General features: G+C 72.8%; 40 protein-coding genes and 2 pseudogenes. 21 read left to right on the top strand and 21 right to left on the bottom strand.

What is annotated here, in order from left to right; translation table 11 throughout:
* Nucleotides 1–760: pseudogene (locus tag ACFWB8_RS23210) on the bottom strand (hypothetical protein); the annotation flags it as partial.
* 290 nt (nucleotides 761–1050) lie between these two features.
* Between ACFWB8_RS23210 and ACFWB8_RS23205 the strand changes: the two are divergent.
* Nucleotides 1051–4038 carry a bifunctional [glutamine synthetase] adenylyltransferase/[glutamine synthetase]-adenylyl-L-tyrosine phosphorylase gene (locus ACFWB8_RS23205; RefSeq protein WP_385230166.1) on the top strand — a complete coding sequence of 996 codons (2988 nt, stop codon included), beginning with the start codon at nucleotides 1051–1053 and terminating at the stop codon, nucleotides 4036–4038.
* A gap of 66 nt (nucleotides 4039–4104) precedes the next feature.
* Here the strand turns inward: ACFWB8_RS23205 and ACFWB8_RS23200 are convergent, their stop codons facing one another.
* On the bottom strand, nucleotides 4105–4872 hold the full coding sequence (locus tag ACFWB8_RS23200; protein WP_385230163.1) for a CAP domain-containing protein: 768 nt from the start codon (nucleotides 4870–4872) through the stop codon (nucleotides 4105–4107).
* A gap of 445 nt (nucleotides 4873–5317) precedes the next feature.
* The gene (locus ACFWB8_RS23195; RefSeq protein ID WP_385230160.1) at nucleotides 5318–6019 is read right to left on the bottom strand and encodes a TetR/AcrR family transcriptional regulator; all 702 of its coding nucleotides are present in this window, start codon (nucleotides 6017–6019) and stop codon (nucleotides 5318–5320) included.
* A gap of 156 nt (nucleotides 6020–6175) precedes the next feature.
* On the opposite strand from ACFWB8_RS23195, the pseudogene ACFWB8_RS23190 reads away from it, so the two are divergent.
* Nucleotides 6176–7132 (top strand): annotated as a pseudogene (locus ACFWB8_RS23190) (amidohydrolase family protein); the annotation flags it as partial.
* A gap of 55 nt (nucleotides 7133–7187) precedes the next feature.
* On the opposite strand, the gene ACFWB8_RS23185 reads toward ACFWB8_RS23190, so the two are convergent.
* The 3 genes from ACFWB8_RS23185 to ACFWB8_RS23175 all read right to left on the bottom strand — a co-directional run bounded on the left by ACFWB8_RS23185 (nucleotide 7188) and on the right by ACFWB8_RS23175 (nucleotide 10967).
* Nucleotides 7188–8087: a phosphatase PAP2 family protein gene (locus tag ACFWB8_RS23185; protein ID WP_385230157.1), complete on the bottom strand. Its 900-nt coding sequence runs from the start codon at nucleotides 8085–8087 to the stop codon at nucleotides 7188–7190.
* A gap of 128 nt (nucleotides 8088–8215) precedes the next feature.
* Nucleotides 8216–9256 (bottom strand): LacI family DNA-binding transcriptional regulator, encoded by a 1041-nt coding sequence (locus ACFWB8_RS23180; RefSeq protein WP_385230154.1) that lies wholly within the window; start codon nucleotides 9254–9256, stop codon nucleotides 8216–8218.
* A 25-nt stretch (nucleotides 9257–9281) separates the two neighbouring features.
* On the bottom strand, nucleotides 9282–10967 hold the full coding sequence (locus ACFWB8_RS23175; protein ID WP_385230151.1) for a glycoside hydrolase family 13 protein: 1686 nt from the start codon (nucleotides 10965–10967) through the stop codon (nucleotides 9282–9284).
* A gap of 222 nt (nucleotides 10968–11189) precedes the next feature.
* On the opposite strand from ACFWB8_RS23175, the gene ACFWB8_RS23170 reads away from it, so the two are divergent.
* The 7 genes from ACFWB8_RS23170 (at nucleotide 11190) to pulA (ending at nucleotide 24659) form a co-directional block, all read left to right on the top strand.
* Nucleotides 11190–12464, top strand: a complete 1275-nt coding sequence (locus tag ACFWB8_RS23170) for an extracellular solute-binding protein (protein WP_385230148.1) — start codon at nucleotides 11190–11192, stop codon at nucleotides 12462–12464.
* A 7-nt stretch (nucleotides 12465–12471) separates the two neighbouring features.
* On the top strand, nucleotides 12472–13485 hold the full coding sequence (locus ACFWB8_RS23165) for a carbohydrate ABC transporter permease (RefSeq protein WP_385230145.1): 1014 nt from the start codon (nucleotides 12472–12474) through the stop codon (nucleotides 13483–13485).
* The gene (locus ACFWB8_RS23160) at nucleotides 13482–14339 is read left to right on the top strand and encodes a sugar ABC transporter permease (RefSeq protein WP_385230142.1); all 858 of its coding nucleotides are present in this window, start codon (nucleotides 13482–13484) and stop codon (nucleotides 14337–14339) included. The genes ACFWB8_RS23165 and ACFWB8_RS23160 overlap by 4 nt, the downstream gene beginning before the upstream one ends.
* A 51-nt stretch (nucleotides 14340–14390) precedes the next feature.
* On the top strand, nucleotides 14391–15992 hold the full coding sequence (locus ACFWB8_RS23155) for a glycoside hydrolase family 13 protein (RefSeq protein WP_385230139.1): 1602 nt from the start codon (nucleotides 14391–14393) through the stop codon (nucleotides 15990–15992).
* Complete coding sequence (locus tag ACFWB8_RS23150; RefSeq protein WP_385230136.1) at nucleotides 15977–17002, top strand: LacI family DNA-binding transcriptional regulator; 1026 nt, start codon at nucleotides 15977–15979, stop codon at nucleotides 17000–17002. Before ACFWB8_RS23155 ends, ACFWB8_RS23150 begins: the two co-directional genes overlap by 16 nt.
* Before the next feature lie 515 nt (nucleotides 17003–17517).
* The gene (locus tag ACFWB8_RS23145) at nucleotides 17518–19257 is read left to right on the top strand and encodes a carbohydrate-binding module family 20 domain-containing protein (RefSeq protein ID WP_385230133.1); all 1740 of its coding nucleotides are present in this window, start codon (nucleotides 17518–17520) and stop codon (nucleotides 19255–19257) included.
* Nucleotides 19258–19292: 35 nt separating this feature from the next.
* Nucleotides 19293–24659 (top strand): pullulanase-type alpha-1,6-glucosidase, encoded by a 5367-nt coding sequence (gene pulA, locus ACFWB8_RS23140; RefSeq protein WP_385230130.1) that lies wholly within the window; start codon nucleotides 19293–19295, stop codon nucleotides 24657–24659.
* Nucleotides 24660–24740: 81 nt separating this feature from the next.
* Here pulA and ACFWB8_RS23135 read toward each other — a convergent pair whose 3' ends face one another.
* The 7 genes from ACFWB8_RS23135 to ACFWB8_RS23105 all read right to left on the bottom strand — a co-directional run bounded on the left by ACFWB8_RS23135 (nucleotide 24741) and on the right by ACFWB8_RS23105 (nucleotide 31556).
* The gene (locus tag ACFWB8_RS23135; protein ID WP_385230127.1) at nucleotides 24741–25265 is read right to left on the bottom strand and encodes a GNAT family N-acetyltransferase; all 525 of its coding nucleotides are present in this window, start codon (nucleotides 25263–25265) and stop codon (nucleotides 24741–24743) included.
* Nucleotides 25266–25290: 25 nt separating this feature from the next.
* Nucleotides 25291–26046, bottom strand: a complete 756-nt coding sequence (locus ACFWB8_RS23130) for a TetR/AcrR family transcriptional regulator (protein WP_385230124.1) — start codon at nucleotides 26044–26046, stop codon at nucleotides 25291–25293.
* A 37-nt stretch (nucleotides 26047–26083) separates the two neighbouring features.
* Nucleotides 26084–27130, bottom strand: a complete 1047-nt coding sequence (locus tag ACFWB8_RS23125; protein WP_385230121.1) for a PDR/VanB family oxidoreductase — start codon at nucleotides 27128–27130, stop codon at nucleotides 26084–26086.
* The gene (locus ACFWB8_RS23120) at nucleotides 27127–28023 is read right to left on the bottom strand and encodes a metal-dependent hydrolase (RefSeq protein WP_385230118.1); all 897 of its coding nucleotides are present in this window, start codon (nucleotides 28021–28023) and stop codon (nucleotides 27127–27129) included. The genes ACFWB8_RS23125 and ACFWB8_RS23120 overlap by 4 nt, the downstream gene beginning before the upstream one ends.
* Nucleotides 28024–28086: 63 nt before the next feature.
* Nucleotides 28087–30036 carry a hypothetical protein gene (locus ACFWB8_RS23115; RefSeq protein ID WP_385230115.1) on the bottom strand — a complete coding sequence of 650 codons (1950 nt, stop codon included), beginning with the start codon at nucleotides 30034–30036 and terminating at the stop codon, nucleotides 28087–28089.
* An 85-nt stretch (nucleotides 30037–30121) separates the two neighbouring features.
* Nucleotides 30122–30925, bottom strand: a complete 804-nt coding sequence (locus ACFWB8_RS23110; protein WP_385230112.1) for a tyrosine-protein phosphatase — start codon at nucleotides 30923–30925, stop codon at nucleotides 30122–30124.
* A 52-nt stretch (nucleotides 30926–30977) separates the two neighbouring features.
* Nucleotides 30978–31556 (bottom strand): rhomboid-like protein, encoded by a 579-nt coding sequence (locus ACFWB8_RS23105; RefSeq protein ID WP_385230109.1) that lies wholly within the window; start codon nucleotides 31554–31556, stop codon nucleotides 30978–30980.
* Between the two features lie 86 nt (nucleotides 31557–31642).
* Here ACFWB8_RS23105 and ACFWB8_RS23100 point away from each other — a divergent pair, with 86 nt between their 5' ends.
* Both ACFWB8_RS23100 and ACFWB8_RS23095 read left to right on the top strand, forming a co-directional pair.
* The gene (locus ACFWB8_RS23100) at nucleotides 31643–32386 is read left to right on the top strand and encodes a hypothetical protein (protein WP_385230106.1); all 744 of its coding nucleotides are present in this window, start codon (nucleotides 31643–31645) and stop codon (nucleotides 32384–32386) included.
* Nucleotides 32387–32460: 74 nt separating this feature from the next.
* Complete coding sequence (locus tag ACFWB8_RS23095) at nucleotides 32461–33912, top strand: PepSY-associated TM helix domain-containing protein (protein WP_385230103.1); 1452 nt, start codon at nucleotides 32461–32463, stop codon at nucleotides 33910–33912.
* A gap of 68 nt (nucleotides 33913–33980) precedes the next feature.
* On the opposite strand, the gene ACFWB8_RS23090 is transcribed toward ACFWB8_RS23095, so the two are convergent.
* Together ACFWB8_RS23090 and glnII are read right to left on the bottom strand one after the other, a co-directional pair.
* Complete coding sequence (locus ACFWB8_RS23090; RefSeq protein ID WP_385230100.1) at nucleotides 33981–34544, bottom strand: winged helix-turn-helix domain-containing protein; 564 nt, start codon at nucleotides 34542–34544, stop codon at nucleotides 33981–33983.
* Between the two features lie 474 nt (nucleotides 34545–35018).
* Nucleotides 35019–36038, bottom strand: a complete 1020-nt coding sequence (gene glnII / locus ACFWB8_RS23085) for a glutamine synthetase (RefSeq protein WP_385230097.1) — start codon at nucleotides 36036–36038, stop codon at nucleotides 35019–35021.
* Nucleotides 36039–36259: 221 nt separating this feature from the next.
* Here glnII and ACFWB8_RS23080 point away from each other — a divergent pair, with 221 nt between their 5' ends.
* On the top strand, nucleotides 36260–37189 hold the full coding sequence (locus tag ACFWB8_RS23080; RefSeq protein ID WP_385230169.1) for a Gfo/Idh/MocA family protein: 930 nt from the start codon (nucleotides 36260–36262) through the stop codon (nucleotides 37187–37189).
* 93 nt (nucleotides 37190–37282) lie between these two features.
* On the opposite strand, the gene ACFWB8_RS23075 is transcribed toward ACFWB8_RS23080, so the two are convergent.
* Together ACFWB8_RS23075 and ACFWB8_RS23070 are read right to left on the bottom strand one after the other, a co-directional pair.
* Entirely contained in the window at nucleotides 37283–37807 is a 525-nt protein-coding gene (locus ACFWB8_RS23075; RefSeq protein WP_385230094.1) for a hypothetical protein, read from the bottom strand.
* A 112-nt stretch (nucleotides 37808–37919) separates the two neighbouring features.
* Nucleotides 37920–38291, bottom strand: coding sequence for an ArsC/Spx/MgsR family protein (locus ACFWB8_RS23070; protein ID WP_385230091.1), 372 nt, complete (start codon nucleotides 38289–38291; stop codon nucleotides 37920–37922).
* A 106-nt stretch (nucleotides 38292–38397) separates the two neighbouring features.
* Between ACFWB8_RS23070 and ACFWB8_RS23065 the strand changes: the two genes are divergently transcribed.
* Nucleotides 38398–38661, top strand: coding sequence for a hypothetical protein (locus tag ACFWB8_RS23065; RefSeq protein WP_385230088.1), 264 nt, complete (start codon nucleotides 38398–38400; stop codon nucleotides 38659–38661).
* On the opposite strand, the gene ACFWB8_RS23060 is transcribed toward ACFWB8_RS23065, so the two are convergent.
* Together ACFWB8_RS23060 and ACFWB8_RS23055 are read right to left on the bottom strand one after the other, a co-directional pair.
* A complete protein-coding gene (locus tag ACFWB8_RS23060; RefSeq protein WP_385230085.1) occupies nucleotides 38642–38944 on the bottom strand; it encodes a hypothetical protein in 303 nt (100 codons plus the stop codon). The two genes, ACFWB8_RS23065 and ACFWB8_RS23060, sit on opposite strands and share 20 nt — an antisense overlap.
* A 112-nt stretch (nucleotides 38945–39056) precedes the next feature.
* Nucleotides 39057–40202, bottom strand: a complete 1146-nt coding sequence (locus tag ACFWB8_RS23055; RefSeq protein WP_385230082.1) for a PP2C family protein-serine/threonine phosphatase — start codon at nucleotides 40200–40202, stop codon at nucleotides 39057–39059.
* 76 nt (nucleotides 40203–40278) lie between these two features.
* On the opposite strand from ACFWB8_RS23055, the gene ACFWB8_RS23050 reads away from it, so the two are divergent.
* From ACFWB8_RS23050 to ACFWB8_RS23040, 3 genes are all read left to right on the top strand, one after another.
* Entirely contained in the window at nucleotides 40279–40965 is a 687-nt protein-coding gene (locus tag ACFWB8_RS23050; RefSeq protein ID WP_385230079.1) for a VIT family protein, read from the top strand.
* Between the two features lie 169 nt (nucleotides 40966–41134).
* The gene (locus ACFWB8_RS23045) at nucleotides 41135–42037 is read left to right on the top strand and encodes a TIGR01777 family oxidoreductase (protein ID WP_385230076.1); all 903 of its coding nucleotides are present in this window, start codon (nucleotides 41135–41137) and stop codon (nucleotides 42035–42037) included.
* Between the two features lie 195 nt (nucleotides 42038–42232).
* Entirely contained in the window at nucleotides 42233–43513 is a 1281-nt protein-coding gene (locus ACFWB8_RS23040; RefSeq protein WP_385230073.1) for an FAD-dependent oxidoreductase, read from the top strand.
* A 77-nt stretch (nucleotides 43514–43590) separates the two neighbouring features.
* On the opposite strand, the gene ACFWB8_RS23035 is transcribed toward ACFWB8_RS23040, so the two are convergent.
* On the bottom strand, nucleotides 43591–45030 hold the full coding sequence (locus tag ACFWB8_RS23035) for a regulator (protein WP_385230070.1): 1440 nt from the start codon (nucleotides 45028–45030) through the stop codon (nucleotides 43591–43593).
* A gap of 173 nt (nucleotides 45031–45203) precedes the next feature.
* Here ACFWB8_RS23035 and ACFWB8_RS23030 point away from each other — a divergent pair, with 173 nt between their 5' ends.
* The 5 genes from ACFWB8_RS23030 (at nucleotide 45204) to ACFWB8_RS23010 (ending at nucleotide 48602) form a co-directional block, all read left to right on the top strand.
* Nucleotides 45204–45560, top strand: coding sequence for a hypothetical protein (locus tag ACFWB8_RS23030; protein WP_385230067.1), 357 nt, complete (start codon nucleotides 45204–45206; stop codon nucleotides 45558–45560).
* Nucleotides 45561–45636: 76 nt separating this feature from the next.
* Nucleotides 45637–46434 (top strand): lipoyl(octanoyl) transferase LipB, encoded by a 798-nt coding sequence (gene lipB / locus ACFWB8_RS23025; RefSeq protein WP_385230064.1) that lies wholly within the window; start codon nucleotides 45637–45639, stop codon nucleotides 46432–46434.
* A 108-nt stretch (nucleotides 46435–46542) separates the two neighbouring features.
* Nucleotides 46543–47490, top strand: a complete 948-nt coding sequence (lipA, locus tag ACFWB8_RS23020; RefSeq protein ID WP_385230061.1) for a lipoyl synthase — start codon at nucleotides 46543–46545, stop codon at nucleotides 47488–47490.
* A 208-nt stretch (nucleotides 47491–47698) separates the two neighbouring features.
* Nucleotides 47699–47896: a hypothetical protein gene (locus ACFWB8_RS23015; RefSeq protein ID WP_266938884.1), complete on the top strand. Its 198-nt coding sequence runs from the start codon at nucleotides 47699–47701 to the stop codon at nucleotides 47894–47896.
* A 10-nt stretch (nucleotides 47897–47906) separates the two neighbouring features.
* Complete coding sequence (locus ACFWB8_RS23010; RefSeq protein ID WP_385230058.1) at nucleotides 47907–48602, top strand: DUF4191 domain-containing protein; 696 nt, start codon at nucleotides 47907–47909, stop codon at nucleotides 48600–48602.
* Here the strand turns inward: ACFWB8_RS23010 and ACFWB8_RS23005 are convergent.
* On the bottom strand, nucleotides 48499–50592 hold the full coding sequence (locus tag ACFWB8_RS23005) for a recombinase family protein (RefSeq protein ID WP_385230055.1): 2094 nt from the start codon (nucleotides 50590–50592) through the stop codon (nucleotides 48499–48501). The genes ACFWB8_RS23010 and ACFWB8_RS23005 overlap by 104 nt on opposite strands.
* Nucleotides 50593–50782: the final 190 nt, after the last annotated feature.

Raw genomic sequence — 50782 nt, 5'->3', positions numbered from 1 at the left:
CGGCGGGGGGCCGGCCGGGCCGTGGGGTGTCCTGCCCGGCCGGGCCGAGGGGGTCGGGGTACGCGGAGCCGTGGCCGGACGGGCCGGGGTGCCGGGGGTCGTGGCCGACCGGGCCGGGGTGTGGGGCGGCCCGGCTGGAGGGGTCCGGGTGCCGGGCGGCCCGGCCGGAGGGATCTGGCTGCCAGGAGCCGTGGCCTGACGGGTCGAGGTGCGGGGCGTCGTGGCCCGACGGGCCGGGGTGGTGTCCGTGGTCGGCCTGGCCGGGCTGTCGGCCGTGGCTCGCTGCGGCGGGCCGCCAGGAGCCGTCGGGCGAGTCCGGCTGCCAGGAGCCCTGGTGGGCCGGGCCGGGGTGCTGGCCGTGGCCCGCCGGGTCGGGGTACCACGCCGGGCCCACGCCGTCGGGGTGCCACGCCTGCTCCGCCGCGCCGGTGTGCTGGCCTTGGCTCGCCGCGCCGGGGTACTGGCCTTGGCCCGCCGGGCCGGGGTGCATGCCGTGGTGCGGCGTCTCGGGGTAGCGTCCGTGGTTCGGGCCGTCGGGGTGCCACGCCTGCTCCGCCGCGCCGGGGTACTGGTCCTGGCCCGCCGGGCCGGGGTGCTGGCCGTGAGCGGACCCGTCGGGGTGCCACGCCGGGCCTGCTCCGCCGGGGTGCCACGTCTGCTCCGCCGGGTCGGGGTACCGGACCTGGCCGGCCGCGTCGGGGTGCCAGTTCGGGTCCGTGGGGCCGGGGCCGTTGGGGCGCGGGGAGTCTGGGGCGGGCATGGGCTCCTCCGTGGCCGTGTGGCGGGCGGGGAGCTGGCCCCATTCCGTTATATGTATCTGGATAATCTGATAATCCGAGAATTCAGCTCATGGTACGGCCCCAAGATCCGAACACCCGCCCCAGGCCCACGTGTCACCCCCGCCCCGCCGACAGCGGCAGCCGTGCCACGCCCCCCGCCCCGGCATGATCCGTACGAAAGGCCTTAGGCTCGCCACAGACACGCGCCAGGACAGCGCCAGCGCCACTGGCAGCGGCAGCAGCGGCAGCGACGTACGCGGGAGGCGGCGGGATGACGGTCCCGGGACGCAGGAGCAGCACCTTCAGCCGGCTGCTGCGCAGCGGCTTCACCGACCCCTCCGGCGCGGCCCGGCTGCTCGACGCCGACGCGCTGTCCGCCGTACGCACCGATCCGGTGCTCCTCGACGCCCTCGGGGCCACCGCCGATCCCGACCTCGCCCTCCTCGGGCTGGTCCGGCTCGCCGAGGCACAGGCCCCCGACGAACTGCCGCTGCTCCTCGACACGCTCGTCAGCGCCAAACCCCTGCGCGACCGGCTGCTCGGCGTACTCGGCGCGTCCGAGGCGCTCGGCGACCACCTCGCCCGCCACCCGCGCGACTGGCAGACCCTGGTGACGTACGAGGCCACCGACCTGCACCCCGGGCTCGCCGAGTTCGAGCGCGGGCTGGCCGGCGCGCACGACCCGGTCCACCTGCGCGTCGCGTACCGGCGCTGCCTGCTCTCCATCGCCGCCCGCGACGTCTGCGGCACCATAGACCTCGCCCAGACCGCCGCCGAGCTCGCCGACCTCGCCACCGCCACCCTCCGCGCGGCCCTGCGCATCGCCTCCGCCGCCGCTCCCGCCGACGCGGCCCAGTGCCGCCTCGCCGTCATCGCGATGGGCAAGTGCGGCGGCAACGAGCTGAACTACGTGTCCGACGTCGACGTCATCTTCGTCGGGGACGCCGCCCCCGGCCACGACGAGGGCAAGGCGATCCAGGCCGCCACCCGCCTCGCCTCCCACCTCATGCGGATCTGCTCCGAGACCACCGTCGAGGGCACCATCTGGCCCGTCGACGCCAACCTCCGTCCCGAGGGCAGAAACGGTCCGCTCGTGCGGACCCTCGCCTCCCACCTCGCCTACTACCAGCGCTGGGCCAAGACCTGGGAGTTCCAGGCCCTCCTCAAGGCCCGCGCCGTCGCCGGCGACGCGGCGCTCGGCGCCGAGTACGTCGCAGCCATAACCCCCCTCGTCTGGCAGGCCGCCGAACGCGAGAACTTCGTCGCCGACGTCCAGAAGATGCGCCGCCGCGTCGTCGACAACATCCCCGCCGCCCAGGTCGACCGCGAACTCAAACTGGGCCCCGGCGGCCTGCGCGACGTCGAGTTCGCCGTCCAGCTGCTCCAGCTCGTGCACGGCCGCAGTGACGCCACCCTGCACTCCGGCACCACCCTCGACGCCCTGCACGCCCTCGCCGCCGGCGGCTACGTCGGGCGCGCCGACGCCGCCCAACTGCACGACGCGTACCGCTTCCTGCGGGCCATGGAGCACCGCATCCAGCTCTACCGGCTGCGCCGCACCCACCTCGTCCCCGAGGACGAGAACGACCTGCGGCGCCTGGGCCGTTCGCTGGGCCTGCGCACCGAACCCGTCAGCGAGCTCAACAAGGCCTGGCGCCGGCACGCCTCCGTCGTCCGCCGCCTGCACGAGAAGCTCTTCTACCGCCCCCTCCTCGACGCCGTCGCCCAGCTCACCCCCGGCGAGACCCGGCTCTCCCCCCGCGCCGCCGGACAGCGCCTCGAAGCCCTCGGGTACGCCGACCCGGCCGCGGCCCTGCGCCACCTCGAGGCCCTCGCCTCCGGCGTCACCCGCAAGGCCGCCATCCAGCGCACCCTGCTGCCCGTCCTGCTCGGCTGGTTCGCCGACTCCGCCGACCCCGACGCCGGCCTGCTCGGCTTCCGCAAGGTCTCCGACGCCCTCGGCAAGACCCCCTGGTACCTGCGGCTGCTGCGCGACGAGGGCGCCGCCGCCGAGAACCTGGCCCGCGTCCTGTCCACCGGACGCCTCGCGCCCGACCTGCTGATGCGCGCCCCCGAGGCCGTCGCCCTGCTCGGCGACCCCGAAGGCCTGGCGCCCCGTACGCACGAGGCCCTGGAGCAGGAGGTGCTCGCCGCCGTCGGCCGCGCCCCCCACTCCGAAGCCGGCGTCGCCGCCGCCCGTGGGGTCCGCCGACGCGAGCTCTTCCGCACCGCCGCGGCCGACATCATCGGCTCCTACGGTACGGAGGACAGCCCGGCCGAGGAGGACCACGGAGCCCTCGTCGACCGGGTCGGCAGCGCCGTCTCCGACCTCACCGCCGCCACCATCGCCGGAGCCCTGCGCGCCGCCGTACAGGGCCACTGGGGCGACACCCTGCCCACCCGCTTCGCCGTCATCGGCGTCGGCCGCTTCGGCGGGCACGAACTGGGCTACGGCTCCGACGCGGACGTGCTGTTCGTCCACGAACCCCGCGAGGGCGTCGACGAACAGGAAGCCGCCAAGGCCGCGCAGGCCGTCATCGCCGAGATGCGCAGGCTGCTCCAAGTGCCCACCGCCGACCCGCCGTTGCTCATCGACGCCGACCTGCGGCCCGAGGGCCGCTCCGGACCGCTGGTGCGCACCCTGGCCTCGTACGCCGCGTACTACCGGCGCTGGTCCATGACCTGGGAGTCCCAGGCCCTGCTGCGCGCCGAACCGGTCGCGGGCGACACCGAGCTCGGCGCCCGCTTCATCGAGCTCATCGACCCGCTGCGCTACCCGGTGGAGGGCCTGGGCGAGGACGCCGTACGGGAGATCCGCCGGCTCAAGGCCCGGATGGAGTCGGAGCGGCTGCCGCGCGGCGCCGACCCGACCCTGCACACCAAACTGGGCCGCGGCGGCCTCAGCGACGTCGAGTGGACCGTCCAGCTGATCCAGATGCGGCACGCCTGGGCCGAACCCGGCCTGCGCACCACCCGCACCCGCCCGGCCCTGGCCGCGGCGCAGGCGGCCGGGCTGATCCCGACCGAGGAGGCGCAGATCCTGGACGAGGCCTGGGTACTCGCGACCCGGGTCCGCAACGCGGTCATGCTGGTCCGGGGCCGCGCCGGGGACACCTTCCCCTCGGAAGCCCGCGAACTGGCGGCGGTGGGCCGCTACCTCGGCTACGCCCCGGGCCGCGTCGGCGAAGTCCTGGACGACTACCGCCGCATCACCCGCCGCGCCCGCGCGGTGGTGGACGAACTGTTCTACGGGGCCTGAGCGGGCCCCGGGCCCCGGCGGCGTCCCCGTCCCCGGTCCCGGTCCCGGCCCGGCCCCGGCGGCGGGTCAGCGCGTCGCGCCGAAGTCCTGCGTCCAGTAGTGGTTCGGCTGCGCCAGGCCGATGCCGATCTCCTTGAAGGAGCAGTTCAGGATGTTCTCGCGGTGGCCGGGGCTGTTCATCCAGCCTTCCATGACCTTCTCGGGAGTGCCGTACCCGTAGGCGACGTTCTCGCCGTACGTGCCCCACGCGTATCCGGCGCGGGTGATGCGCCCGCCCGGGTCGGAGCCGTCGGAGCCCGTGTGGGACATGTTGCCGTGGGCGGCCATGTCCTCGCTGTGGTCCTGCGCGGCCTTCGTGAGCTTCTCGTTGAGGGTCAGGGCCGAGCACCCGGCGGCGGAGCGCTCCTGGTTGACGAGGGAGAGCACCGCGGCGGCGGCGCCGGAGGCGGGCGGGGCCGAGGGCTTCGGGGGCGCGGGCGCCTGCGGCTTCTCGGTGACGACCGGCGGCCTGACCGGCTGCGGGGGCGGCGAGGTCCGTACGACCGGCTGCGCGGACGCCTCGGGGCTGCTGGGGGCGGCGGCCGGGGGACTGCTCGGAGGCTGGACGTCCACCGGCGTCACGGGCGTCACCGGCGTCACGGGTGCCGGGGAGCTCGCGGTGGCCGAGGGCGAGCCCTGCCACGGGCGGTTCTCATGCCGGCTCGCGGTCCGTGTGCTGCCCGTGTCCTGCGTGTCCCAGCAGGCCATGGCGGCGGTGGGAACAGCCGCGATCCCCAGCGCGCCGACGGCGATGGCTATCTTCTTGAAGGGCTTCTTCTTCCGATGCTTCTGCATGCGTGACCTCATTCAGTGATCGCGAAGCTCCCGGTGCCCCGCATCGCAAGGCGCCGGAGGAGCCGCCATTCTTAAAAGCCCGCCGACGGCCTGGCAAGTTTCCGCCGGCCGTCCGTCCGGGGGATTCGAAGCGCGGCTTGAAACGGGCCCGTGATCGTGCATGGTCACGATTCGATCACTCCTGCAACCACCTGATGGGAGTTCAGGAAGGGCCGTGACCAGGCCGATCGGGGGCCACTGCACCGGTACCGCGGATTCCGTTCCCGCTGGAGAGGGGAATGTCGATTCCAAAACAGACAAATGTCGAAATGTCGACGAGGTGACGCCCCGTGAGGGACGTGCCCCACCGACGTGCGTGCCGTGACGCATGTCACGCCCTCGCCGGTGCTTCGGAGCGCGCGCCCGGGGGCATGCTCGGCGCTGCCCCGTCGGGCCCCGCGGTACGTCAGCGGCGCGCGGTACGTGACCGGGCCGGCTCCGGCGGCGTCGGCCCCGGCGGTGTCGGGCCCGGCGGTGTCGGCCCCGGCGCCGGGGGGTTCTGCGGTCCCGCGCCGCCCAGCAGGGCTTGCGCGTGCTTCAGGAACGCCGTCAGGCCCAGGTCGAAGGCGGCCTCCGCGCGGGCCGGGCCGACCGTTGCCAGGGCCGCGGCCAGCAGGGGGGTCTGCGGGGACGGCTCCCACATCGCCTCGGGGGCGGCCAGGTCGAGGGCGGAGCCCAGCACCAGGTTCTCCAGCCCGGTCAGCAGTGGCATCACCTGCTCCGTGCGGAAGCCGGCGCCCAGCAGCAGCGCGACGGCGCGCTCGTACTGCGCGAGCACCGCCGGGGCGCGGACCGGGGTGGTCATCAGGAGCGGGATCGCCCGCGGGTAGGCGGCGAAGGCGGCCCGGTAGGAGCGCGCCCAGGTCTCCAGCGCCCGGTCCCACGGCGCCAGGGCCAGTGTGCCGCCGTCGATCCCGGCGCAGACCCGCTCGCGGATCAACTCCACCACCCCGGCCCGGCCGTCCACGTGGTGATACACCGACCCGGTCTGCACCCCGAGCGCGCGGGCGACCTGCGGGACGCTGAACTCACCCTGCTCCGCGACCAGTCGCAGCGCGGTCGCGGCGATCCGCTCCCGGTCGAGCAAGGGGGTGCGCGGCCGCGCCATCGGTTTCTCCCGCCGTCAGGTCTTCCCGTACGCCAGACCGGAGGCTACATTGCCACGAACCGAAAGCCTTTAGGTTTCTGTCGCGGCAGAAGGGCCCGCCGCCTTGCCCGAAAGCACCCCGCGCCCCCCACGCTGCACAGCGCCGCGCTCGGCACCGCCGAGACCGTTCTCACCGGCGCCCGCGTCATGGACCTCGGCGACGGGGACGTACCGGCCCTGCTCGCCACCGTCGAGTACGAGGGGGACCTGCCGCTGCGACTGCGCCTGGCCCCCTGGTGCATGCCCGGGGCGGGCGCCGAGGAGCTGGCGGAGCTGATCGGGCTCCAGCGCCTGGCCGGCCGCCACTGGCAGGTCCGAGGCGTGAAGTTCTTCATGGACGGCACCGTGGAGGGCGGCACCGCCTGGCTGGAGCACGCCGACTGCCACGGCCAGGGCACGGACGCCTTCTGGCCCGACCCCGCGGCCTACTCCGAGGCCGTACGGCTACTGGACGCGGCCGGGGTGCCCACCGCGACCCACGCCATCGGCGACGCGGCGGTCCGGCACGTCCTCGACACCGTCGCCGCGCTGGGCGGCCGGGCCGGGGCCCGGGCCCGGCACCGCATCGAGCACATCGAGACCGTCCCCGACGACCAGCTGAAGCGGTTCGCCGCGCTCGGGGTGGCCGCGTCGATGCAGCCGCCGCACACCGCCTACACCCGGGCGGACCGCACCGACGAATGGTCGAAGCGGCTGGGGGAGGAGCGGGCGGCCCGCGCCCGGCGCTGCCGGGACCTGCGCGGCGCCGGGGCGGTGCTCGCCCTCGGCTCGGACTGGCCCATCGCCCACCACGACGCCCGCCAGGTGCTGGCCACCGCCCGCAGCCCCCTCGGCGCGGCCGCGGCCGGGCGGTCCCTGACCGGGCTGATGGCCCTGGAGGGCATGACCTCGCACGCCGCGCTCGCGGCCGGTGAGGAAGGGGTGGCGGGCCGGATCGCGCCCGGCTGCCGCGCGGACCTGACGGCCTTCGCCCTCGATCCGGTCATCGCCGCACCGGACGAGCCGGCCGATGCCCCGGTCCGGCTCACCGTGTCGGGCGGCCGCATCACGCACCGCGCGGGGGAGTCGGCGTAACGGAAAGAGCGGCAGGCACGGGAGGAACGGGAGGAACGGGAGGAACGGGAGGAGCTCAGCGCTGGAAGCGGTTGAGCAGCGCCGCGGCCACCGGGTGCCGGCCCGCATGCTCGGGCTCGCGCGGCAGCCGGTGCGGGAGCGATCCGTACCAGGCGCGCGAGACGGCGTAGCCGAAGGCCAGACAGAGCATGCCGCCCACGGCGTCGAGCCAGAAGTGGTTGGCGGTGGACACGATCACGATCAGGGTGGCCACCGGGTAGAGCAGTCCGAGGATCCGTGCCCAGGGAGCGGAGGCGACCGCGAAGATCGTCAGCCCGCACCAGAGCGACCACCCTATGTGCATCGAGGGCATGGCCGCGTACTGGTTCGACATGTGCTTGAGGTTCCCGGAAGCCATCGAGCCCCACGTGTGGTGGACCAGCACCGTGTCGATGAAGTTCTGCCCGTTCATGAGCCGGGGCGGCGCGAGCGGATAGAAGTAGTAACCGAGCAGCGCCACGCCCGTGGTGGCGAAGAGGATCAGCCGCGTCGCCGCGTACCGCCCCGGATGGAAACGGTAGATCCACACCAGTACGCCGATGGTCACGATGAAATGGAGCGTGGCGTAGTAGTAGTTCATGCCCACGATCAGCCACGTCACCGAATTGACGGCGTGGTTGACCTTCTCCTCGACGGCGATGCCGAGGGTGCGCTCGACCTTCCACAGCCAGTCGGCGTTGGCGAGCGCCGGCGCCTTCTGCTCGGGCACGGCATTGCGGATCAGCGAGTACGTCCAGTAGCTGACCGCGATCAGCAGTACCTCGAACCAGATCCGCGGCCGGCGCGGGGAGCGCAACCGGGACAGCAGGGACCCGCCCTGGGCATCGGCTGCCCCCGGGCGGGCCTCACTGTCGGCCACGAGGGGTGACGAGACGTCCGTCCGGGTTTCCAGTGTCTTCACGCTCGCTTCACCCATGGGAAAAGAGTCTGCCAGATGCCTTCTCGCCTCCGATCATCCCTCGGGACGGTCTTCGGCGCAGCCTCTCCACCTCGCGGACTACTGGAGCCCCTACGCCCGTGAGGGCCCGTGGGGCCGAAGGGCATTCAGGGGCGGGAGGGGCCCTGGCGCTGCCGCGGTCCGGAGGCCGTGGAGCCGCGCACCACCAGCTCCGGCAGGAAGACGAACTCGCTGTGCGGGGCCGGCGTGCCGCCGATCTCCTCCAGCAGGGTCCGTACCGCCGCCTGGCCCATGGCCTGCACGGGCTGGCGGATGGTGGTCAGCGGCGGATCCGTGAACGCTATCAGCGGGGAGTCGTCGAAACCGACCACCGAGACGTCCTGCGGAACCCGCAGGCCCTGCTGCCGGGCCGCCCGGATCGCGCCGAGCGCCATCATGTCGCTCGCGCACACCACCGCCGTACAGCCGCGCGAGATCAGCGCGGCCGCGGCGGCCTGGCCGCCCTCCAGGGTGTAGAGGGAGTGCTGGATCAGCTCCTCGATCTCGGCCTCGCCGAGTCCGAGCCGCTCCTTCATGCCGAGCCGGAAGCCCTCGATCTTGCGCACGACGGGCACGAACCGCTTGGGCCCGACCGCGAGACCGATCCGGGTGTGCCCGAGCGCGGTCAGGTGGGTCACCGCGAGCTGCATCGCGGCCCGGTCGTCGGGGGAGACGAAGGGGGCCTGCACCTTGTCCGAGAAGCCGTTGATGAGTACGTACGGGACGCCCTGGCCGCGGAGTTGGTCGTAGCGGCCCATGTCGGCCGTGGTGTCGGCGTGCAGCCCCGAGACGAAGATGATCCCCGAGACCCCGCGGTCGACCAGCATCTCGGTCAGCTCGTCCTCGGTGGACCCGCCCGGGGTCTGCGTGGCCAGCACCGGCGTGTACCCCTGCCGGGTCAGCGCTTGCCCGATGACCTGGGCGAGCGCCGGGAAGATGGGGTTGTCCAGCTCGGGGGTTATCAGGCCGACGAGCCCCGCGCTGCGCTGGCGCAGCCGTACGGGCCGTTCGTAGCCGAGGACGTCGAGCGCGGCCAGCACGGACTCACGGGTGCCCGCGGCCACGCCGGGCTTGCCGTTGAGCACGCGGCTGACTGTGGCTTCGCTGACCCCCGCCTGGGCTGCGATGTCGGCAAGCCGTGCGGTCACGGGATTGGACTGTACCGGTCGCACGCTACAAAGCCCACCAGGTGCACGAATCGGGGGGAATCAGGACCGTGCGGCCGTCCGTCTCCACCGGCGCGCTGGAGAGCACGGGGCGTCCCGGCGCGGGCAGTTCGAGGGCGGTGCGGCGGGTGTTGAGGGTGCAGGCGAAGCCGGGCCGGGTGAAGAGGAGCACGCCCGGCGGCGCGGGCAGCCAGCGCATCCCCCAGGGGTGCGGCGGTTCGCCGGTGCCGTCGCCCCCGTCGTCGGCGGCCCGGACCGCCTCCGCACCCGCCTCCGGAGCACCCAGGCCCGGCAGCGCCCGCCGCAGCTCCAGCGCGGCGCGGTACAGCTCCAGGGTGGAGTGCGGGTCGCCGGTCTGGGCGGCCACGCTGAGGGCGCCCCAGCCGGCGGGCTGCGGCAGCCAGCTCCCGGCCGGCCCGAAGCCGTACGGGGGCTCCGCGCCGGACCAGGGCAGCGGCACCCGGCACCCGTCGCGCAGCCCGTCCTGGCCCGCGGTGCGGCGGAAGGCCGGGTCCCGGCGCACCCGGTCGGGGAGGTCCAGCACCTCCGGGAGGCCGAGTTCCTCGCCCTGGTAGACGTACGCCGATCCGGGCAGGGCCAGCATCAGCAGCGCGGCCGCCCGCGCCCGGGCCAGGCCCTGCGCACCGCCCCCGTAGCGCGTGACATGGCGTACGACGTCGTGATTGGACAGCACCCAGGTGGTCGGGGCGCCGACGGAGGCGGTGGCGGCCAGGGACTCGTCGATGACGGTCCGCATCGCGGCCGGGTCCCACGGGCAGTTCAGGAACCGGAAGTTGAAGGCCTGGTGCATCTCGTCGGGCCGTACGTACAGGGCGAGCCGCTCCGAGGTCGGGGCCCAGGCCTCGGCGACCCCGATGCGGGCGCCCGCGTAGGAGTCCAGCAGCCGGCGCCAGGAGCGGTGGATCTCGTGGACCCCGTCCTGGTCGAAGAAGGGGAGCGGCTCGGTGCCGATCAGGGTGGCCTGCGCGCCGCGGCCGATGTCCGGCAGCCCGGGGGCCTTGACCATGCCGTGGGCCACGTCGACGCGGAAGCCGTCGATGCCGAGGTCGAGCCAGAAGCGCAGGACGGAGGCGAACTCGGCGGCGACCTCGGGATGGTCCCAGTTCAGGTCGGGCTGCTGGGGCGCGAAGAGGTGCAGGTACCAGTCGCCGCCGGGGGTCCGGGTCCAGGCGGGCCCGCCGAAGACGGACTCCCAGTCGTTCGGCGGCGCCGCCCCGTCCGCGCCCCGGCCCGGGCGGAAGAGGTAGCGCTCCCGGGCCCCCGGCTCCCCGGCGAGGGCGGCGCGGAACCACGCGTGCCGCTCGGAGGTGTGGTTCGGCACCACGTCCACGATGACCCGCAGGCCCAGCGCGTGGGCGGCCCGGACGAGCTCGTCGGCGTCGGAGAGGTCCCCGAAGAGGGGGTCCACGGCCCGGTAGTCCTCGACGTCGTAGCCGCCGTCCGCCTGCGGGGACACGTAGAAGGGGGTCAGCCACACCGCGTCGACCCCGAGCCGGGCCAGGTGCGGGAGGCGTTCGCGCACCCCGCGCAGGTCCCCGACCCCGTCACCGTCGCTGTCCGCGAAGGACCGCACGTAGACCTGATAGATGACGGCATCGCGCCACCAGCGGCTGCTTGCGGTGCCGTTGCTGGAAGCGCTTGCAAGCCGGGACGCCGTCAGCTCGTGGGTCATATCGGGGTCAACGCGAGCACACCCCCCCTGGTTGCGGGCCCGGACAGTCGAAGACTCTTCGAACTAACAGCAAGCTGCGGCAACCGTCCGGACACACGGATGTAACGATCAGCGTCTCTTGCAGAAAATTGCCGCAAGCTCTTTCGGACGGCTTTCAGGCTTGTTACGTTCCTGGCAACTCGGGACCGCGAGGGCGCGTCCGGGATCATCGAAGGAGTTCATATGCGGCGTGGCATAGCGGCCACCGCGCTGGTCGCGGCCCTGGCACTCGCGGCGACGGCTTGCGGCGGTGACGGCAAGGACGCGGGCGAGGACACCAAGGCCGGCGGGGAGCTCTCCGGCACGGTCACGTGGTGGGACACCTCGAACGACACGGAGAAGGCGTCCTTCCAGAAGATCGCCGAGGCGTTCACCGCCAAGCACCCGAAGGTGACCGTCAAGTACGTCAACGTCCCGTACGGCGACGCGCAGAACAAGGTCAAGAACGCCTTCAGCAGCGGCTCCGAGGCCCCCGACGTGATCCGCGCCGACGTCGGCTGGGTCGCCGACTTCGCCTCGCTGGGCTACCTGGACGAGGTCCCGGCCGAGACCGCCAAGAAGGTCGACTCCGAGTTCCTCGCGCAGGCCGCGGCCAGCGGCAAGTTCGACGGCAAGACCTACGCCGTCCCGCAGGTCATCGACACCCTCGGCCTCTTCTACAACAAGAAGATGCTCGCCGACGCCGGTGTGCAGCCCCCCAAGACCCTGGAGGAGCTGAAGACCGCCGCCGCCGCGATCAAGGCCAAGTCCGGCAAGGCCGGTCTCTACCTGCGCGGCGACGACTCCTACTGGTTCCTCCCGCTGATCTACGGCGAGGGCGGCGACCTGGTCGACGCCAAGACCAAGACGGTCACCGTCGACAACGCGGCCGGCGTCAAGGCCTTCAAGACCGCCCGCGACCTGGTCTCCTCGGGTGCGGCGATCACCAACGCCACCGACGGCTGGACCAACATGCAGACGGCCTTCAAGTCCGGGGAGGCCGCCATGATGATCAACGGCCCCTGGGCGGTCGCCGACAGCTACGCGGGCGAGCAGTTCAAGGACAAGTCCAACCTCGGCGTCGCCGCCGTCCCGGCCGGCTCGGTCAAGGCGGGCGCCCCGCAGGGCGGCCACGACCTCGCGGTCTACGCCGGCTCCAAGAACCGCACCGCCGCGCACGCCTTCGTGGAGTACATGACCTCCCAGGAGGTCCAGGTGCAGTCCGCCAAGGAACTGAGCCTGCTCCCCACCCGCACGGCCGCCTACGACCAGCCGGACGTCAAGTCCAGCGAGATGGTGGCGTTCTTCAAGCCGGCCGTGGACAAGGCCGTCGAGCGCGCCTGGATCCCGGAGAACGGCTCCCTCTTCGAGCCGCTGAAGCTGGAGTACACCAAGGCGATCACCGGGGCGTCGAGCCCGGAGGAAGCCGCCAAGGCGGCCGGCACCGAGTTCCGCAAGATCCTCAAGGGCTGGAAGTAACGAAACCATGGCTGCTCACACCAGCCAGTCGGTGGCGAAGGCCGCGGGCGACGACGTCGCCCGCGGCCCGAGCCGCAGGACTGACAGCGGGAAGCGCGGTGGACTGAGGCGAGCCCTCTCCACCCACTGGTACGCCTGGACGATGATCACCCCCGTGGTGCTCGTCCTCGGCGTCATCATCGGCTGGCCGCTCGCCCGCGGCATCTACCTGTCGCTGACCGACGCCAACGAGCGCAACGTCGGCCGCACGATCGGCGCCAACCACATCGAGGCGACGTACCAATTCGTCGGACTCGACAACTACGCCGACGTGCTGAGCGACCCGGTGTTCCTGCAGCGGCTGGTGTGGACGGTGATCTGGACCGTCGCCTGCGTGTCGATCACCTTCACGCTCGGCCTGGGCCTCGCCAACATGCTCAACCGGGAGTTCAAGGGCCGCGCCGCCTACCGGATGGCGCTCATCCTGCCCTGGGCCGTCCCCGGCTTCGTCTCCGTCTTCGCCTGGCGGTTCCTCTTCAACCGCGACAACGGCATCCTCAACAAGATCCTCGAAGGCGGCGGCATCTCCGCCGTCCCGTGGCTCGACGACCCGACCTGGGCCAAGATCGCGGTCATCGCCGTCAACGTCTGGCTCGGCGTCCCCTTCATGATGGTCGCCCTGCTCGGCGGACTCCAGTCCATCCCCGGCGAGCTCTACGAGGCCGCCGAGATGGACGGGGCCAGCGCCTGGCAGCGGTTCCGCCACATCACGCTGCCCGGGCTGCGCGCGGTGAGCATGACGGTGATCCTGCTCTCCACCATCTGGACCTTCAACATGTTCCCGGTGATCTTCCTGCTGACCCGGGGCGGACCCGGCGACGCCACCGAGATCCTCGTGACCCAGGCCTTCCGCGAGGCCTTCGTGCAGAGCCCGCGCGACTTCGCCGGCTCCGCCACCTGGGGCGTGCTGATCCTCCTGCTGCTCATGATCTTCGCGCTGGTCTACCGGCGCTCGCTGCGCAAGCAGGGAGAGGTGTGGTGACCGTGACCACGACGTCCACGACCGGCACCCGGGGCCGCCGCGCCCCGCTCGCCTCCGTCGCCCTGCACGCCACCCTGATCGTCGCGTCCGTGATCGCCGTCTTCCCGGTGCTGTGGGTCCTGCTGACCTCCCTCAAGCCCGCGAAGCAGGCCATCAGCACGGACTTCGTGAAGGACCCGACGCTGGAGAACTACCGCTACCTGGTGGAGTCGACCTCCTTCTTCACCTGGTTCGGCAACTCCGTCCTGGTCGCCGGCATCACCACCGTCCTCGGGGTGTTCATCGCCGCCACCACCGGATACGCGGTCAGCCGGTTCAAGTTCCCCGGCATGAAGCCGCTCATGTGGACCCTGCTCATCACGCAGATGTTCCCGATGGCCATCCTGATCGTCCCGCTCTACAACCTCATGGGACAACTGGGGCTGCTCAACCAGCCGCTCGGGCTGATCGTCACGTACCTCACCATCGCCGTGCCGTTCTGCGCCTGGATGATGAAGGGCTTCTTCGACACCATCCCGGTGGAGATCGACGAATCCGGCCGCGTCGACGGACTCAACCCCTTCGGCACCTTCTGGCGGCTGATCCTGCCGCTGGCCAAGCCGGGCCTCGCCGTCACCGGCTTCTACTCCTTCATCACCGCCTGGGGCGAAGTCGCGTACGCCTCCGCCTTCATGGTCGGCGACGAGAACCTCACCCTCGCCGGCGGACTGCAGACCTTCGTCACCCAGTACACCGCCAACTGGGGCCCGATGACCGCCGCCTCGGTCGTCATCGCGATCCCCGCGGCGCTCTTCTTCGTCTTCGCCCAGCGTCACCTCGTCGCCGGGATGACGGCAGGCGCAACCAAGGGCTGACCACCCGCGCCCGCCCCCACACACCCCCGGCCCGACCTCTCCAAGGACGACATGACCCAGCACCTCGCCGACGCACTCGCCACCCCGACCGGCACCCGGCCCGGTTGGTGGAGAGAAGCGGTGATCTACCAGGTCTATCCGCGCAGCTTCGCCGACTCCAACGGGGACGGCATGGGGGACCTCGAAGGCGTCCGCAGCCGCCTGCCCTACCTCAAGGAACTGGGGGTCGACGCCGTCTGGCTCAGCCCCTTCTACGCCTCCCCGCAGGCCGACGCCGGCTACGACGTCGCCGACTACCGGGCCATCGACCCGATGTTCGGCACCCTGCACGACGCCGACGCCGTGATCCGCGAGGCCCACGCCCTGGGCCTTCGCATCATCGTGGACCTGGTCCCCAACCACTGCTCCGACCAGCACGAATGGTTCAAGCAGGCGCTGCGCGAGGGCCCCGGCACCCCGCTGCGCGAACGCTTCCACTTCCGCCCCGGCCGGGGGGCCGACGGCGCCGAGCCGCCGAACGACTGGGAGTCCATCTTCGGCGGCCCCGCCTGGACCCGGGTGGCCGACGGGGAGTGGTACCTGCACCTCTTCGCCCCCGAGCAGCCCGACTTCAACTGGGAACACCCCGCCGTCCAGGACGAGTTCCGCTCCATCCTGCGGTTCTGGCTGGACCTGGGCACCGACGGCTTCCGCATCGACGTCGCGCACGGCCTGGTCAAGGCCCCCGGCCTGCCCGACCTCGGCCGCGACGAGCAGCTCAAGCTGCTCGGCAACCAGGTGCTGCCCTTCTTCGACCAGGACGGGGTCCACGAGATCTACCGCTCCTGGCGCCTCGTCCTCGACGAGTACGCCGGCGACCGCATCGGCGTCGCCGAGGCGTGGACGCCCAGCGCCGACCGGACGGCGCTCTACCTGCGCCCCGACGAACTGCACCAGGCCTTCAACTTCCACTACCTGAACACCGGTTGGGACGCCGAGGCGCTGCGCGCGTCCATCGACGACTCGCTCGACGCGATGCGTCCGGTCGGCGCCCCGACCACCTGGGTGCTGTCCAATCACGACGTCGTACGCCATGTCACGCGCTACGGGGGCGGTGCGCAGGGCCTGGCCCGGGCGCGGGCGGCCGCGCTGCTGATGCTGGCCCTGCCCGGATCGGCGTACGTCTACCAGGGCGAGGAACTCGGCCTCCCGGAGGTGCTGGACCTGCCGGACGGGGTGCGCCAGGACCCCTCCTTCTTCAAGGAGAACGGCCAGGACGGGCTGCGCGACGGCTGCCGGGTCCCGCTGCCGTGGTCGGGGTCCGAGGCCCCGTACGGCTTCGGCAGCGGCGGCAGCTGGCTGCCGCAGCCGGCCGAATGGGCCGGCCTGAGCGTGGCCGCCCAGACCGGCGACCCCGCCTCCACCCTGGAGCTGTACCGGACCGCCCTGCGGCTCCGCCGCGAGCGGGCCGAGCTCGGTGCCGGGGACGCGGTGCAGTGGCTGGAGGCGCCGGCCGGCGTACTCGCCTTCCGCCGGGGCGGCTTCGTCTGCACCGTGAACACGACGCCCGAGCCCGTCCGGCTCCCGGCGCCCGGCACGGTGCTGCTGGCCAGCACGGAACTCACGGACCCGGAGGTCCTGCCGGCCGACGCGGCGGTGTGGTGGCAGGGGTGACCTCCCCGCTGCGGCTCACCGACATCGCCGCGCAGGCCCAGGTCAGCGAGGCGACCGTCAGCCGCGTCCTCAACGGCAAGTCGGGCGTGGCGGCCGGCACCCGGCACAAGGTGCTGGCCGCCATGGACCTGCTGGGCTACGAACGGCCGGTGCGGCTCAAGCGGCGCAGCAACGGCCTCGTCGGGCTGCTCATACCGGAGCTCACCAACCCCATCTTCCCGGCCTTCGCCCAGGTCATCGAGCAGGCGCTGGCCGGGCACGGCTACACGCCGGTGCTCTGCACGCAGACCCCCGGCGGGGCCACCGAGGACGAACTGGTGGAGCAGCTGGAGGAACGCGGGGTCACCGGCATCGTGTTCCTGTCGGGCCTGCACGCGGACTCGGCGGCCGACCCCGCGCGCTACCAGCGACTGGCAGCGCGCGGGGTGCCGTTCGTACTGATCAACGGCTTCAACGAGCGGATCAGCGCGCCCTTCGTCTCCCCGGACGACCGTGCGGCCGCGGACATGGCCGTCCGGCACCTGGAGGACCTCGGGCACCGGCGCATCGGGCTCGCCATCGGGCCGACGCGCTACGTCCCGTCGGCGCGCAAGGAGCAGGGCTTCGTCGCGGCCGTGCCCGGGGCGGAGGCCGAGGGGCTGATCCAGCGCACGCTGTTCACGGTGGAGGGCGGCCACGCGGCGGGCGGAGCCCTGCTGGACCGGGGCTGCACGGGCATCGTGTGCGGCAGCGACCCGATGGCGCTCGGAGTCATCCGGGCGGCCCGCGAGCGGGGGCTGCGGGTGCCGCAGGACGTCTCGGTGGTCGGCTTCGACGACTCCCCGCTGGTCGCCTTCACGGACCCCCCGCTGACGACGGTCCGCCAGCCGGTGCGCGCGATGGCGACGGCAGCGGTCGGCGCCCTCCTGGAGGCGGTGGCCGGCACCCCGGTCCAGCGCACGGAGTACGTCTTCCAGCCGGAACTGGTGGTGCGGGGCTCGACGGCGGAGGGCCCGGGGCGGGGGCTTTGAGGGCGGGGCGGGGCGGGGTGACCGTTCGGGACGGGTGTGTTCGGTGGCGTTGACGGGGTCCGGGGGCTTCCCGGCAGTCCACTGTCCTTCCGGGAAGCCCCCGGAGGAACGGCCGGGTGGTGTGGTGTCCGGGGACGGGGAGAGCCAGAGACCCGCGAGGCGGGTCCTTCCCCCTGACTGCCCCCCCGGGCCGACCCCATGAGCCTGGCGGGAGGCCGGGCGCATCAGATCGCTACACAGTCCGCCCGGCCAAGCGGCTGCGGCCGGCCGTGGGCCGGACATAAGCCGCCCATGGGCGATGAGGCCTTGATGTCGTCTCGCGGCGACCAGACCGGCCGATCTCCGCAAACGAGTCCCGCCGAACCTGCCCCCGCCCTGCCCCCGCCCTCAAGGCCCCGCCTGGCAGGACACGCACTGGAAACAATTCTGCAATCTCTTGCGCAAGGTCTTGCAGGGGTACCGCTCCGCCCCTACGGTCGCTGCCATCCCCACCTCGCCGCCAGGAGGTTCTCCGCATGCCCCCCACCGCAAGAGAAGCAAGAGAAGCAAGATCAGCCAGAACCACCCGAACCGCTCGCGCCCTCCTCGCCGTTGCCGTGCTGGCCGGGGCGGCCCTTACCGCCCAGGCGCCGCAGGCGCTCGCCGGGCCGCCCGGGGGGCGGGACGTCACCGCCGTGCTGTTCGAGTGGCGGTTCGACTCCGTGGCCAGGGCCTGTACCGACAGCCTCGGGCCCGCCGGCTACGGGTACGTGCAGGTGTCGCCGCCGCAGGAACACGTCCAGGGTGGCCAGTGGTGGACCTCGTACCAGCCCGTCAGCTACAAGATCGCCGGGCGGCTCGGTGACCGTACGGCCTTCAGGGCGATGGTCGATACCTGTCACGCCGCCGGGGTGAAGGTCGTCGCGGACTCCGTCATCAACCACATGGCCGCCGCGGACGGCACCGGGACCGGTGGGAGTTCGTACACGAAGTACAACTACCCGGGCATCTACTCCTCCTCCGACATGGACGACTGCCGGGCGGCCATCTCCAACTACCAGGACCGGGCCGACGTGCAGAACTGCGAGCTCGTGCAGCTCGCCGACCTCGACACCGGTGAGGACTACGTACGCGGCCGCATCGCCGGCTACCTGAACGACCTGCTCTCCCTCGGCGTCGACGGCTTGCGGATCGACGCCGCCAAGCACATGCCCGCCGCCGACCTCGCCAACATCAAGTCCAGGCTCACGAACCCGGGCGTCTACTGGAAGCAGGAGGCGATATACGGGGCCGGTGAGGCCGTCCAGCCCACCGAGTACCTCGGCAGCGGCGACGTGCAGGAGTTCCGTTACGCCCGGGACCTCAAGCGGGTCTTCCAGAGCGAGAGCCTGGCCCATCTGAAGAACTTCGGGGAGGGCTGGGGGTACATGCCCTCCGCCCAGTCCGCCGTCTTCGTCGACAACCACGACACCGAGCGCGGCGGCGACACCCTCAACTACAAGGACGGCTCCGCCTACACCCTCGCCAGCGTGTTCATGCTGGCCTGGCCCTACGGCTCCCCGGACGTGCACTCCGGCTACGAGTGGAGCGACAAGGACGCCGGGCCCCCCAACGGCGGTGCGGTGAGCGCCTGTTACGCCGACGGCTGGAAGTGTCAGCACGCCTGGCGGGAGATCTCCTCCATGGTCGCCTTCCGCAACACCGCGCGCGGCCAGTCCGTGACCGACTGGTGGGACAACGGCGGCGACCAGATCGCCTTCGGGCGGGGCGCCAAGGCGTACGTCGCGATCAACCACGAGGGCTCGGCCCTGACCCGCACCTTCCAGACCTCCCTCCCGGCCGGCGACTACTGCGACGTGCAGAGCGGTCGTACGGTCAGCGTGGGCTCCGGTGGACAGTTCACCGCCACGATCGGAGCCGGCAGCGCGGTCGCCCTGCACGTGGGGGCCCGCACCTGTACGGGCAGCGGCACTCCGGCGAACCCCGCCGGCGCGGCCTTCGCCGTCACCGCCACCACCGTGCCGGGCCAGAACATCTTCGTCACCGGTGACCGCGCCGAGCTCGGCGCCTGGAACACCGCCGGCGCCCTCAAGCTCGACCCGGCGGCCTACCCCGTCTGGAAGCTCGACGTCACGCTCCCGCCCGGCACGGCCTTCGCGTACAAGTACGTCCGCAAGGACGCCGCCGGCAACGTCACGTGGGAGAGCGGAGCCAACCGCACCGCCACCGTCCCCGCGAACGGCAAGGTCACGCTGACCGACACCTGGCGCAGCTGATCCTCAGCCCCCGTCCCGCACCCGAGGAGACCTCCTTGACACGCCCCGCCGCGGGAGTGCTCGCCGCCGTCCTGGCCGTGACACTCCTGCCCGCCCTCCCCGCGGCGGCCGCCGCAGCCAAGGCGCCGTCGGCCCCGCCCTCGGACGCGAAGCTGGCCGCCGAGCCGGCCCGCAACGACCTGACCCGGGAACAGTTCTACTTCGTGCTCCCGGACCGGTTCGCGAACGGCGACCCGCGCAACGACCGGGGAGGCCTGACCGGTTCCCGGCTGGAGACCGGCCTGGACCCGACGGACAAGGGTTTCTACCAGGGCGGTGACCTCAAGGGGCTGACCGACCGGCTGGACTACATCAAGGGGCTCGGCACCACGGCCATCTGGATGGCGCCGATCTTCAAGAACCAGCCGGTGCAGGGGAAGGGGAACGACGTCTCCGCCGGCTACCACGGCTACTGGATCACCGACTTCACCCAGGTCGACCCGCACTTCGGCACCAACGCCGATCTGGAGCGGCTGATCGACAAGGCGCACGGGAAGGGGATGAAGGTCTTCTTCGACGTCATCGCCAACCACACCGCCGATGTCGTCGACTACCGAGAGCAGTCCTACGCGTACCTGTCGAAGGGGGCCTTCCCGTACCTGACGAAGGACGGGACCCCCTTCGATGACGCAGCCGACGCCGAAGGCGCGTCGGGGAAGCGGAGGTTCCCGGCCACCGACGCCGACTCCTTCCCGCGCACGCCCTTCGTCCCGGACGCGAAGAAGAACCTCAAGTCCCCGGCCTGGCTCAACGACCCGACGATGTACCACAACCGCGGTGACTCCACCTTCGCCGGCGAGTCCTCCGACCAGGGCGACTTCTTCGGTCTCGACGACCTGTGGACCGAGCGTCCCGAGGTCGTGGAGGGGATGGAGAAGATCTACGAGAAGTGGGTCGCGGACTTCGACATCGACGGCTTCCGCATCGACACGGTCAAGCACGTCGACACCGCCTTCTGGACGCAGTGGGCGACCGCGCTGGACAAGTACGCCGCCCGCCGTGGCCGGGACGACTTCTTCATGTTCGGCGAGGTCTACTCCGCCGACACCGCCGTCACCTCGCCGTACGTGACGCGTGGCCGGCTGGACGCCACCCTCGACTTCCCGCTCCAGGACGCGATCCGCTCGTACGCCTCCCAGGGCGCGGCGCCCGGGCGGCTGGCCTCCGTCTTCGCCGACGACTACCGCTACACGACCGACAAGGCGAACGCGTACGAGCAGGTCACCTTCCTCGGCAACCACGACATGGGCCGCTTCGGGACCTTCCTGAAGCAGGACCGGCCGGGGGCGGGGGAGCAGGAGCTGCTGGACCGGTACCGGCTCGCCAACGAGCTGATGTTCCTGTCCCGGGGCAACCCGGTGATCTACTCCGGTGACGAGCAGGGCTTCACCGGCGCGGGCGGGGACAAGGACGCGCGCCAGCCGCTGTTCGCCTCGCAGGTGGCCGACTACCTGGACGACGACCAGCTGGGCACGGCCCGCACCCACGCGAGCGACGCCTACGATCCGGGACACCCGCTCTACAAGCAGATCAGTGCTCTCTCGAAGCTGACCAAGGACCACCCGGCCCTGCGCGACGGCGTCCAGAGCGAGCGCCTCTCCGACGGTTCCGTCTACGCCTTCGCCCGCACCGACTCCAAGACCCGCACCGAGTACCTGGTCGCCGCCAACAACGCCGCCGAGCCCCGGACCGTGGAGATCGACGCCCCGGCCGGCGCCCAGTACCGCACCCTGTACGGCGGCACGGCGCTCCTGCGCGCCTCCGCGGCCGGCAAGCTCACCGTGACCGTCCCCGCCCTCGGCTCGGTGGTGCTCCAGGCCACGGCGCCGCTCGCCAAGCCCGCCGCCAAGCCCGCGCTGACCCTCCGGGCCCCGGCCGCCGGCGCCACCGGCACCGTCGAGCTCACCGCGGACGTGACCGGCGCCGCCCTGAGCCGGGTGGTCTTCGCCGCGCAGACCGGCGGCGACAAGTGGCAGGTGCTCGGCTCCGCCGACCACGCCCCGTACAAGGTCACCCAGCACATCACCGCGCCCGCCGGGACCGCCCTGCGCTACAAGGCCGTCGTCGTCGACTCCGCCGGCCGCACCGCGAGCGCCCTCGCCGAGTCCCTCGCGGGCCAGGCCCCGCCCGTCGAGGTCCCCACCGCCACGCAGCGCGACTACGCGGTGGTCCACTACAACCGCCCCGACGGCGACTACACCGACTGGCGGCTGTACGCCTGGGGCGACCTCGCCGACGGCGAAGCCACCCCCTGGCCGGCCGGGCACGACTTCACCGGCCGCGACGCCTACGGCGCCTTCGCCTACGTCAGGCTGAAGCCCGGGGCCTCCTCGGTCGGTTACCTCGTCATCGACAAGGACGGCAACAAGGACGTCGCCGCCGACCGCACGATCGACGTGACGAAGACCGGCGAGATCTGGCTGGAGCAGGGCAAGGAACCCGCCCGCACCGACCGGCCCGCCTACCCGCCGCAGGACACCGCCAAGGCCGTCATCCACCACAAGCGCGCCGACGGCGCCTACGACGGCTGGGGCCTGCACGTCTGGACCGGCGCCGCGAACCCGACCGAGTGGTCCAAGCCGCTGCTCCCCTCGCGCACCGACTCCTACGGAGCCGTGTACGAGGTTCCGCTCGCCCCCGGCGCCGGCTCGCTGAGCTACATCCTGCACAAGGGCGACGAGAAGGACCTCCCCACCGACCAGTCCCTGGACCTGAACGCCACCGGCCACGAGGTCTGGACGCTGGGCGGCCAGGAGAAGTACCTCCTGCCGCAGCCCGCCGGTTCGGCCGCCGCCCTGGACCTCACCAAGGCGCAGGCCGTCTGGATCGACCGCGACACCGTCGCCTGGAACGCCCCGCCGGCCGCCGCCTCCCTCCAGCTCCTCGCCTCCCGCGACGGCGCGGTCAAGGCCGAGAACGGCACCCTGACCGGTCTGGCGCAGGCGCAGTGGCTGCGGCTGGGCAGGGCGCAGCTCACGGACGCCCAGAAGCAGAAGTTCCCGCATCTGGCCGGGTACGCGGCCTTCACCGTCGACCCCCGTGACCGGGACCGGGTACGGGAGGCCGTGCGCGGCCAGCTCGTCGCGAGCGCCCGCGCCGCGAACGGCGCCGTCCTGGCCGCCACCGGCGTCCAGCTCGCCGGGGTGCTCGACGACCTCTACGCGAACACCACCGCCCTCGGCCCGGTCTTCAAGGACGGCCGACCCACCCTCGCCGTCTGGGCCCCCACCGCCCAGCGGGTCGACCTGGAGCTCGACGGCCGCACGGTCGCCATGCGCCGCGACGACACCACCGGCGTCTGGTCGGTGCGCGGCGAGCGCGGCTGGGCCGGCAAGCGGTACCGCTACGCCGTGACCGTGTGGGCCCCGAGCACCCGACAGGTCGTACGGAACCTGGTGACCGACCCGTACTCCACGGCGCTGACCACGGATTCGGCGTACAGCCTGGTCGTGAACCTCGCCGACCCGAAGCTCGCCCCGCCCGGCTGGCGCGAGCTGCGCAAGCCCGCGGCCGTGCCCTTCACCTCGGCGCAGATCCAGGAGCTGCACATCCGCGACTTCTCGGTGGCGGACCGCACGAGCGGCCACCCCGGCCAGTACCTGGCCTTCACGGACACCGGCTCGGCGGGCATGCGGCACCTGCGCGACCTGGCCGCCGCCGGGACCTCGTACGTCCACCTCCTCCCGGCCTTCGACATCGGCACCATCCCGGAGAAGCCGTCGGACCGCACCGAGCCCGCCTGCGACCTCAAGGTCTACGCCCCCGACTCCGAGGAGCAGCAGGCCTGCGTGGCCGCCGCGGCCGCGAAGGACGCGTACAACTGGGGCTACGACCCCCTGCACTACACGGTCCCGGAGGGCAGCTACGCGAGCGATCCCGAGGGCACGGCCCGTACGGTCGAGTTCCGCAGGATGGTCCAGTCCCTGAACGGGGCCGGGCTGCGCACGGTGATGGACGTGGTCTACAACCACACCGTGGCGTCCGGGCAGTCGGACAAGTCGGTCCTGGACCGGATCGTGCCCGGCTACTACCAGCGGCTGCTCGCCGACGGCTCGGTGGCCGACTCCAGCTGCTGTGCCAACACCGCCCCCGAGAACGCCATGATGGGCCGGCTCGTCGTGGACTCGGTCGTCACCTGGGCCAAGGAGTACAAGGTCGACGGCTTCCGCTTCGACCTCATGGGGCACCACCCGAAGGCCAACATCCTGGCCGTGCGCGCCGCCCTGGACGCCCTGACGGTGCAGAAGGACGGGGTCGACGGCAAGAAGATCGTCCTCTACGGGGAGGGCTGGAACTTCGGCGAGGTCGCGAACGACGCCCGTTTCGTCCAGGCCACCCAGCAGAACATGGCCGGCACCGGCATCGCCACCTTCTCCGACCGGGCCCGCGACGCGGTGCGCGGCGGCGGCCCCTTCGACGAGGACCCGCGCGTGCAGGGCTTCGCGTCGGGCCTCTTCACCGCCCCGAACGGGTCCCCGGCGAACGGCACGGCGGAGGAGCAGCGGGCCCGGCTGCTGCACGACCAGGACCTGATCAAGGTGGGTCTGACCGGCAACCTCGCCTCGTACACCTTCACCGACACCGCCGGCCGCCGGATCAAGGGTTCCGAGCTGGACTACAACGGCGCCCCGGCCGGCTATGCGGCCGCTCCCGGCGACGCCCTCGCGTACGTGGACGCCCACGACAACGAGACCCTGGCCGACGCCCTGTCGTTCAAGCTCGCGCCGGGCACGGCGGCGGCCGACAAGGCCCGTATGCAGGTCCTGGCGACGGCCACGGCGACCCTCTCGCAGGGCCCGGCCCTGTCCCAGGCGGGCACCGACCTGCTCCGCTCCAAGTCGCTGGACCGCAACTCGTACGACAGCGGGGACTGGTTCAACGCCATCCACTGGGACTGCCGCGACGGCAGCGGCAACGGCTTCGGCCGGGGCCTGCCGCCGGCCGCCGACAACCGTTCGAAGTGGCCGTACGCGAAGCCCCTGCTGGCGGTGCCCGCGCCCGGCTGCGCGGACATCACCGGCGCCGGGTCCGCCTACCGCGACCTGCTCAGGATCCGTACGACGGAGCCCGTCTTCGCCCTGGCTTCCGCCCGGGCGGTCCAGGACCGGCTGGCCTTCCCGCTGTCGGGCCCGGGCGAGACCCCGGGCGTGCTCACCATGACGCTCGGCGACCTGGTGGTGGTCTTCAACGCCACCCCCGCGGCGCAGGCCCAGCGGATCCCCGCCGCCGCGGGCAGTGCGTACGCCCTGCACCCGGTCCAGGCGGCCGGCTCCGACCCGGTGGTCAAGCAGTCCGCGTACGACCCGGCGAAGGGGGAGTTCACGGCGCCGCCCCGCACGGTGTCGGTCTTCAAGCGCTCCTGACGCGGTACGCGTGAGTGAGGCGGCGGCGCCGGCCACGGGCCGCCGCCGCCGCCTTATGTGCCCGGCCCGCCGGGGGCCGCGTCAGACGGCGAGGCGTCGCTCCAGAAGGATCACCCCGTACACGCGGCCGTCCTTGCCCGTCTTGTGGGGGAACTCGCCGACGACCCGGTAGCCCGCCGCCCGGTAGTACGCGAGCAGCCGCGGGTTGGTGGACACGCAGTCCAGCCGTGCCCGCTCCCGGCCGGTCCTGGCGATCCGGTGCTCGGCGTGCTCCAGGATGCGCAGCCCGGCTCCGGCGGGCGCGGCCTCGCGCTCGACCATCAGCCGGTGCACGTAGCCGGCCACGGGCGGCTGGATCCCCCAGGCCTCCTCGTCCGACCACCACAGCTCGTACGCGCCGACGATCCGCCCGTCGGCGTCCTCGGCGAGCCACACCTCTCCCTCGCGCATCTTCGACCGGAAGTGCGCGACGTCCTTATCGCCCGGCTTCCACTGCACGATCCCGTTCGCCCGCATCCAGCGCGCGGCCTGGTCGTACAGCTTCACCAGCGTGCCGGCGTCCTTCTCCTCGGCCTGCCGGAACAAGATCCCGTCGTCAATGATCACGCGGGCATTATCACCAAGAGCATGATCATCGCGGGAGCGGGACCACCCCGCGGGACCCCTCCGCCGCCTCGGACCCCCCGGCCGCCGGGCCGCCCGGCGCGAGGAGGGCCAGCCTGCCGACCAGCTCGCCGAAGGGCCCGTCGGCCGGCTCCCGGGCCAGGATCCGTACGAGGATCCCCGCCATCTCGGCGTCGTACGCGGCGCTCACGGCCGCCAGCGCCGCGAAGTCGTGCACCAGTTGCAGCTCCAGCTCGGCCCGCGGGATCTCCCGCCCGTCCAGCCAGAGCAGCGCGGTCGTCTCGGCCAGCGACACCCAGGAGCGCACGACGAGCGCGAGGCGCGCGGGCGGCTCCTCCACCTCGAGGTGGCTCAGGATCTGCAGGTACGCGGCGCGGCGGACCTCGTCGACCATGGCGTTGGTCCGGCTGCTCCCGGCCGCCGGACCGCCCCGCATCAGCGCCGAGAAACCGGGGCCGTGGTCGTCGACGAAGGCGAAGAACCGCCCCATCACCCGCAGCAGCCGCGCCCCGAGCGGACCTTCCCGGGGTTCCACGAACCGCAGCGCCAGCTCGTCGGCGGCCCGTCGCAGCGCGGCCTCGTAGAGGCTCAACTTGCCCGGGAAGTAGTGGTAGACGAGCGGCCGGGATATCCCCGCGGCCGCCGCGATCTCGTCGATGGACACGTCGTCGGGAGACCGGTGGCTGAACAGCTCCAGGGCAACCCCGATCAGCTGCTGCCGCCGCTCCTCGACACCCATCCTGCGCCGCACCCCGGTTGTCATGCCGACACCCTACTTCGCCGCCGGGTGCGCGCAGGGGCTACAGGTCCAGGACCAGGCGGTCCGAGACGGCGCGGGAGACGCACAGGAGCATCGAGTCCTCGCGTTCGCCGTCGGTGAGGAGTTCGTCGCGGTGGTCCGCCTCGCCCGCCAGGACGCGGTGTTGGCAGGTGCCGCAGAAGCCCTGTTCGCAGGAGTACGGGGTGTTGGGCAGCTCCCGCCGCACCGCGGCCAGGGTGGTCTCCGCCGCACCGACCTCGACCGTGCGCCCCGAGCGGTGGAGTTCGACCGTGAACGGCTTCGCGACCCCGGTCGACGCCGCCGGGGTGAAGCGCTCCAGGTGGACCGTGGTGCCCGCCGGGGCGGCCTCGGTGACCGCCCGCATCAGGGGGCCCGGGCCGCAGCAGTAGATCAGCGTGCCCGGCGCGGCCCCGGAGAGCGCGGCCAGGGAGGGGAGGCCCGCCTCGTCCTGCGGGACGATCGTCACGCGCTCGCCGTAGGCCTCCAGTTCGGGGAGGAACGGCATCGACGCCCGGGAGCGGCCCCCGTACAGCAGGGTCCACTCGGCGCCGGCGGCCGTGGCGGCGCGCAGCATCGGGAGCACCGGTGTGATGCCGATGCCACCCGCGACGAAGGCGTAACGGGGGGCGGTGGCCAGCTCGAAGCGGTTGCGAGGCGGCCGCACCGCCAGCTCGGCGCCCTCCGCCAACCGGGTGTGGGCCTCGCGGGAGCCGCCGCGGCCGTCCTCGACCAGCCGGATCGCGATGGTGTAGCGGCCGGCCGCGGCCGGGTCGCCGCACAGGGAGTACTGGCGGACCAGTCCGGAGGGCAGCGTCACGTCCACGTGCGCGCCCGGGGTCCACGACGGGAGCTCCGCTGATTCCAGGGTCAGTTGGAGCACGCCCGCGGCGGGCTGCGTACGGGCCATGATCAGGGTGGGGATCCACCGGCGCGGGGAGTAGCCCGATATCGGGGTCTGCAGCGCGGGCAGCGGCCACAGCGGGGAGCGGTCGATCCGCTTGCGCAGCGCCCGCCTGGTCACCCAGGCGGCGCCGGCCAGGGCGGTCACCGTCACGGCGCGGTTCACGCGTGCGCACCGCCGTTCGCGCCGGGGGAGGAGGCGAGGTAGGCGACGGCCTGGGCCGTCGAGCCCTCCTGCGAGGGGTGGTACGTACGGGACAGGTACGTGGGGATGGACTTCAGCATGGAGCCCGTCGAGGGCAGGACGCCGCGCCGGCCCGCGCGGTGGAAGCGGCCGAGCGAAGCCTTGCCGTCCGCCAGCGAGGGGTCGTTCTCCATGAAGAAGCGGGCCCCGCGCTGCCACAGGAAGACCAGCGCCGCGAAGGCGGTGGCCCAGGTCCGGGCCCGGCGGCGGTAGCCGCCGTCCACGTGCATGAAGAGGTCGAAGGCCACCGAGCGGTGCTCCACCTCTTCCGCGCCGTGCCAGCGCAGCAGGTCCAGCATCACCGGGTCCGCGCCGCGCCGGTCCAACTCCTCGGCGTTGAGCACCCAGTTTCCGAGGAACGCCGTGTAGTGCTCGATGGCCGCGATCATCGCGACCCGCTCCATCAGCCACCATTCGCGCGCCTTGCCCGGCGGGAGGGTGCGGTCGCCGAGCATCTTCTCGAAGAGCCAGTCCACCTGGGCCGTGTACGGGGTGGGGTCCAGGCCGAGGCGCTTGAGGTGGGGCAGTACGTCGTCGTGGGCGGCGGCGTGCATGGCCTCCTGGCCGATGAAGCCGACGACGTCCGCCCGCAGCCGCTCGTCCTCGATGTACGGCAGGACCTGCTTGTAGACGTGGACGAACCACCGCTCGCCCGCCGGGAGCAGCAGGTGCAGCACGTTGATGGTGTGCCCGGCGAACGGGTCGCCGGGCAGCCAGTGGAGCGGGGTGTCCTCCCAGTCGAAGGACACGTTCCGGGCCTTGAGTTCCATGTGTTCCGCCGCCACGGGGGCGGGCGCGAGCGGCGTATTAGACATGGCGTCAATGTACTGATGGGTAAGGGGGAGGGAAACCCCTCTGCACCCGATTCCCCGGACCGCTCAGCGAAGCACCCCCGCCTTCGTGCCGTCCGTGAGCTTGCCCGACAGGTCCACCTGGGCGCCCGCCGGTGCCTTGACCGCCAGGCGGTTGCCCGTCGCCGCGCCGCTCACGCCGCCGCCCGACACCGACAGCGACGCGAACTGCGCGCTGCCCGCCGCCAGTACGTACCACTGGCCGGCCCGCGACTTCCACAGCACGCCCGCCAGCACCCGGGGCTCCCGCGGTCCGCAGGCGGGCGAGCCCTCCGCCTTCGCCGCCTGCGCCGCGGGGGCCGTGCCCGGAGCCAGGAACTGCGCCTGCACCCGGTCCGCCGTGCCCTGCCAGGTCTCCGCCCGGGTGCACAGCCAGGTCGCGGTGCCGTCGCCCTCGGGCAGCGGCTGCTTCGCGTACGTCCAGGCGTTGACCGAACGGACCCCGTGCGAGCGCACCGACGCCAGCAGACAGGCGGTACGCGACCACTCGCCGAGCTCCGTGCCCTCCGTCACGTCGCGTTCGGCCCCCGGCGCGCCCGAGGTCAGCCGCGCCGGGGTCAGCTCGCCCAGGTCGGTGACCAGCCGGGTCGCGCCGTCGCCGGTCAGGGCCAGCGCGTTCCAGGTGGTGCAGGTGCCGTCCGGGGCGGGGCTGCCGACCGGCGGGGTGATCCCGTCGACCAGCTTCAGCGGCGCCGGGGATTCGCCCGGCTTGAGCAGGTCCCGCAGCGCGGCGCCGGTCACCCAGGGCGCCGCCAGGTAGCGGACGTTGCCGTCGACCCGGCTGAGCACCAGGCCGGTGGCCGTGTCCGCCGAGGCGCCGTCGGTCCGGGCGAAGTCGAGGGCGGCGATCTCGGTGCCGCTGCGCGGCTCGGCGTACCGGACCACGCGCAGCCCGTCGTAGAGCAGGACCACGACGGCCTGGTCCACGGCGCCCGCGAAGAGCAGCTGCGGCGGTCCCATCGGCGGGCCGGACGGGGTGCCCGGGGTGGCCGAGACGACCACCGTCGAGCCCGGGCGGGCCCAGACGGCCAGCGCCCGGCGCAGCAGCTCGGCGTCGTCGGCGCGGTCGCCGCGCACGGGCCAGCCGGAGTAGTCGGTACGGGAGGACGTACGCCAGACGGTGGGCGCGACCCGGACCAGCTGCCCGGGGTCCAGTGCCTGCTCCGCCGCGGCGTTGCGCGCGTACAGCGGGGCGGCGGCCCCGTCCGAGCCCCAGCCGCCGCCCGGCAGCGCGAGCAGCGCCCCGCACACGGCGAGCGCTGCCCCGGCGGCGAGTGCGGCCCGCACCAGGCGGCGCCGCCGCAGCAGGTCGGTGGGGCGGGCCTGGAGCACGCACGGGTCGAACTCCGGGGAGGTGAACAGCGCGTCGTTCGCCGGGTCCCCGGACTCCGCGACGGCGGCGGCCGGGTTCACCACGCCGACCTCGGTCAGCACCCGCAGCACCTCCGGCTCGGGCAGCCGCTCCAGGGCCCGCAGCACGCAGGCGGCGCGGCCGGGCCCGTCGAGCGTGGCCAGCCACTGGTCGAGCGCCAGCTCCTCGGCTCCGCCGGAGCGCGGGAACAGCCGCAGTCCCCACACCTGGGGGAGCAGCGGCGGGAGCTGCGCGCGGCGGGGCAGCGCGCGGAAGGTCAGCGGGATCCCGGCCTCCAGGGCGGCCCGCAACACGCGCAGGCGCACGTACGCGTATCCGGAGTCGCCGGGGGCGCCGCCGCGCTGCCCCGGCACCCCGCCCTGCTGCCCGGCGGCCGCGGCCCGCGCGGCCGCCCCGAACCGCCGCCCGCCCGGCAGTGCGCGCTGGGCCAGGGAGTGGGCGGTGAGCACCCGCCGGTTGCGGCCGAGGGCGGGCGGCAGCACCAGATAGGCGAGCCGCACCAGCCGCGGGTAGTGCTCGACGATGGCGGCCTCGGCCTGCTCGACGTCGAGGGCCCCGGAAGGCTCGGAAGACAGGGGGCGGGTGGCGGTATCCGGCGCAGTCACGTTCAGCAGAACGAGCGAATCGTCGGATGGTCACCCGTCTCCGGTGTCCCCGTCCGGGCTAAATCGCGTCCGTCTCCCTGACGGTTCAGCCGGTCACCAGGCGGTCGCGCAGCGCCTCGACCGTCTCGTCGGGGACGCCGAGGCCCTCGCGCACGTACTTCTCCATCGAGCCGTAGCGCGTGCTCACCTCGTCCAGCGCGGCCTCCAGGTAGGAGGGGAAGACGCCGATCAGCGCCAGCGCGATGTCCGGGTCGCCGCCGGCCGCCGTGAACCCCTCGATCATCGGCGCGAAGGCGTGCTTGACCGCCGCGTTGACCGACAGGTACTCGGCCGTCAGGGTCTCGTCGTCCGCGCCGAGCAGCGACAGGATCACCGTCGCGCCCCAGCCGGTGCGGTCCTTGCCGGCCGTGCAGTGGAAGAGCAGCGGGCCGCAGTCGGGGTCGGCGAGCTCGGTGAGCAGCATCCGGTACGAGGCCTGCGCCGAGCCGGAGTTGACCAGGGACCGGTAGACGTCGCCGAAGAGCGCCTGCGCCTTGCCGCCGCCGAGGTGCTCCTCGGCCACGGCCGGGTTGGACAGCAGGTCCTTGAGCTGGGCCGCGGCGGGCATCTTCGTGGTGCCGGAGTTCATCTTGTCGGCGAGCACGTCACCGATCAGGAGGCGCACGCCGGCCGGCAGCCGGTCGGGGTGATCGGCCCGCTCGATGTCGGTGCGGAAGTCGATGACCGTACGCAGGCCCAGTGCGGCCACCGCCGGGTCGGCGTCGAGGTCGAGCCGGTCGAGCTGGCCGGAGCGCAGGACGAGCCCGGGGCGGACGGCGCGACCGCCGCAGAGCGTGGCGCCGCCCAGGTCGCGCAGGTTGGCGACGGTGGTGGCGGGGATGGCGGTCATCGTGGCGGCTCCAGCGGGGTGCGAGTGACGCAAACGCGTCAGCGGTGCGTTTTCATATGATTTTCGGAGATTTCGTACCCGAAAGGTAATCGACGGCCAGCGAGAGCCCCACTCCGAGCCCCAGGGCCACCAGGTGCCCGGCGTCCGTGAAGGTCCGCTCCCGCTTCAGCAGCGGCCGGGCGGCGATCGCCAGCAGCCCCAGGCGGGCCGTGGTGCGCACCGCCCCGCGCGGCAGCGTCGAGGTCAGCGCGCCGAGCACCGCGTTGAAGCCGTAGCTGGTGCCCACGTCCAGGGCGCGCCGGGTCCGCCGGTCGGCCGCCCCGCGCAGGACGCCGTACACCAGCAGCGTCGCCGCGGTGTGGCCGAGCAGGAACACCCCGGCGGTCCACCAGGCCCCGTACGCGTACTCGGCGTACCCGAGCACCGCGACCAGCAGCAGGGCGTACGGCAGGGGCATCGGCTCCTCGACGACGAAAGCACTGGTCAGGAGCGTGTCCCAGTGTCCGGAGTCGAGGTTGTCGACGTTGGTCGAGCAGCGGCGCAGCACGCGCTCGCGCTCCGCCGGATCCAGTCGTCCCAGGGCGTGAGCGCCCAGCTGGACCCCGCCCGCGTACACCGCTCCGACTGGCAAAGGCCATGGCAATGGATTCACCCGACCATGATCGGATACCACCCTCCGGCGGGGGTCACCGGGCCCCGTGCGAGCATGTTCCGGCCATGCTCGAGAATTCCGCGCCGTTGCGCGCCGCACGGGCCGCGATGTTCGCGGCGGTGTGTACCGCTTTGGGTGCGGTGGGGCATTCGTACATGTCCGGCACGGACATTCCCCTCACGGGTCTTCTGGCCGCTTTCGTGCTGACCGGCGGGCTCGCCTGGCTCGGCGCAGGGCGCCGCCGCGGGCCCGTCTCCATCGCCGTGGCCCTGCTGGGCGTCCAGGCCGTGCTGCACGGCGTCTTCTCCGGGAGCCAGGCGGCGAAGCCCGCACCCGCGCCCGGCGCGATGCCCGGGCACCACGACATGCCGGGCACGGGCATGTCGATGTCCATGCCCGAGATGGCGGGCATGGACGGCATGACAGGGATGGACGGCATGGCGGGCATGGACGGCATGGCGGGGACGGCCGCGCACGCCCACGGGCACGGCGGCCTCGGCATGATCGCCGCGCACGTCCTCGCCGGGCTGTTCTGCGCGGCCTGGCTGGCCTGGGGCGAGGCCGCCGTGTTCCGGCTGGCCGGGGTCCTCGCGGCCGGCGCGCTGCTCGCCGCCCGGCCGCTCGCCCGGGTCCTGGCCCTGCTCCGCACGCGCCTGGCCCCCGTACCGCGGGAGCCCGCCTTGCGCCCGGCGTACGAACGGCCGCGCGCACTGCGCGGGGCCGTACACGCCCACGCCCTGGAGCGGCGCGGCCCGCCCGCCCGGCGAACGACCCGAGCCACGGCCCCCGGCCGTCCTGCCCGCGCCTGACCGGCGCACCTCCTCGGCGAGGGGGCGAGACCTGGGGCCGATCACCCATGTCTTCGCCAACACCTAGGACCCACATGTCCCTCGACGAGGTTCAGGACGTCCGCGCAGCGGACTCCGACGTACCCGACAGCCCCCCGGCCCCGTCCCGCCCCGGCGGATGGGCGGCCCTGCGGCCGCTGCTGCTGCGGATGCACTTCTACGCCGGGCTGCTGACGGCCCCGCTGCTCTTCCTCGCCGCCGCCACCGGACTGCTGTACGCCGGCTCGTGGCAGGCCGAGAAGATCCTCTACTCCGACCAGCTGACGGTAGCCCGCGTCGGCGGGCACGCCCTGCCGCTCAGCGCCCAGGTCGAGGCCGCCAAGACCGCCGCCCCTCAGGGCAAGGTCGTCTCCGTGGCGCCCGCGCCCGAGGCCGACGCCACCACCCGCGTGGTGATGGAGGACCCGGGGCTGGAGGAGGGCGAGACCCTCACCGTGTTCGTCGATCCGTATACGGCCGGGGTGCGCGGACAGCTCACCACCGCCGGCGACGCACTGCCCCTGCGGGCCTGGCTGAGCGAGTTCCACTCCAGCCTCCAACTGGGTGAGTTCGGCCGGAACTACAGCGAACTCGCCGCCAGCTGGCTGTGGGTGATCGCGCTGGGCGGGCTGGCCCTGTGGATCGGCCGCCGGCGCAGCCGCAGGGCCCTGCTCGTCCTGCCCGACCGCAAGGCCACCGGGCGCCGCAAGACCCTGTCCTGGCACGGCGCCGTCGGCCTGTGGGCCGCCGTCGGGCTCGTCGCGCTCTCCGCGACCGGTCTGACCTGGTCGAAGTACGCGGGCGAGAACATAGGACGGCTCCAGGACGGCCTCGGCGGCGCCACCCCGTCCGTGTCCGCCAAGCTGAGCGCAGGTGCGGGCGCCGACGGCTCCGACGAGCACGCCGGCCACGTCATGACCGAGGGCATGGAGATGCCCCCGCCCGCGCCCACCGCCGACGTCGGCATCGACCGGGCCGTGGAGGCCGCCCGCGCCGCCGGGGTCACCGAGTACCTCCAGGTCACCCTGCCCGCCGGCGGCAAGGGCTACGTCATCAAGGAGAAGGACAAGCAGGTGCCGGTGCACCTGGACTCCGTCGCCGTCGACCCCGCCGACGGCCGGGTCATGGACGAGCTCCGCTTCGCCGACTACCCCCTGCTCGCCCAGCTGACGCGCTTCGGCATCGACCTGCACATGGGTCTGACCTTCGGGCTCGCGAACCAGCTGGCGCTCGCCGCGCTCGCCGTCGCGGTGATGTCCATGGTCGTCTGGGGCTACCGGATGTGGTGGCTGCGCAGGCCCACCAAGGAACGCAAGCTCCTCGCCGGCCGCGCCCAGCCGCGCGGGGCTTGGCGCAAGCTGCCGGTGACCGTGGTGCTGCCGCTGGCCGCGGCGACGGCCGTCGTGGGCTGGTTCGTCCCGCTGTTCGGGATCAGCCTGGTGGCCTTCCTGGCCGTCGACGTCCTGCTCGGCTTCGCCGCGGCGCGCCGGGCCAAGGCCGCGCTCTAGGCTCCGAACGCAGGTGGGCCCGTACTCCCCGGGGGGAGTACGGGCCCACCGTCATGTCAACGCACGCCTCAGGGGGCGTACTTGTAACCCACCCGCCGCACGGTCTGGATCGCGCCGCGGTGGGCGGTGCCCAGCTTGCGGCGCAGCCGGGCGATGTGGACGTCCACCGTGCGGCCGTCGCCGACGTGGCCGTAGCCCCACACCGTGGTCACCAGCTGGTCGCGGCTGTGCACCCGGTGCGGGTGCGCGACCAGGTGCGCCAGCAGCTCGAACTCCAGGTACGTCAGGTCGAGTACCGCGCCGTCCACCTCGGCGGTGCGCTGCGCCGGGTCGATGCGGACCAGGGCGTCCCCGGTGGTGGCGGGAGCCTGCGGGGCGGGCGGGGCGAGCGCGACGGGCGGCTGCTGGTCGGCCGGTACGAGAACCAGGTAGCCGACCATCGGCGGCTGGCCGGGCAGCGCCGGCAGGGTGTGCTGGGGGGCGGGCAGCCAGGTGGCGCCGGGCGGGAGGAAGTCCACGACACGGGCCACCTCGTCCCGGTCCACGGCCCGCAGCCGGTGACGCGGACTGGGCGGGAAGGTCAGGGGCGAGGTCGCGGCGGAGGCGGAAACGAGGGAACGGGTGTTGGCCATGAGTGGTCAGCTCTTTCGCGCGGAGTGGTCGGCAGGAGACGTACGTACGTCGTCGTACCGCGCAGACCGAAGGCCTCGGGGAAGGTCTGGTGGGAGATCCCGGAAGGCTTTAGAGGGCCGGCGCGTTCTTCGCGCGGCAACACACCCGGTCGAAATCGTGATCCTGACGGGAAGGCCAGAACGGCTCGAGGTCGCTGTGACCTGTCGAGGTGTGCGGGTGGCTGGCCATGGCGCTCATTCAAGCAGATGTAGGCGTCCGGGGGCAGACCCCGTCTCAGCTGGTGGAGCGGAATCTCAAATTCCGCGATCAAGGGTTCGTCAAGCCGTCACAATCCCGACAAACCATCAGCCGTCCGCAGGGGCAGGGGCAGGGGCAGGGGCAGGGGCTGGGACGGCGCGGCGCCCGCCCTCCCGCGCGAAGGGAGGACGGGCGCCGCGCTGTCGGTCGGCGCCGGTGCGAGACCGGCGCCGGTCTCAGACCAGGCCGTCCTTCTCCAGGCCGGTGCAGCAGGTGTCCGTGATCAGACGGGTCACCACGTACGGGTCCACGTTCGCGTTCGGGCGGCGGTCCTCGATGTAGCCCTTGCCGTCCTTCTCCACCTGCCACGGGATGCGGACCGACGCGCCGCGGTCCGAGACGCCGTAGCTGAACTCGTTCCACGGGGCGGTCTCGTGCAGACCCGTCAGACGTTCGTCGATGCCCGCGCCGTAGTTCTTGACGTGGTCCAGCGGCTTGCTGCCCTCGCCCAGCGCCTCGCACGCGGAGATGATCGCGCGGTAGTCCTCGCGCATCGCCCTGGTGGAGAAGTTGGTGTGCGCACCCGCGCCGTTCCAGTCGCCCTTGACCGGCTTGGGGTTCAGCGTCGCGGAGACGTTGAAGTCCTCGGCCGTGCGGTAGAGCAGCCAGCGGGCGATCCACAGCTGGTCGGAGACCTCCAGCGGCCCGACGGGGCCGACCTGGAACTCCCACTGGCCGGGCATGACCTCGGCGTTGATGCCGGAGATGCTCAGGCCCGCCGCGAGGCAGTGGTCCAGGTGCTTCTCGACGATGTCGCGGCCGAAGATCTCGTCCGAGCCGACACCGCAGTAGTAGCCGCCCTGGGCCGCCGGGAAGCCGTTGACCGGGAAGCCGAGCGGGCGGGTGCCGTCGAAGAAGGTGTACTCCTGCTCGATGCCGAAGATCGGCGCCTGGCCGGCGAACTTCTCGGCGATCGGGCGGAGCAGCGCGCGGGTGTTCGACGCGTGCGGGGTCATGTCGATGTTCAGGACCTCGCACAGGACGAGGACGTTGTTCCCGCCGCGGATCGGGTCCGGGCAGGAGAACACCGGCTGGAGTACGCGGTCGGAGGCGTGGCCCTCGGCCTGGTTGGTGCTGGATCCGTCGAAGCCCCAGACCGGCAGCTCGTCGCCGTCGGAGAGGATCTTCGTCTTGGAGCGCAGCTTCGCCGTCGGCTCGGTGCCGTCGATCCAGATGTACTCAGCCTTGTAGCTCACGGGCCCCATCCTTCGGTGCGTCGCTCCGGCGCAGGCTCTGCGGGCGCTGCGGATTCGTGCGGTGTGGACCAGAGCGTGCCCCCTCGCGATTTCTCTTCCGTTGCCCGTGTGTGAACCCCGTGTTACCGAGGTTTACACCGCAGGTCGGGTGGCTTGTGCGGGTTGACGGTCGGGCAGCCGTACGAGTGGGGCACACTGAGCGGGTGAGCATTTCGTACGATTTGAACTCCGCCGGTGACGCCGCCGATGAGGCCGTCTCCCGTCCCCGTCCCCGGGTCGGGCTGCTGGGCACGGGGCCCTGGGCCCGCCGCACCCACGCCCCCGCCCTCGCCGCGCACACCGGCTCCGAGTTCGTCGGAGTGTGGGGCCGGCGCCCCGAAGCCGCGGCCGAACTGGCGGCCGCGTACCGCGTGAAGGTGTACGAAGACCCCGACGCGCTGTTCGCGGACTGTGACGTCGTGGCCTTCGCCCTGCCGCCCGACGTACAGGCCCCGCTCGCGGTGCGCGCGGCCGCCGCCGGATGCCATCTGCTGCTGGACAAGCCCGTCGCCACCACCGTGGAGGACGCCCGCGCGGTCGCCGGGGCCGCCTCGGAACACCGGGTCGCCTCCGTCGTCTTCCTGACCCTGCGCTTCGCCGAGCCGACCGCGGGCTGGGTCGAGGAGCAGGCCGGGCGCACGGGGTGGTTCACCGCCAGCGCCCACTGGCTCGGCGCCGTCTTCCCGCCCGACGGCGCGCCCAGCGCGTACGCCGACTCGCCCTGGCGCAAGGCCAAGGGCGGGCTGTGGGACGTCGGCCCGCACGCCCTGTCGGTCCTGATCCCGGTGCTCGGCGACGTCACCTCGGTCAGCGCCACCCGGGGGCCCTCCGACCTGGTCCAGCTGGCCCTGCGCCACGCCTCCGGCGCGGCGAGCACCGCCGTCCTCAGCCTCGGCGCCCCGAGTGCGGCCGCCGGGGTGGGGCTGGAACTGCGCGGGGCCGCGGGCGTCTTCGGGCTCCCGGACTGGAGCGACGTCCCGGGCGCGTACGGCCGCGCGCTGGACGCGCTGCTCGCGGCGGCCCGTACCGGGGTGCCGGATCCGCGCGGGGCCGCGTTCGGGGCGCGGCTGACGGAGATCCTGGCGGAGGCGGAGTCGCAACTGCCGGGCTGAGCCGGCGGGGCCGAGCGGGCCGGCGGGGCCGAGCCGGCCGGCTGGGCCGAGGCTGGCGGCTGGGCCGAGGGAGCCAACGGGGCGAGGGCGGCGCTACTTGATCACGGCATTGGCCACGATGATCGCCAGGCCGATCGTGGCGTCCGCGAGGCCGATCAGCACCGCGGACCTGAGCCGGTAGCCGACCCGGATCGCCACGAAGGACCCCCAGGCGAACAGCAGCGCGGTGTTCAGGCCGAGCCCGACGGCCGTCACCCCGTACGACTCCCACCCGATGAGCCCGGCGAGGACCAGCAGCAGGACGGTGGGCAGGGTGGCCGCGATCATCGGCCACTCGTTCCACAGGGCCCGGGCGAGGATCCGCCACCGGTGCCCGACGGAACCGTCCCGGTGGCTGGCCATGTGGTGCGAGTACCCGTGCGCGGCCGCGGCCGCGGCCGCCGTGACGGCCACCCAGCTGGCGTCGTAGAACGGGGTGTAGGGCTTCTGGTCCAGCGCGGCCAGCAGCCCGCTGGCGAGCACCGTCCCGTACACCCCGCCGAACATCCAGTCGGCGCCGCGCCGGGGCGGGGGAAGGTGCTGCGGGCTCTGCGGCTGCGGCGACTGCTCGGCGTTCACGGTGCGGCGTTCCTCGGGTGCGCTATATCCCCTTTCGGGCTGACTTCGGCCAGCGTAGGTGCTGCGAGGTGGGCTCCGCGTCAGCGCAACCCGTGCCGGGGGCCGGGGCCGCTTAGCCCTTGCGGGAGAGGGCCTCGCGGACGGCCTCGTCGGAGCGGCCGATCACGGCCGTGCCGTCCTCGGCGGTGATGATGGGGCGCTGGATCAGCTTCGGGTGCGCCGCCAGGTGGGCGATCCAGCGCTGCCGGGCCTCCTCGGTCTCCTCGCGCGGCAGTTCCCGTACGCCCGTCTCCTTCGCCAGAGGGTCCGACGTACGGGTGATGTCCCACGGCTCCAGGCCCAGGCGGTTCAGGACCTCGCGGATCTCGGTTTCGGAGGGGACGTCCTCCAGGTAGCGCCGGACCGTGTACTCGGCGCCCTCCGCGTCGAGCAGGGTCAGCGCGCTGCGGCACTTCGAACAGGCGGGATTGATCCAGATCTCCATGCCGGAAAGCTTAGCGAGGCGGCGCCTGGCCAGGTCCTTTGTCAGTGGTCGCCGGTAAAATCGAGGGAGAACGACAGGACGCCAACTACCGTTTGGGAGGCTGTAGATGGCCACTGCCATGACCGCGAACACCGTCCAGCACGTGAAGAAGAAGCCGCTGCCGGCGGGGCTGCCCCGCGAGTGGTACGAGACGCACAACCGGCGCCTGAAGGCGATGCGGTTGGCGATATCCCTGCTCGACTCGGGGACGTATGACGCTCAGCGCGCCACGAACCGCAAGATCCGCACGATGGCCGTGCGGACGGGGATGCACCGCCCGTCCAATGTCACCTGCAAGATGGTCCGCTCGTTCATCCGCGCAGCCGGCTGAGCGGGGACCCGGGGGTCCACGAGGGGGCCGGGGCGTCGACCAGAAAGACCTTGACGACCCGGCCCGCTTCCCCGTCGCCCTCCCCGTCGCCGTCGACGGTGCCGTCGACGGTGCCGCGCACCGGGGCCTCGATCGCGGGGTGCCCGGCGGGGATGCCGGAGTCCGCACCGAGCACGTCCTCGTAGGCCGTGCCCAGGATGATGGCGCCCGTCAGCAGCGCGACGGCGCCCGCCGCCGCCACGACGGCCGATATCCGCCTGCTGTACTCGTACGGTGCGCGCATCGGTGGGCCTCGGCGTTCCGTGATCGGGTCGGGTGGTGGATCCGAGCGAAACACGGAGAGCGGCCCATGGCGGCGGCCGTCATCGTTTGATCACATAACCGGGACGGGGTGGTCATGACGGACCGGCAGCGGGCCGCCCCTCGCCCTCGCCCGTACCGCCGCCCGTACCGCCGTCCATGCCGCCGTCCAGCGACAGCACCAGCAGGGCCACGTCGTCGCGCGGCCCGCCGCGGGTGAAGGACTCCAGGTCCCGCCACACCGCGCGCGCCAGGCCCGCCGGATCCGTCGCGAGTGCGGGGACCCGGTCGGCCAGCGGGTAGAAGTGCCCCGTCGCGTCCCGGGCCTCCGTCGCGCCGTCGGTGTGCAGCAGCAGCCGGTCCCCGGCCCGGACCGGGATCTCGGCGACCGCAGGCGGGGCCGGACCGGCCAGGCCCAGGCCGAGCGGGGGGCCCGGCTCCACGACGAGCTCGCGGACCGCGAGGCCGCGCAGCAGCAGCGCCGGGGGATGCCCGCACGACAGCACCCGTACGAGATCCAGCCCGGGCGGGAACTCCATCAGCACCGCCGTCGCGAACAGCTCAGGATGCTCCACGGAGGCGGCCACCGAGTCCGCCAGCAGCCGGCGGTCCAGGCGGGCCGCCACCGCCGAGAGTTCCGCGTCGTCCAGGACCCCCTCGCGGAAGGCCCCGAGCAGCGCGGCCACCGTGCCGACCGCCGCGAGGCCGTGGCCCTGGACGTCGGCGACGATCGCGCGTACCCCGTACGGGCCGGGCCGTACGTCGTACAGGTCGCCGCCGACCAGGGTGCCGCGTTGGGCCGCGCGGTACAGGCCCGAGCAGCGGACGGGTCCGACGCGGTCGGGCACGGGCGGCAGTACGGCCAACTGGGCGGCCTCGGCGACGGTACGCACGTTCACGAGCTGGGCGTCGCGGCGCCGGCGGACCCAGGCGATCACCACGCTGAGCAGGCCGATCGCGGCGACGGTGGCGAGGTCGGCGCCGCGGGCGTGGGAGAGGCCGATCACCGGCAGGCCGAGGAGCCCGAGCACGACGGCGGCGAAGACGGCGGTGCCGGCGGCGCCGTAGGCGAACGCGGCCACCGGGGGCAGCCCGGCCAGGAAGTAGCCGAACTCGACGTCGCCCGGGGTGGCGCGCTGGGCGAGCACCAGCACGACGAGGGCCGCCGCGGGCGCGAGCCGGGCCCAGCGCGGCGGCGGCGCCCCGCGCAGCCAGCCCGGCTCCTCGTGTCCGCGTCTCACCCCTCCACCCTGGTACGGGGTGCGGGGCGGCGCACGCCGGGTGGCCCCTTACGGTCCTGGCCGCGACAGTGGTGGCGTGACGGATACGCAGAGCGCGGCGATCAGCACCCGGCTGAACTGGCTGCGCGCGGGGGTGCTCGGAGCCAACGACGGGATCATCTCCACGGCCGGCCTGGTGGTGGGCGTGGCCGGGGCGACCACCTCGCGGTCGGCGATCGTGGCGGCGGGCGTGGCCGGGCTGCTGGCCGGGTCCCTGTCGATGGCGGCGGGGGAGTACGTGTCGGTGAGCTCGCAGCGGGACTCCGAGAAGGCGGCACTGGACTTCGAGCGGCGGGAGCTGGCGGAGGCGCCGCAGGAGGAGCTGGCGGAGCTGACCGACCTGCTCGTGGCCCGGGGCCTGTCCCGGGACCTGGCCCGGGAGGCGGCGGAGCAGCTGACGGAGCGGGACGCGTTGCGGGCGCACGCCCGGGTGGAGCTGGGGATCAACCCCGACGAGCTGGCGAACCCGTGGCACGCGGCCTTCGCGAGCCTGATCGCCTTCACCGCGGGGGCGGCGCTGCCGCTGCTGGCGATCGTCCTGCCGGGGGCTTCCAGCCGGGTCCCGGTGACGGTCGGCGCGGTGCTCGCGGCGCTCGCCCTGTGCGGGGTGGCCGGCGCCCGCCTGGGCGGTGCCCCGGTCCCGCGCGCGGTCCTGCGCACCGTGGCCGGCGGCGCCCTGGCGATGGCCGTCACCTACGCGGTGGGAACCTGGCTGGGCACCTGACCCCGACCAGTCCCACTGCCGGGGCTCAAACGCCTGCGAGGCTGGACTTGTGTGGCGGCATCAGCCAGAAATCAGCCCCGCCGGCGTTTGAGGCGCGGGGTCCGGGGCGGAGCCCCAGGGGCCGGGCCGCGGCCGGGCACGCACGCGGCCCACGCGGCAGGATGGGGGCATGCGAATCGCAGTCACCGGTAGTACCGGCCTCATCGGGCACGCCCTCGCGCAGAACCTCCGCGCCGACGGCCACGAAGTCGTCCGCCTGGTGCGGCGCGAGCCGACGGCTCCCGACGAGGCCAAGTGGGACCCGGCCCGGGGCCACGTGGACCCCACCGCCCTGGCCGGCTGCGAAGCCGTCGTGCACATGGCCGGCGCCGGCGTCGGCGACCACCGCTGGACCGCCGCGTACAAGCGCGAGATCCGCGACAGCCGGGTCAACGGCACGCGGGCCATCGCCGATGCCGTCGCCGCGATGCCCCGCCCCCCGGCGGTCTTCGTCAGCGGCTCCGCCATCGGGTACTACGGCGACACCGGTGACCGCGCCGTCGACGAGGACTCCCCGGCCGGCCGGGGCTTCCTCGCCGAGGTCTGCGTCGAGTGGGAGGCCGCGGCGGCCCCCGCCCGGGCGGCCGGGGTCCGGACCGTGTTCGCCCGTACCGGCCTGGTCGTGGCCCGGCAGGGCGGGGCCTGGGGCCAGTTGTTCCCCGTCTTCCGCGCCGGCCTCGGCGGCCGCCTCGGCAATGGCCGCCAGTACTGGTCGCACATCTCCCTCCGGGACGAGATCGCGGCCCTGCGGCACATCATCGACACCCCCTCCCTGGAGGGCCCGGTCAACCTCACCGCCCCCGAACCGCTGACGAACCGCCAGGTCACCGCGGCCATGGGCCGGGTCCTGCGGCGCCCCGCGGTGATCCCCGTACCCGCGCTCGCACTCAAGGTCGCGCTCGGCCAGTTCGCCGAGGACGTGCTCGGCAGCCAGCGGGTGCGGCCCGCCCGGCTGCTGGAGTCGGGGTTCGTGTTCCGCGATCCGGGGATCGAGGACTCCATCCGTGCCGCGCTCGACGAAGGAGCGCACTGAGGGGCGCAGCGAAGGGCGCACGGAAGCGCGCACGGGAGAAGCGCACCGGACGACCACCGTGCGACCGTTCGTGACCCGGATGCGACCGCTGTGCGACCGGAGTTGACCGTAATAGCTCGCCTGACTCGGGTTCCGCCGGAGGCGTTGGGGGGAAGGAGGACGAAACACAGCCGCGCCGACCTCGGGGAGGGGCACGTGCTCAGCAGCACACACAGCACACACAGCGCGCACCACGCGGACGTAGTCATCGTGGGAGCGGGAGTCTCAGGACTCGCCGCCGCGCACCACCTGATCGCAGCGGGGGTCACGGTCACCGTCCTGGAGGCCGCCGGCGATCCCGGCGGCCGGATGGCCACCGAAGCCGTGGACGGCTTCCGGCTGGACCGGGTCGGCCAACTGCTCAGCACCTCCTACTCGGAGCCGGCCCGCACCCCGGGCCTGGAGGGCCTGGTCCTACGCCCCTTCGCGCCCGGGGTCCTCGTCCACACCGAGGGCAGACAACTGCGCGCCGGGGCCCTCACCCCCGCCCGCGCCCTGGCCAGCGGCTCCCTCGACCAGGCCCGGCTCAGCGCGGCCCTCGGGCGCCTCGCGGCCCTGCCCGAGGAGCGCCTGCTCGCCCGGCCCGAACGCACCGCCCACGCCGCCCTGCGGTTCTCCCGCGGGCTGCCCCCGCGCACCCTGAACGGCGTACTGCGCCCCCTGCTCGCCGCCCTGCTCCGCGACCCGGAGCTCACCACCTCCAGCCGCGTCGCCGACCTGGCGCTGCGCACCTTCGCCCGCGGCCGGCTCGCCGTCTCCGAGGGCGGCGCGGCCACCCTGCCCGACCTGCTCGCCGCCGCGCTGCCGCCCGGCACCGTGCGCACCGGGGTCCGGGTCCGGTCGGTGGCGACCAACCTCGTCACCACCGAGGACCACGGCGACTTCAGCTGCCGCTCCGCGGTCCTGGCGACCGGCGCCCGCGCCGCCGCCGAACTGCTGCCGGGGCTGCGGGTGCCCGACTTCCACGAGGTCACCGTCATCCACCACGCCACCGCCGGCCCGCTGCCCTGGGACGGCTCGCTGCTCCTGGACGGCGACCCCAAGTGGCCCGTCGCCCACACCGCCGTGATGAGCGCGGTCGACCCGACGCGCGCCCCGGCCGGCCGCAGCCTGGTCACCACCACCGTGCTCGGGCCGCCCCCGCCCCCGCGCACCGTCGCCTCGCGCCTGGCCCGGCTCTACGACACCGCCACCCGGGACTGGGAGCTGCTGGCCGTCCACCACACCCCGGAGGCCGTCCCCGCCATGCCCCCGCCGCACGACATGCGGCGCCCGGTGCGGGTCCTGGCCGGGCTGTACGTGTGCGGCGACCACCGCGACACCAACACCGTCCAGGGCGCCCTGCGCTCGGCCCGCCGCGCGTCCACCGCCGTCCTGCGCGACTTCGGCATCCCGCTCCCGGCTCCCGTGGAGCCCGCACTCCGGGCGGCGGCCTGAGAACCACCGAACCAGGAGCCCGGTCCCGACCGGGACGCTGTTGGTGCGTCCCGACCGGGGCCGGGCCCTCACCCGCCTCAGGACAGCGCCGCCACCCGGTCCCGGTACGTCCGCACGGCCGAGGCGTCCCGGTAGGGCTCCAGCCGGCGCTCGAAGTCCCGTACGTACTCCACCGCGCGCACCGACCGCATCTCCATCGCCTGCTGCGCGGCCTCCGCGCCCAGCGCGCACGCCTGGTCCAGCTCGCCCAGCCCCAGCCGCGCCGTGGCCAGCACCACCCGGCAGAACAGCCGCGAGCGGGCGTACCCCGGCGCCCGCAGTTGCAGGGAGCGTTCCGCGTGCTGCGCCGAGGCCCGGTACTGCTGCAGGTCCCGGTGGCAGTGCCCGAACTCGTCCGCCAGCTGCGCCTCGTCGAAGAACCGCGCCCAGTGCGGTACGTCGTCCCCCGGCCGGGCCGCGCCGAGCGCCCGCTCGGCCCGCACCAGGGAGGCCGTGGACGCCCGGACCTCGCCGAGCACCGCGTGCCCCCGCGCCTCCGCCGAGTGCAGCAGCGCCTGCACCACCGGCGGCGGCCCGGAGCCGACGCCCTGCTGGGCGACGCGGGCCAGCTGGACCGCCTCGCGGCCGTGGCCGAGGTAGACCGCCTGACGGCTCATCGTGACCAGCACGTACGACCCGTACGGCCGGTCCCCGGCGGCCTGCGCGAGCCGCAGCGCCTGCACGAAGTAGCGCTGGGCCAGCCCGTGCGCGGCGATGTCGTACGAGGTCCAGCCCGCGAGCCGGGTCAGATCCGCGGCGGCCGAGAACAGCCGCCGCCCGGTGCTCTCCCCGTAGGTGCCGCGGAGCATGGGCTCGGCCTCGTGCTCCAGGTACCGCACCAGGGCCTGGCGGGCGTGGCCGCCGCCGTAGGCCTGGTCCAGGGTGCGGAACAGCTCGCTCACCGATCTCAGCGCCGCGATGTCCCCGCCGGTCACCCGCTGCCCGGGCCCGCGGTCGATCTGCCGCTGCCGGGGCACCGAGGCCCGGCCCTGTACGGGCACCCGCGCGGCGGTCTGCTCGGCGCCGCGGCCCACGCGCTCGTCGGCCCGTCCGATGAGCCAGTCCCGGCTGGGCACGACCAGCCCGGCCGGGGTGAAGGCGATCTTCCGCAGCTCCGCGTGCGAGCCGGAGTCCTTGCGCCACAGCCCGCTCGCGATGTCCACGGCCTCCTCGGGGGTGGCCGCGAACTCCAGACCGGCGTACACGGGGGCGCACGCGTCCAGGCCCAGGTCCTGTGCGGACAGGCGCCGCCCGAGGCGCCGGGTGAAGACCTCCGCGATGAGTGCCGGGGTGGTGCCGCGCGGCTGCTGCCCCCGCAGCCACCGGGTCACGGAGGTCTTGTCGTACCGCAGGTCGAGACCGTGTTCGAGGCCGAGCTGGTCGACGCGGCGGGCTAGCCCGGCGTTGGAGAACCCGGCTTCCGCGATCAAGGCCGCGAGCTGCCGGTTGGGGACGCGCTGGGCAGGTCGTTCCGTCATCGGCTCCACGGTCTCCTGACGTTACGGACCGGAGTCCCGGCCCTGTGAACGGCGTGAATGTAGCGGCGAACTCCGCCTGGGCCGCCCGCTCTGCCCCACATTCATCCGATCGTGTGCAGAATCGGTAGGGCTCTTTACGGACCGACCCCCTCTGTCGGCGTACGCTGCCGCCCATGACCCGCCGGACCACCGGGGTGCGCCCTTCCGCCGAGAGAACTGCCGAGTCCACGGCGCCGCTGCCCGCGCCCGAGCTGACCGAGGCGGAGTGCCGGCGCTGCGGGACGTACATCGCGGGGCTGGACGGCCGCTACGCCTGCGGGGTGTGCGGCTGGGTCAACGACCACTCCGAGGGACACCGGCGGCTGCCGCGCGCCGACGAGGACCCGGACCGGCCGGCCAAGGGGCGCAGACGGCCCAGGCAGCTGCCCGGCCCGCCGGCGGCGACCCCAGGCGCCGGGGGAGAGGCCGCGCCGCAGGCCCGCGAGGAGCCGCCGATCTGGCTCCCGCCGGGGCCGCCGACAGGCGCCTGAAGCCTCCCGCGCGGGCCGCCGTACCCTTGCTTGGTGCGATACGTGCACACAGCAGGTTCAACGAGGAGGCGCTGCGGTGGCTGAGCTTGGGTTTGTCCATCTGGGCTTCGGGCCGGAAGCCGTCGAGTACACGGTGGCGTGGGAAGAACAGCGCCGGGTGCACGCCGCCCGTTTCGCGGACGAGGCCGGGGACACCTGCCTCCTGCTGGAGCACCTGCCCGTCTACACCGCCGGCCGGCGCACCGCCGACAGCGAGCGCCCGCTGGACGGCACGCCCGTCGTGGACGTGGACCGCGGCGGCAAGATCACCTGGCACGGCCCGGGCCAGCTGGTCGGCTACCCGATCATGAAGCTGCCGCGGCCGGTGGACGTGGTCGCACACGTCCGGCGCCTCGAGGACGCCCTGATCCGCACCGCCGCCGACTTCGGCCTGGAAACCACCCGCGTGGAGGGCCGCTCCGGCGTCTGGGTCCTGGGCGACCCCGTCGAGGAGCGCCCGAAGATCGGCGGGCTCTCGCTGGACTTCGACCCCCGTCTGCAGGACGAGGAGTTCGACGCCCGTCTGAACGGCCCCGAGTACGCCCCGTCCAACGCCGGCCAGCGCCGCGAGGACCGCAAGCTCGCCGCCATCGGCATCCGCGTGGCCAAGGGCGTCACCATGCACGGCTTCGCGATCAACGTGAACCCCGACAACACCTGGTTCGACCGGATCGTCCCCTGCGGGATCCGGGACGCGGGTGTGACCTCGCTCTCCTACGAGCTGGGCCGCGAGATCACCATCGCCGAGGTGCTGCCGGTCGTCGAGCGGCACCTGACCGAGGTGTTCGAGCACGCGGAGCTCCGGCCCCGCGAGCGAGAGGCGGCCGCCGGCTAGCGGCGGGGAATGCCGCCGCGCCCTCGCAGGTTGGCGGACGTAAGAGCGTACGAAATTACGGGCGTACCCTGGTGGGCGCCGAAGAATCAAAGTCACAGGGAGCCGGTCGTGTCCGCAGTCGCACCCGACGGACGCAAGATGCTGCGCCTCGAGGTCCGTAACGCCCAGACCCCCATCGAGCGCAAGCCCGAGTGGATCAAGACCCGGGCGAAGATGGGTCCCGAGTACACCAAGATGCAGGCCCTGGTGAAGGGCGAAGGACTGCACACGGTGTGCCAGGAAGCCGGCTGTCCGAACATCTACGAATGCTGGGAGGACCGCGAGGCCACCTTCCTCATCGGTGGCGACCAGTGCACCCGGCGCTGTGACTTCTGCCAGATCGACACGGGCAAGCCCGAGGCCCTGGACCGGGACGAGCCGCGCCGTGTCGGCGAGTCCGTGGTCACGATGGACCTGAACTACGCCACCATCACGGGCGTCGCGCGCGACGACCTGGCCGACGGCGGCGCCTGGCTGTACGCGGAGACCGTGCGCCAGATCCACCAGCAGACGGCGGGCCGCGAGTCCGGCCACACCAAGGTCGAGCTGCTGGCCCCGGACTTCAACGCGGTCCCGGAGCTGCTGGAGGAGGTCTTCGCCTCCCGCCCCGAGGTCTTCGCGCACAACGTCGAGACGGTGCCGCGGATCTTCAAGCGGATCCGCCCCGGCTTCCGCTACGAGCGCTCGCTCGAGGTGATCACCAAGGCGCGCGCCTACGGCCTGGTCACGAAGTCGAACCTGATCCTCGGCATGGGCGAGGAGCGCGAAGAGGTCTCGCAGGCCCTGAAGGACCTGCACGAGGCGGGCTGCGAGCTCATCACCATCACCCAGTACCTGCGGCCCTCGCCGCGGCACCACCCCGTCGAGCGCTGGGTGAAACCGGCCGAGTTCGTGGAGCTGGCGAAGGAGGCCGAGGAGATCGGCTTCTCCGGCGTGATGTCCGGGCCGCTGGTCCGCTCCTCGTACCGCGCGGGCCGTCTCTACCAGCAGGCGATGGAGAAGCGCGCGACTGTGTGAAGTCGCGCACAAAGTCTTACTAGCGAGTAACACCGCACCGGCGCGGCCCCTAGGCTCTTTCCAGGAAGAGTCCGGCGGGCCGCGTCAGTGTGTGCAACGCGTCAATCACATTTGACCGACCGGCCACACCCTGGTAACACCAATCAGTGACGATTGCTCCACGCACCGCACACACCACCGAGTGAGCACCGTGAAAGGGATCGACATCATGCAGGCCGCGCCCGTACGCGCCATCGCCATCCCGTCCGTCACCGACGCCTTCCGCGGCATCGAGTCGCTGCTCATGAGCGGAGCCCGCCGCAACGCCTGGACCGCGGTGCTCGAAGACCGCCGCAGGGCCAAGGACCGGGTCGAAACCGAGCACGTACTCGAGGCCGCGGCGACCCGGACCCCGCAGGCCACGTAAACTTCGCTGCATGGCGAGGAAGTCAAACGCAGAGACTGCTGCGAACCCCGGGCGACTGAAGCAGATCGCCCTGACGTACAAGATGACGCGCAAGGCCGACCCGAAGGTCGGTCTGATCGTCGCGGGCGTGGGAATCGTCACCTTCGGTGTCTTTCTCGCGATCGGCTTCCTGATCGGCCACCCGGTCTACCTGGGCATCCTGGGCTTCCTGGTGGCGTTCCTCGCGATGGCGATCGTCTTCGGACGGCGGGCCGAGCGGGCTGCCTTCGGGCAGATGGAGGGACAGCCGGGCGCGGCCGCGGCCGTACTGGACAACGTGGGACGGGGCTGGACGACCACCCCCGCCGTCGCGATGAGCAGGCAGCAGGACATCGTCCACCGTGCCGTCGGCAAGGCGGGTGTGGTGCTGATCGCCGAGGGCAACCCGAACCGGGTGAAGCCCATGCTGGCCAACGAGAAGAAGAAGCTGGCCCGGATCATGCCCGAGGTCCCGGTCCACGACTTCATCGTCGGCACCGGCGAGGGCGAGGTGCCGCTCAAGAAGGTCCGTACGACCCTGCTGAAGCTGCCCCGGGTCCTGGCCGGCCCGCAGATCACCGCGGTCAACGACAAGCTCCGGGCCATGGGCGACCTGATGAGCAACATGCCGATCCCCAAGGGCCCGATGCCCGGAGGGCGTGGCATGCGAGGTCCGCGACCGCGATGAGGGCATCGGGAGTGACCTGTGCGGTCACTTCCATCGACGGCAGTGGATGAGGCTTCGTTGGAGGGGTGCCCGGGCACCCCTCCAACGCGTTCATGAGCGCCTCCCACAGGCCTGAGTCCATCCAGCGCCGCCAATGGCCGCGCAACCCCGTGGAGCCGTGTTCCGCGTCAAGCTGGGCCCACCGTGCATCGGTCCTCGCCTTCTTCAAGAGGGCTTCCAGGACGGTCCGGGGAGCCAGGCCCCCCTTCTGGCGGGCCGTCCCCTCCCCGTCGGGAAAGAGGTCCAAGGCGATCAGTCGAGACCAGGCTTCATCGGTCAGGGCCGGGACCAGCCTGGCCTCTCGGCGGAACCAATCGGCTACGGGACATACCAGACCCCGCCGCATCGGGGGTGGTGGTCCGGTGATCTCGATCCGGATGTCGAGCCGGTTCATCACCTCTCGCCGGAACTCTTGACTGAGATCCTTCAGGCCCTCGGGGGACGACCGCGCAAGGGTCCGGAACTCCGAGGCGTGCTGCTCTTCGTCGATTGCCTCCGCATGCCAGGAAGCCGCCTCTCCGAGTGCCTGCTTCAGTTGCTCACGCTCCTCCAGCAGCGGCCTGAGTGCCCTGTCGACAGCGACTTCCGCATCCGTGGGCGCCAGGCCCCGCTTCATGGCCGACTTTGCCGTGATGCCCGCGACGAGGCGGATCGTCTCGTCCTGCTCCATAACGAGCTGATCCAGCTCGGTCACTCTCGCCGCACGGTTCGCAGCCTGCCGGGTACGGAGCCGGAACCGTTCCTCCGACGGGGCGCGGAGTCGTTCCCCGTCTCCGAGAAGGGCGCAGACTTCGTCCCACGCCCAATCTTCCACTCCGGTGGCGTAGATCTGCGGGCAGGAGCAGACGGAGGCGCCGGCATAGGGCGGTCGTTTACCCGAGCAGACGTAATGGGGGGACTTCTCGCCGGCGGGACTGCCACCGACGTAGTGCTTCCCGCATAAACTCCATATGCGTCCACTGAGCGTGTAGCAGTTCCTCTGAACCGGCGGGACCTTCGGACGCCGGGAGACGGCGCTCCTCAGCTCGGCGACTTCCGCCTCGGTGAAGACAGGGTCGAGTGGGATCACGAGGCTCTCTCCCCAGAGGGGAGCGCCGTCGGAGCGAGTGAACGCACGGGACGGCTTACGGAAGACGTATCGGGCAGTCAGCAAGTCCTCGTCCATGAGACGTGACCGGATGTTGGCCTCGCTCCAGCGCCTGCCTGACCGAGTACGGCAGCCCTCCCGGTTCAGGGCAAGAGCGACGCGGCCCCACTTGCCCTGTTCTTCGACGGCAAGCTGCCTCGCCCGGCGCAAGACGGGCGCCTCGTGACGAGTGGTGCAAGGGATTGACCGGGAGCAGCGGTCTCCTCCGTCGCACTCATCGATCACCACGCGCTGCTCGCCGCGGCGGCCCGGGTTGAGGATTCGATACCCGTATCGGGGTGCCCCTCCGGGGTGGCCTCCTCCCTCGGCCTTCTCCTGGATTCCGCCCTGTGTGCGGCTTCGGATGTTCTTGTGCTCCTGGATGGCGTACCGCGCACCCTGGTGCATGCGTGAACGTCCGGCACCGGTCGAAGTGTCGTAGTCGTCGGCGACTGCCACGAAGATGCCCAGATCCTCAAGTTCCCAGAGCCACGTCCAGAAGGACGGCCCGGTGCGGCCGATTGCCCTGGTCTCGTTCACGACGACCACGTCGAACGGCCGCGGGATCCGGCGGGCATCCGCCATGAGGTGTTTGAGGGCGTCCCGCCCGTGAGCCCTGAGGGTGCCGCTGACACCTTCGTCGGAGTACGTACCTACGTGCTCCCAGCCCTTGTCGGCGATGTAGATCGAAGCATTTCTGCCGGTGTAGGCCAGCCCATGCCCTTTGGCCTGTGTTCGAGTGGACACGCGCAGGTAGTCGACGGCGCGTGCGGGTCCGGTTGCCTGGCCCGGGGTGCCGTTGGCAGGCGTGAGAGGCTTACCCATGTCAGTCCTCCAAGACTGGCCAGACCCCGGGGTGTTGGCGCACGCCCGGGGTCATCCATGTGATCGCCACGCTAGTGGGGGTTGGCATCATGTCGGTGCCGAACGGGATGGATCCCCCTTTGGGGTGGCTTCTGTCAGGAGTCCTGGATCCGGATTGCATACAGACGTACAGGGGGCGCCTCGGAGCTAT

Origin of the sequence: Streptomyces sp. NPDC060031 (assembly GCF_042736805.1) — a bacterium.
Taxonomy (GTDB): Bacteria; Actinomycetota; Actinomycetes; order Streptomycetales; family Streptomycetaceae; genus Streptomyces.
This window is presented reverse-complemented; position numbering and strand designations above follow the sequence as displayed.

Coding starts and splice junctions, on each gene's coding strand:
- ACFWB8_RS23205 (WP_385230166.1), top strand. CDS start 1,051: ATGACGGTCCCGGGACGCAGGAGCAGCACCTTCAGCCGGCTGCTGCGC.
- ACFWB8_RS23200 (WP_385230163.1), bottom strand. CDS start 4,872: ATGCAGAAGCATCGGAAGAAGAAGCCCTTCAAGAAGATAGCCATCGCC.
- ACFWB8_RS23195 (WP_385230160.1), bottom strand. CDS start 6,019: ATGGCGCGGCCGCGCACCCCCTTGCTCGACCGGGAGCGGATCGCCGCG.
- ACFWB8_RS23185 (WP_385230157.1), bottom strand. CDS start 8,087: ATGGGTGAAGCGAGCGTGAAGACACTGGAAACCCGGACGGACGTCTCG.
- ACFWB8_RS23175 (WP_385230151.1), bottom strand. CDS start 10,967: ATGACCCACGAGCTGACGGCGTCCCGGCTTGCAAGCGCTTCCAGCAAC.
- ACFWB8_RS23170 (WP_385230148.1), top strand. CDS start 11,190: ATGCGGCGTGGCATAGCGGCCACCGCGCTGGTCGCGGCCCTGGCACTC.
- ACFWB8_RS23165 (WP_385230145.1), top strand. CDS start 12,472: ATGGCTGCTCACACCAGCCAGTCGGTGGCGAAGGCCGCGGGCGACGAC.
- ACFWB8_RS23155 (WP_385230139.1), top strand. CDS start 14,391: ATGACCCAGCACCTCGCCGACGCACTCGCCACCCCGACCGGCACCCGG.
- ACFWB8_RS23145 (WP_385230133.1), top strand. CDS start 17,518: ATGCCCCCCACCGCAAGAGAAGCAAGAGAAGCAAGATCAGCCAGAACC.
- ACFWB8_RS23130 (WP_385230124.1), bottom strand. CDS start 26,046: ATGACAACCGGGGTGCGGCGCAGGATGGGTGTCGAGGAGCGGCGGCAG.
- ACFWB8_RS23120 (WP_385230118.1), bottom strand. CDS start 28,023: ATGTCTAATACGCCGCTCGCGCCCGCCCCCGTGGCGGCGGAACACATG.
- ACFWB8_RS23110 (WP_385230112.1), bottom strand. CDS start 30,925: ATGACCGCCATCCCCGCCACCACCGTCGCCAACCTGCGCGACCTGGGC.
- ACFWB8_RS23100 (WP_385230106.1), top strand. CDS start 31,643: ATGCTCGAGAATTCCGCGCCGTTGCGCGCCGCACGGGCCGCGATGTTC.
- ACFWB8_RS23095 (WP_385230103.1), top strand. CDS start 32,461: ATGTCCCTCGACGAGGTTCAGGACGTCCGCGCAGCGGACTCCGACGTA.
- ACFWB8_RS23090 (WP_385230100.1), bottom strand. CDS start 34,544: ATGGCCAACACCCGTTCCCTCGTTTCCGCCTCCGCCGCGACCTCGCCC.
- ACFWB8_RS23070 (WP_385230091.1), bottom strand. CDS start 38,291: ATGGAGATCTGGATCAATCCCGCCTGTTCGAAGTGCCGCAGCGCGCTG.
- ACFWB8_RS23065 (WP_385230088.1), top strand. CDS start 38,398: ATGGCCACTGCCATGACCGCGAACACCGTCCAGCACGTGAAGAAGAAG.
- ACFWB8_RS23060 (WP_385230085.1), bottom strand. CDS start 38,944: ATGCGCGCACCGTACGAGTACAGCAGGCGGATATCGGCCGTCGTGGCG.
- ACFWB8_RS23045 (WP_385230076.1), top strand. CDS start 41,135: ATGCGAATCGCAGTCACCGGTAGTACCGGCCTCATCGGGCACGCCCTC.
- ACFWB8_RS23035 (WP_385230070.1), bottom strand. CDS start 45,030: ATGACGGAACGACCTGCCCAGCGCGTCCCCAACCGGCAGCTCGCGGCC.
- ACFWB8_RS23030 (WP_385230067.1), top strand. CDS start 45,204: ATGACCCGCCGGACCACCGGGGTGCGCCCTTCCGCCGAGAGAACTGCC.
- ACFWB8_RS23015 (WP_266938884.1), top strand. CDS start 47,699: ATGCAGGCCGCGCCCGTACGCGCCATCGCCATCCCGTCCGTCACCGAC.
- ACFWB8_RS23010 (WP_385230058.1), top strand. CDS start 47,907: ATGGCGAGGAAGTCAAACGCAGAGACTGCTGCGAACCCCGGGCGACTG.
- ACFWB8_RS23005 (WP_385230055.1), bottom strand. CDS start 50,592: ATGGGTAAGCCTCTCACGCCTGCCAACGGCACCCCGGGCCAGGCAACC.